Source organism: Cyanothece sp. BG0011 (assembly GCF_003013815.1).
Taxonomy (GTDB): Bacteria; Cyanobacteriota; Cyanobacteriia; order Cyanobacteriales; family Microcystaceae; genus Crocosphaera.
The window spans coordinates 1-43021 of record NZ_PRLH01000012.1; the positions used below are offsets into that span (position 1 = coordinate 1).

Sequence of the window (43021 nt, forward strand, 5' to 3'; positions counted from 1 at the left end):
TATTGTGGTTAACCGAGAAATAAACCCTCAGAAATCAATAACTTTATCTCTCTTGCTCAACCCCGATGCTGCTAAACTAAGATTAGTCGCCCAATCCTTAGCTGGACGTGCCTTAACCGATAATATACCTTATCCTTGAATGGTCATGCTGATGAGGAAAAAAACAAAGAAACCCATCAACGGAGTGAAGAACAACAAGCGATTGATACCTTATTAGCTTCATGGAAACGTACCATAGAAGATAACTTATTTACAAGAGGAGGTAATTAACTTATGAATCAAATTCATAACGTTCAATCTATCGCTCTTAATCAATCTCATCTAATTTTATCAGTGGATGATAAAACCTATCATTTCCCCTTATCAGAAATCTCTCAAAAATTAGCACAAGCCAGCGAAAAAGAACGAACCGCTTATCAAATTTCCCCATCAGGGTATGGCATTCATTGGCCATTAATAGATGAAGACTTATCAATTAATGGTTTATTAAAAACGGCTGAAACTTTAGCTATTTCTAGCAATTAATGAGTAATTTATCTTAAAGGAGATCAATCAATGACTGAAATTATTTTCTTAGTAGAACCCGATGATGATGGGGGTTATGTCGCCCAAGCATTAGGAGAATCAATTATTACCCAAGCTGAGGATTTAGAGACATTAAAAAAAGAAGTGAAAGATGCCGTACACTGTCATTTTCCTGATGAAAGTTTACGACCTAAAATTATTCGTCTTCATATTGTCCAAGACGAGGTATTTGCTTCATGAAATTGCCCAGAGATTTATCAGGTCAAGACTTAGTAAAAGCTCTCAAAAAGTTAGGCTATGAAGTCAGTCATCAAACAGGCAGTCATATTCGATTAACTACCCAACAACAAGGAGAACATCACCTTACAATTCCTGCTCACAATCCCCTAAAAGTGGATACACTAAACGCAATTTTACGGGATATTGGTAATCATTTTAAATTAAGTCGAGACGAATTACTTAATCAGTTATTTAGAAAATAAAGTTAACTAAGGAGATGATTAATTTTATGACTCAAACTAAAATAGAAAGTGAATTAGGCAAAAGACTTCGAGAAATTAGAAAAGAAGTTATCGCTTCTGGTGTTCCTTTATTAAATGCAGAAGAAATTGAACAAGAAAGAAAAGAACGTCAAGGAGGTTATCAAGAATCATGACAGACATTTCCATTCAATTACCCGATGAAGTCTTTTCCAGTTTTCGCTGTACCCCTCAAGACTTCGTACAAAAAATGAAACTCGCTGCTGCTATTCATTGGTATCAAAAAGGAGAAATTTCTCAAGAAAAAGCTGCCCAAATAGCAGGATTAAACCGCCGAGACTTTCTGATGTCTTTAGCAGAGGAAAAATTGATGTGTTTACCGTTGACTTTGACGAACTTCAACAGGAATTAAATCGTGAACCCCCATCCTGCCATTAACACATCTCCTTTAATTTTTTTGAGTAAAGCAGGATATTTAGACCTGTTAAAAACACTAAGTTCAACTATTATTGTTCCGCAAGCTGTCGCTACGGAAATACAAGCTTATGGACAAAATGATTTAACTTATCAACAATTAAATCAACAAAACTGGTTAGAAATTCGCTCTATTTCCTCTGTTCCTAGCATCATACAAAACTGGGACTTAGGAAGTGGAGAATCCGAAGTATTAGCATGGGGGTATCTTAACAAAGGAACAGAAATTATCTTAGATGATTTGGCTGCCCGAAAATGCGCTATCACCTTAAAAATTCCCATGCGTGGCACATTAGGAATCGTTCTTTTAGCCAAAAAAAAAAGGAGTGATTTCCAAAGCACGTCCTGTAATTGAAGATTTAAAACAAACAGGAATGTATCTTTCTGATTCTGTTATTAATCAAGCCTTAATGTTAGTTGGAGAATAATCTTAATGACTGCCTATCAACTCAAACCTTGGACACAAGTAGTTACTCCCCATCAAGATATCCGTGATGGAAAACTGGATAACGCCGTATTTGCTGCTAGTTTATCGGCCGTTATTAGACAAGATAAAAACTGTCCCAAGGTCTATAAAGATGCTAATTCTTTTTTTGAAGCGACTTATTTAACTAGAGATTTAAGACAATTACTTGAAGATGTTCTCAATGGATTATTAGGAAAAGCAGGGGATAGAGTCTTACAATTACGCACACCCTTTGGGGGGGGGAAAACACACTCTTTAGTTAGCTTATATCATATTACTCAACATCGAGACGAACTCGCAGAAATTCCCCAATTAAATACCTTACCCAACCCTGGGGAAGTCAATGTGGCTTCATTTATTGGCTTAGATATGGATGTAACCACAGGGGTAGAAGTTGAAGCAGGAAAACGAGTCTTTACTCCTTGGGGGTACTTAGCATGGCAATTAGAAGGAGAAAAAACTTATCAATTAGTTGAACAACAAGATAAAAAAAGAATCGCACCAGGGAATGATATTTTACGCCAATTATTTGGCTTAAAACCTACCTTAATTCTCATTGATGAATTTCTCGTTTATGTAGAGAATGCAATGGCACTTCAAGTTGAAGATTCTAACTTAGGAAGACAAGTATTAACCTTTATTCAGAAATTAACCGAAGTTGTCAGAGATTTACCCAATGCGGTAATGGTTTATTCCCTACAAGCAAGCGTTCAAGAAGCAGTCGGAAATGAGGGATTATTAGGGGTTTTAGATAAATTAGTTTCCCGTATTGATGCTAAAAAAGAACCCGTCTCCGGCGATGAAGTGATGAAAGTGGTGCAAAGACGCTTATTTGACACGGTAGGCGATATTACTACCATACGAGAAATTGCCCAACAACAAGCAGACCTTTACCGTAAATTCCGACTCGGATATGCTGAAAGTAGCCGAGAAAAACAAGAAATCGAAGAAGAAGCCCGTTTATTAGCCGAACGCATTGAATCTAGTTATCCCTTCCACCCTGATTTATTAGACCTAATGTATAACCGATGGGGTAGTTTACCCAGTTATCAACGCACCAGAGGCGCATTACAATTCTTAGCCAGAGTTATTTACACCTTATGGCAAAATAATGACCCCTCATGGTTAATTACCCCTGCTACCGTTCCCTTAAACGACTCCGAAATTAAGCAACAATTCTTTGCCCAAATAGGGGAACGGAATGCCTATGATTCCGTCTTTTCAGCCGATTTAACGGGAAGACGGGCAAAAGTGAAGCAAATTGACAATCGCATCGCTAGTGATTCACCAGCACTCACCCAGTTAAAAGTAGGAACACGGTTAGCCACTGCTATTATGTTATATTCTTTTGGGGCGAAAGGGGGAGAAGAACGGGGTGTGATGGAACAAGAGGTCGCCTGTGCTTGTTTAGATCCCCAATTAGAGCGAATGGTGTTAACTTCTGCCTTAAAAGACTTACGGGATGAATTGCTTTATTTACATTATGTGGGGCGTAAATATCGCTTTGAAACCAAGCCTAACCTCAATAAACTGGTTGCAGAAGAAGAAAATAAACTGACAGGGGATGAAGTATTAAATTATGTCCGTTCTGGCTTAGAAAAGGGGTTACAAGGGGCAAAAGGGAAAGTTTTAATCTGGCCTTCTGATTCTAGCAAAATAGGAGATCGCTTAACTCAATTTCAAGTCATTTACTTATCCCCCGACTGGGCTGAAAAAAGTCCCCAAGCTATTAATGAAGAACTAATGCAATGGGTAGAATACCGAGGTAATGATAAGAGAGAGTATAAAAATGCCCTAGCTTTTGTCGTTCCTAATGCAATACAGATGGATAAAGCCCGAACTGCTTCCCGTAGCACTCAGGCGATCGCTCAACTGTTAAAAGACAAGAAAAAATATAAGTTTTCCGAGGAAGATAGTGAAGAATTAGTTTCTAAACAAAAGACGGCTGACACAGCGCTAAACTCGGCTCTACAAAGACTCTATGAAGAAATTATTTTACCAATTCCTAATAAAAATAAACAGCAGAATCAAGAATTAGTCAGTCCCTTAAAATTAGAGAAAATTGACTTACAATCGAATCTTAATACCTCTCATAAGCTACAAGAAAGAGTGTTAGACGCTCTAAAAAACCATGTCTTTGATACAGTTACCGTTAATAAACTAATTCGCTTAACTGGATTAAAAGAAGATAAATCTTATATTCAAGCTAAAGAGTTAATCAATTACTTCTTTAAATTCCCTGACTATCCCAAACTGTTAAGTGAAACTCCCATTAAAACAGCCATTCTTCAAAGTATTGAACAAGGAAAAATTGGTTATGTTCCCACTTTAACCATTCCTCAAACGGGTTTACCCACCCTTGAAAATGCAGAATTAATCAGTTATCAAAAAACCATTCCAGTTGATGAATTAGACTTAGAAGGATATTTAATTACTCCAGAACTGGTTGAAACCTTAAAATCCCAATTAACACAACCAGAGGAAACAATAGAAACCCCTTGTCCATCTAATGATATAGAGGAAGACAGTATAGATCCCACAGCAGAAGAAACAGACAACACCTCTGACGATATGCCACCTCCTTCCAATGTTGTTATTGAAGAAACGGGGAATAGTAGTATTAGTCGCTCAATTTTAACAGCTATTAAGGAAGGTAAAAAGCCAGCAATAAATTATCGTCTAGAATCTGTCATTGATAAAGTTCACCTTTTTGATGTCATTCAGGCATTACAAACCCTATCAGATCAAGCTGAGAATATGAGCATTTCTATTAAAGTTACAGCCACTAAATCTGAGGGATTTGACCTTAATTGGTTACGCAATGCCATTGAAGAACCTTTAGATGAGCAGGATGTTAAAGCCTCAATCAAGATTGAGTAACTAAAGTTTTATTATTATCCCTTTTTTTTCTCTTAATATTAATCAATTAAAACTGGAGTTTAGACTAACCCCCAAAAAATCATACCGTACAGTCTAGTCTAGCCAGCAGGGGGGTTACGGGGGGTAAATATTGAAGAGATAATGAGGTAGAATTAGCCAATAATCAAAAACCTTGAATAAATCTGCTTTAAAACTCCAAAATTTTAGAAACGAAGTCTATCAACTGTTAGGGCCAGCCAAAGATAGCACTTTTGAATTAATGGACGCAGTTCTAATCACCAGAAATGTCTATTCTTTTGCTGAATTATCATTATCGCCAGTGTTTCGTAGAAAATGGCCAAGTTTGTATGAAGCGATCAATGATTGTCGTCCAAAAGCTAACAAATTAATGAGACGTTATATTGCTGAAATCCCTACATCACCATCTCAAAAGAGGATTATCTTAGCAGGGGACCATACACCATGGCCTCGGACAGAAGCCCCAACTTTGAAGGACAGAACTTATGAACATGGGGCGAAAGTTATTTCAGGAAAACCGATTACTTTGGGACATGGTTACAGTACATTAGCATGGATTCCGGAAGAAAAAGGGAGTTGGGCATTACCATTAAGGCACGATTTAATTACATCCCATCAAACACCGATAGTCAAAGCAATTTTACAAGTTAAACAAGTTCGTAGATATCTTAAAGAAAGACCTATTACTGTATGGGATAGTGAGTATGGTTGTGCAAAATTCGTAAAAATGATAGGAGACATAGATGCTGATTTCTTGATGCGTTTAAGTCCAAATCGTTGTATTTATGCTGAACCTCCTAAATATCAAGGGAAAGGAAGACCAAGAAAACATGGTCAGAAAATGAAACTATCTGACCCTACAACTTGGGGTATTCCTGTTGAATCAATAGAAATTGATGACCCAACTTGGGGAATAGTAGAAATCACAAGATGGAGTAAGTTTCATTTCTATCAATCTGCTGCCCAACCGATGGAAATCGTCTTGATTCAACGAAAGGGAAAAGAACTTTCCAAAAAAGCAGCAAAACCGATGTGGTTAGCATGGATTGGTGATGAAATACTATCTTTAAAATGGATTTGGGAATTATACTTGAGACGCTTTGCCATTGAACATTGGAATCAATTTGTTAAACAAAGATTGCATTGGACTAAAGCTAAACTAGGAACCACAGAAAAAGGACAGCGATGGAGTCACTTAATGCCTATTTTAACATGGCAATTATGGTTATCTCGTGAGATAATAGAAGATAATCCGCTCCCTTGGCAGAAACCTCAAGCAAGGGAGAAGTTAACCCCAGGTCGAGTGGCACAAAGCTTTTCAGGACTTTTAGCTGTGATTGGCACGCCAGCCAAACCGCCCAAACCTCGTGGAAAGTCTCCAGGTTGGAAGAAAGGTAAAAAAAGGAATAAAAGACCTCATTATCCCACGGTCAAGAAGACAGTAACTCGACAAAAAAAAGCCAAGAAAAAAGCGGCTTAAAGTTTTCAATCAATATATTAGTATTCTTTTTAGCTTTTCTGACAGGCTAAATCATCTTTTTATGCTTTCTAAATCGTTAGACTAGATTGTACAGTATGAGTGTTTAGTCTAAACTCCAGTTAAAATCTTCCTGATACTTTTGCCAAGGATTACTAGCAGGAGTATCATCAATATTAATGGGTAATTCAGTCAGTATTCCCAGTCCTTTTGCCAAAGAATCGTATTCATAGGGATTTTTCCAGCCTTATATAAGCTTAGATAGCAGTTCATCAGTATTGTCCTCTTCTTTGAGAAGTGAATCAGGAAACAATTCATCGACGGTTTCTTGTCTAAGTGACAGGTCATCGGCTGTAATTTGAGGTCGGTTTTGAGATCGCTCAATCAAACCAGGACGCACTGAAGACTCCCACACCTTTTCGCACCACTTATTTAAGTCCTTGTATTTCTTCGATGGCTTAAATTGGTGATGAATCGGGTAAAACCCTTCTTTTTTCGTGGCAAAATGCGGATTGATAACAATGGCTTCTCCTGTCTGCATTTGACCAATTTTAGCTGCCGACATTAGAGGTTTAGTCTTAACCTCTTCGGAGAAACTATTAGTGGTTTTTCCTGAAGTTACACTCTTATTTTTATGCTTGAGGACTACCTCTTTTTCAGGAAGGGCTTTGGCGATCCATTCTTGAGTTTCGATATCTTGTGGGTTCAGGTAAACCCGCGTTGCACAGGCGCCTACTATATTCCTGGCTCCTATCTTTCCATACATTTCTTCGAGTTGGGTGATGTTTTGTACGCCTAGCACCCCACAAAATCCTTTACTTCTATGTTCATTGGGCCATTTCTTAAGCATAGGAATATAAATGGTGGGAACCTCGTCAGCAAGAAGCACAAAAGGATCTCTACGATCCATCGCCATATTTTTATCGACAATCATGTTGATTAAAGCAGCAAACAAAGGTGCTAATACATCTCGTTTTGATTGGTCTAGCCCAAGGATAAGCATTCGTTTCCCAGTTAATGTAGTCGATATGGTCGTTTCACCACATAATACGCTTAATAGTTCTGGTACGATGAACCGATTGAACATCAATTGTGCGGTGCTTTGAATACTCGCTTCTGTTTTTTCAGAGGATGCTGAAGAAGCAAATTGCCCAAAGGCATCAAATATCCAAGGATTCATTTCTTTCTTCTTCTTGAGAATCCGCCGCGCTAAATTGGAGACACTGAGAATCTTAGCGCAGGTAATCAGATCGGGGTATTTCATTGTCCGAGCCAACAAAAACGTTGCTTTCGTCAATTGGTTCCCAGATGGACCAAAGAAACCATCTTCGCTCTGAGACGTTCCTTGCTTTTTGAAATTGGCGTTGAGAACTTCTGAGAGTTGAGATGCCGCTAAACCACTGGTAGCATCTTTGATAAATTCGTTGGATTTAATACGCCTGATTCTGCATAACCAGGAGCTAAGATATCGACGTGATACCCCTTGGCTCTTGCATAGGTCGCTAAAAGAGAAGTTTGTCCAGGAAACTTAAAATCGTACATTAGAATCGGGAACCCTTGGTCAATGGCACTAATTCCGATGGGATTAATAAAAGAAAACGTTTTACCCGAACTTGCAGCCCCTAACACCAAGGCACTTCTATTTAAGTCTGGCAAATACATTGGGTCAGTGCCAAATGGATTGCTATTCGGTTCTCCTATCCATGCCGTGACAGGGGATCGGGTTTTCTGTTTTAACTGAGACAAGGCAACTTTTTTAGCATTATTCAATTCTCTCTTTCCGCCGAATCTCCCATCGGCTAGCTGACCGCGAGAAGACTTAACGCCTCCCCCGCCGCCACCTTTGGCGATCGCAAGAACGGCCATCATTACCAACGCACCTAACAGCATCATCCCTTCGGGTTGTAGAAAGTAATTGGCCATCGACCCATTATGGAAAGATTCACTCAATGCGGTTTGAATAGAAGACGTAGGTTTAGAATCAGTCATAATCCAAGTATGGTAAGGGTTTGAGGAATCCGCAGCAAGGTCTATTTTTGCTATAAATAATTGAGGATGCTGCGGGTGATAATTATTTTTGATCCGCAGCAACTTCTATTGTTTATAAGAATTATAGGGGTTGCTGCGGATAGGTCTATCTCTTACAGGGAGTAGGTTTCAGCGTTGTAGTCCGGCACTCTTTGTTTGCCCTCTCTGCTTGATGACTTTTGCAGCCTCAGCAAAATTCTTGAGGTCTTTTTTGGTGAGTTTATCTTCCATGACGCCATTCTTCAAACTAAAGACTTCTCCGCGATCGCCTTTGGTATCTCGGATGCTGATTCCCCCTTCTTTGTCTCTCTTGAACTCGTAGGTAGATCCTTTCATCCTGGTAGAGCCATCGGGTTGTTGTACCCCACCCTTATCGAGTAGCGAGTTTGTAAACTGGGTTAGCGTAAATTGACGGTCTAAGTCTGTTGCAAGGGAGCGGTCATTGCCCGTAATCGAGGCAATTCCCTCAGAGATTTTTGTCCGCAACGATTGTGCCATTTCTTTGGCCTTGTCTAACAAGGAAGTGGTTCCTTTAAATTGGAGGCGCACGTCACTGTCGTTTATTCGCGATTCGTCAGTAAGGGTATTCTCCACCGCAGTAAGGACGGAGACTGGTTTTTGCTCGTCCATTGAAAAAACTGGAGTTTCTTCTTTTGCGGGTGTTTCTACATCCTTACCAGCTTTTAATTCCCTAACTTCTTTTGTTAGCTCAGCTACCATCTCATATAATTGCTCTGTGTTAGGTTGCTGTGGCTGTGGAACTGCTACGGATTCTTCTACTTTATTAGGGGTAGGGTCTGACTTCTTTTCTAAGTTAGGGAGCGGTTGGCGGTTTTCTGTCGTAGGAGAAGCAGTGTTCTCTTGCTGACTTTCTTTCTCTTTTTGAGCCTCACGCATTTCCTGGACTTGTTTGGCTAAGTCCGCAACCGTACCTGTCAGTCGTTTAATGCTCTCAAGCATCAAAGCTGCGGTGGCGACTTCCATTTCTTTAGTGGCATCCGCAGCCCTGGCTGCATTGTGGTCGTTTAACATGGCTAATCAGGGGTATATGATATTAAAGGACGGTTTAAGCGATTTAGACAAACTTGACTGCCCCGAAGAGCAAATACAGGCTCTCCATCAAAAGCAATGACTATCTCTAAGGGTTTATAGTCTGGGGAGACTTGAGCATTGATGTGTATCCCTTGAATGGTTTGCTGATAGACTAAAAAGCCATCACAAAACACCTCGAAAGTCGTCCATCTGTAATTCGGCGAAAGAGGGCTATAAAGGGCTTCTCCTAAAGCCACCGTGTGATCATAGTTCAGTAGCTGCTCGTTCATCGCCTTCCTCCTTGGTCGGTTTCCCCATCTCTATCAATGTATCCACTGCATTTTTCGACAAATGATTCCGCTCTCTGGCATCGGCTTCGCTATATCCTTGCCTTAAATCAGCGATAAATAGCTCAACCCGTGTAAATATCAACCGATTTCGAGAGGTATCGTCTAACTTTTCCTTGGCAGTGGCTAAACCTTGCTCAAACACTTCGATTCTTTCTTTGTTGATATTTTTAGGATTGGGACGTGCTACCGTTAAGTAATCCTCATTTATAGAAGGAGACGGCTTGTATTCAGTTGGGTTCAGGGTAATGGTCAAGTAGTTAGCACTCCCTTTACCGTAGGTCAGTCTAAACTTATAAATTTTCTCCCCGTCTGACCCTACCGTCACCACCGTCAAAGTCGTGATTGGAGTCGAGGGGAGATTCTCGAACTGCAATCCTTGTACTCGTTTTAGGTGCAGTACCTTGACTCCACCTCGACAGGGGACATTACACAGTTCTCCGGCATAATCTAAGACCAGCTTAGAAGGATCGTCGAGCCATACCTGTTTAACTGACTCGTTCAACTTTGTAAAATTCAGAGTCAGTCCCGATCCTGGCCACACTGAGAGGGTCGGATAGGAACCAGAAGAGATCGCACTCGCTTCGTAATTTACTTCGTATCCTGCATACACCGCACCAGTGTTAGGAATGCTCGGTAACTCAACTTGAGACTCAGTAAAAAAATAAGCAGGATTTTGATTGGTAGCTAATGTTTTTGGGCCAATGCTCGCTAGAGCTAAAGTCGTTATTAATAAAACTGAAACTGGTTTTTTCATGGTTTTATTTAGTAGTCAAAATCAAATTCAGGGACTTCTTTTTGTTGGTCTGGTGTATGGTTATCAGAGGCGATCGGTATAGGAGTCGGTTTTACAACTCGCACCATGACCTCAGTTCCATCTTCGACGATGTACATTTCTATAGGACGGCTGACTCTTCTGCGACCTCCCCCGTTAGCTGCATTCATTAACAGAGAAAGTTCGGCGGCTCCTTCAATACCACCTAATCCACCAATGGCAGTCGCCATTTGACCGATAGCTCCCCAATTCAAGCCTTCATCTTCAGAAATTTCCCGGCGTTGGGCGATAACGGGGCCTTGTTCGCCAGTAACTCTAATCGTATTTCCATTTAAAGTAATGTCTTGGTAGTCTTCTTCCCCTTCAAAAGCGATGTTGGTAACGTTAAGGGAAACCACTAAGTCATTGAACGTGGCTTCTGCGATCACTGTCGCACCTTCAGGGATTAATAATTCCCCATCGGTTCCGACTAGGGGCTCTAGCAACGTCATGGCTACTGTATTAGCTTCTCCACGAGAACGAGCAACGGTAGCGATACCGCCTTCAATCCGTGCTTTGACACTTTGAGTTGTCAGAGTAGCCGATGCTCCGACCATGCCATTACTCGATGCGACTAATACTCCGTCATCTTCTTGTGCATAGTCGATTTGTTCTATCGGTTCTGCTCTGCCAGATGCTTTAAATGAACCGACTTGTGCTAACTCTTCCCATCGCTTGTCTGAATCTATTTTCTTTTCTGGTGGTGTCGAACGTATTGTTTGTGTGTTTGTCTTCGGTTGTGATTTTGGCTGTGTGTGAGTAGTTGGACGTTCTACTCTACGCGGGACTGTTTGCCTACGAGCAACCGTTTGGGTTCGCCGTACAGGTTGAGTGGTAGAGGTAGGTGGTTGACGACGAACTACGACTTGCTCAGTCGGTGGTTTGGGTTTTGAGGGCGATTCAACTTTTTCTACTGATTCTGGTTTGGTCACATTTGGTTCAGTCGTTTTAGGCTGATTGCGATTCAATCGCTCCATTCGTTGTTTTTGTTCGGCTAAAGCTAACTGGGCTAGTAGTTCGTCCTTTTCATCTTCTCCCTCTGTTTGAGTTCCTCCGAATAATTCTTCGCTTTTTTCCTTCGATGAAAGGGAATCAAAACTAGCTGATTCTTGAGGAGTTTGAGTTAAAGAATAAATCGCAACCAATGTTCCTACGGCTACAGCCGAGCCTAATCCCACAAAGACTAATTTACTCAGTGGGTGACTGGCGAAGGTGTGTTGAGTGAAATGTCTTTGGAAATCTTCTTCTAATTCAGGATCAAGAGGGACATCACTTTCGGTTGCTCTGAGGGTTTCTCCGTTACTGTCGAACAGACTATCATCGGGGTTTTGATGAGCAGATTGATTATCTAACCCTAGGGTGTCTCTAATTTGTTGAATGTGGTCGGCCATTATTCTTCCTCCGTAGGTTGAGTCGGTTGAGGCTGAGGTTGAGCAGGAAGCTCAAGGAAATCTCCCCCTTGGGGAGTGGTTGTGTCTAATGGGGTCATTTTGGTGATTTGCAAGCCAATTTTTGTGATATCGGCTACACGCTCTTGGATATTAGTCGAAATTTCAGGCAGGGGATTGAACTGAGGGTTTACAGATTTAAGGTAGATTACCTGCTTGAAGGGTTCGGGTTCAGGGCTTCTGCGGCTTCCTCCGCTTTGGCTCTCGATAATGTACCTTGTTCCTACAACAGTGACTGTCCATTCATCCGATTTACCATCGACTGGAATGGGATTTCCCAAGAAATCAATTTTGAATAACACCTGAGTGGTTCCATTGAAGCTATTGGGCGGGGTGATGTCTGCCAATTTACTGAGAAATTGATCACGAAAACCCGGTGCAATGGCTGCGACTGAAGCAACATAGGCATTTACTGTCACTCGGTTATTGACGTTCCCTTCTTTACGAGGAATGGTAATGCCTTCATCGAACCCATCGTTTTGGGTTAGCCCCTCTTGAGTTTCTAGCACCGGTGCTACGGTGAATAACGCAGTAAGGATATCCGATGTAAATCGTTGAATCGCTCTGGGGGTTCGTTGCGAGGCGGGAATGGCGTCGGTTAGAAGTCCTGTTCCATCTCCCTTTTCTACCAATGTTGCAGGTGGTTTATTAGCAACCCGTCCGATTTGCACCAACTGTACTAGCTGTAGCGCAAATACTAATCCTAAACCGGCCACATTAATAAGCAGGAACAACCAAAGTCCGATTAAATTCTGATGCTTTGTAAGTTTCCCTTTAAGACTTTTTAAGCTTTTGTTTTCGGGGTTTTCTTCTTTGTTTTTTGGTTTTTTTCCGTTGAGTGAACCTAACATTACCTTGTTTTCCTATGTAATTTACTATGCTTTTTTGGCGATCATCGAAGCAGCACCGCTTGTTGCAGATGCCACCATTGATGTCATAGCACCCCAGATAACAAATCCACTTCCCGAAGCCATTGCAAAGCTTATAATTGGGGCGCAAATCCCAACAAACAACGCAAACCATGCCGGATCGTTTAAACCAGCATTAGTGGCGACTGAAGCGGCTAATCCAATTAACAAGTTGAAGAAAATCTTTGCTAATCCAAACGAGAAGAATCCTGACAACCATCCAATAAAAGCCGGCGTTCCAAACCCGATCAAGGAGCCACCCAATGCCAAGGGTGCTGTCAGACCAATCAATATCATTACGGCTTCAAGCATATTTTGATACGCTTTCATGAGAGCGAAAAGAATAGCGTATAAAATGGGTTCCCAGATTGGAGAAAATAGACCGATTAAGGCTCCACCTGTTCCGTTTTGCACAGCGTTTGAGGCATTTCGGAAACTATCTATAATATCTCCAATCCATTGTGCTGCTCCGAAGACGTTCCCAAATGAATTAGCGAGTTCGTTACCATAGTTTGCAGCTTCTTGAAGGCAATCGGCTCTAGCGGCTCCTGTCATCGAGAGACAGCCACGGTAAGCATCTTCTACAGATTGTTGGAGCATTACCTGTCCACCGAGATTCTTCAAGGCTTCGTCTAATCGCACCCCGGCAACGACACTGTTGGCTACTTGATCTGAGATTTGATTAATGATTCCTCGCAACCCTAACACCGTTTGGGCTAACAAAGCACCATCAGCAGCGAACATGGTCATGGCAATCAATGGCCAGATTACAATGTTGAATTGCGGTGCTTTGTGATTATTCATGTCTTTGAACGTCAACAGACCAGCAATAATGACTGCTACAACTGCAAACAATTCTCCCAATTGAACCATCGAGCCAAAGATGGTGGCTCCTGATATATTCCCCCCGGCAAATAAGTTAGTCCAGGTTTGATCCCAAGCTTGGGCAGTGTCGTTGGTTGTGTTAATGCCATTCTGGAGAATATTAGTGAATGACCCTATGAAATAGCTCACAATTACCTCCTAGTACATTCCTAGACCATTAACAGCCCTGATAAGCCCGTCTGTTACCACTCTTTTTTCAACTTGCTTTTCGGTTTGCTCTTTATCTAGTGTCTTGGAGATATTAGCCAAGTTTAGATTGGTGATTTGTTGATCGACTCGACTCATTTCTGCTGTGTTAGCTTGACCTTGTTGCAAAATAGTTTGCTGCGCTTCCATCAGAGCCATCATTCGTAGTAGTTTGCGTTCGTTTCTGGTTCTAAGTGCCTGAGTCCCTATTTCCATCGAGGTTCTCGCAATGGTCTCGTTGGTCTCAATACGCTTTTTCATATCTTCTTGGCCTTGGGTACTCAGTATCGTATTACTATTGAGTAAGGCCAGCCCGCGATCGCCAGCGTGTTTTACATCGTCGGCAATCACGCTAGGGTTACTAACATATCCCCAACTGGGTTCTTCTGAAGAATCAAGTAGGATATCTACCATTTCCCTTTGATAGTTTTCAGGAATAGGAAGCCCTAAAATACCTTCGTTGTTTTCCATCGCCTCAATGATGCTCCCACCGTCTAGGGCAATGTCATTGCAGATTTCTAACGGAACGTCTGAACCACTACAAGTATTTCTAGCGTTTCCTACTAACCCTTCTACGACGGTTATGCCGTTAGAATTGAAGACTTCTTCGACATAGCCGAACGCTTCTTCTCCGAGGTTGAACAATTCTTCAGCAGTTTCTACAACACCACCAAAGAGATACTCATCGGCTAATCGAATTAAGGGAGAATCAATGAAACCTAGAAAGGCCATAGCGGGAGTCCCGATCACGAGGGTTCCCCCAATTACGCTTGATACAATTACTACTTTCTTATTGATTTTCACGCTGCTTTACTCTCCACATCGATAGTTTGATAATGGGCTTGGTACACCTCTTTGATAGGCATTCCTTTGATATGGGCTTCCCTGAAGAGTTCAGAGAATTGGTATAACGCCATGAAAACGTTATCGGGGTAATGCTCCTTGAGGGCTTCTCTAACATCTGCTTCGTCTGTGTTGTTGACCAACGTTGCTAACTGCACAGGTGGGGCGTAGTAATTGACATAACTAAACCGAGATCCATCAAAGAATAGCCACTGTGTTCGTCCTTTGGCTTTATCAGGCTCGAATTTCGTACATCTCCTTACCATTTCCTCATCAATGCCAAGAATATTCACACAGGACTCAATCGCTGTTTCTTCGATTCGCCCTAACATTCGATAGTGCATATTCTGCAAGATATCTCCTGCTGTAGAGGGATTATTAGCAATCTGGTTAGGAGCTTGGGCGCTGAGTACCACCCGAATTCCTGACTTACTACCATTGGCGAATAATGAGGCAACAATCTTAGAGATTGCAGGGAACTTGAGTAAGATCGGCGATTCATCGATGAAGAACAGAGTTCTTTGATACTCAAGTGAACGACTATATGCTGCGGTAAAGGCAATGAGCGCAAAAATAAGTGACTCATCCTCTTTGAGAGCGGTTAACGCAAAGACCATTAACATGGCATTAGGCTTCACCGTAGAGGGACGACCAATGGCATTGCCTAATTCACTGTTGAGCCAGTAGCTTAATTGCAACTGAACAAAATACAGGGTGTTGTTCAGCGTCTTATCGTCCATGACAAACTCTTCAGGGAGTTCGGCTCGGATGATATCGGCATTACATAACGCCATGAAGTCTTTTAGGGTTGGGCTTTCTTGCCATGCTTGGCTACCGACACCCCCCGACTCGGCCTTTTTATACCGAGCAAGAATACTTTCATTTTTGAAAAACGCATTGACCGCAAAAGAAATTACCGTTTTTACTTCGGTTTCGAGTCTGGCATCGAGAGAGGCTGCCTTACCACCTAAGACCATGGCCACTAAGGTTTCTTTGAGAAACCCGGTGTACAACTGCCAGCGAATTTTGCGATCTCTTTCCTTTTTAATCTTGCTGAGATTGATACGGTCGAAGATGTTGAACGAGTGTTCTCTTACGTCAAAGTAGTCTCCAATCACATCAAGGTATTTTGTGTAATCAGTAAACGTAGAACGCCCGCTAGAACCAGGGTAGTCAATTGCCACCACTGGAATTCCTTGAGAGAGGGCGGTGGTGAGGACTGAGCCAATGGCGACGGATTTACCACTACGCGAACTAGCAAAGAAACCCACATGACGTCCTTCGTACTGAAACACATCCAAATACACGGGAATTTTGCTGTCTTGGGCAATGAGTTCTACTCCCTGTTTGGCTGAACTTAGGGTGGTAAAAAGCGGTAAAAAAGCGAGAACTTCTTCATTTCGATAGGTTAATGTTCGGTTCGATAAGGGATTGACCAAAAGTCTATTTCTAGTAATAGGCAGGGCCTGTAGCCACAGTTCCCAAGCAACTTCTTTTTCCCTAGACACTACTGCGGGGGCTTGGTATTGGTTTTGTACAATACGACAGAGCTTTTTTAAGGTATCGGGTTCAGGAGCGTGGATAATAATCGCAATGGCTGTGTTAAAAGGGATACTCCCTTTAATCATTGATTTCTGGGCTTCGATACTTTCTTCTAAGTCTTCCCCTGCAGCTACATTGATTTCGCCTTTGGCTTGGGCTTCTTTACCTCGGTTTTTACTTTGGCGAATCAGCTTTTCCATATTGATTCGTGCTAGCCTACTGTCTCCTCTCCAAATTTGCGTTACAAATTCAACGTATTTGATGTTGTTTTTGTTAAGTAAGTCGAATAAGTAACGCATTTGCTTTTCTGGATTTTCCCAAGCATAGGGTTTATCCAAAAAGGTCAGGATACCGCTATAGGTTTGAGTATTGGGGTGGTACAGCCATGCTCTATCATTGATAGGGACATGGTGAGAGGTCAGCAAAGTAGAGGGACAGGTCTCACTCCAGGTTTCAAGCCGTAATCCGTCCTTGTCATAGGTTAGTAGTTGTGGGAAACCGCTTGGTACGGGATCATCGTTAAATACTTCCCAAATATAAGCTTTCATCTCTTCTGGAGTCATCGGATAAACCGATAATCCTAGTTTGTCGCTCAGATAAGAATGCCATTGGGCTAACGTCTCATCCGCACACCGAAAAACCCGTTCTACTTCTTCTTGTCCCGTGTTATTGGCATCTCCAAAATGAGCTAAGATGTGAGATTGCACCCAAAGTAACCCTTTCTCCATCCAGTCCGTGGCTTCTTTTTCACTTTCTGCATAGTAGGTGACAAACAGGTGGTCTTCTTTGACAACTCGAAGTCCTTTATCTCCGATTTCCCGTACTCGCTTGCGATCGCCTAGAAGAAAAAAGCTAAGTTCATCACAAGGGGCTGAATCACACAATTTGTTTAGGTACTGTTGTCTATCACTATCATCAGGAGTGACTTTAGACCGTATCATCAACGCATCATTCATGGGGAAATCCTTGAGCCCATTTTTTAATTGCTCGTGGATGTAGTAGAGGTCTTCTTGATTGGTGTAAGAATGAATCCCTTTTAGTTTCCAACCGAATGTTACGGCATAAGGTCCGTCATCTTTTTCTTGTAAAAGATAAGCGCCGGCTCTAAAATCGCCTTTTTCAAAGGAACAATAACAGACAAGGTCTAAGTGATTCTGGATATCTTCGTAAATCTCTACCCGTTTTTTCTTAGTTTTTTGTCCCATCTTGGGAAGTCCTCTGCTTCAACGGATTCTTAAAGAGCCTACGTCCCCTCGACCATGGGGTAGCTCTGCGGTATTTGTTCAGGTATTGCCAATGATGCTTGCCCAGAACTAACACGATTGTGAAGAACACCCACAGGGTAGCTCCAACTCCAACAATCATGTTTCCTGTATTGGCATGGGCTAGGTATCCGAAAAGAAACCCGACAATGGCGGCGAAGAACTGTATTGGGCTAAAGGAGCCTATTAACGGAACTTTCCCCACCATTCGGTTTACAATGATTTGTTCTTCCTCTTTCATGTTGTTCTATGTCTGAGGTTTTAGCATTGAGGTATTCTTATTAGGTAACTACGAATCCTGCAACGATATCGACAACAGAGATAATGAGAAGACTTGCTAAAGGTAACTGTGCCGCTTCAAAGAATCCTTCTTGTCGTTTAATTGCTAAGAATATTTGTACTCCTGCAATCGCAAGGTAAATAACAACGGCGGCACGAAGGACATTGAAGATCAATTCTGCAAGCTCAGTTGCAGTAGGAAAGGCACCTGTCATCCATTGTTCAATGTTGTCTAACCATAGTGCATGGGCGGCTCCACCAAAGTTGACTAAGAAAAAGCCAGTCAAAGCTCCTACGACGACTAATCGCATTAAAAATCGATGATTATTTAAGTTTCCGTAAAGACTATCCCAGAAACCTAATGCACATCCGAATAGGAGAGCTAAAATAAATAAAGAAATATCTGCATGGAGGACACCGAGGATTCCGATTCCAAAGATGGTAATCAGAAGGTATCCGAATTGTGTGTCCTCTTTACTTAGCCGTTTTGTCTTTCTGGCTTCGATTTTCGAGGGCTTTGGTTCGTAATTTACATCAAAAGCTTGCATCATTTTTCCTCACAGTTTGAAATTTCAAGCAATTCAGTTTCAAGTAATTCGCTTTTAAAGCGCCTTAATGTTTCGATAAACAACTGTACGGCTTGGTCGTAATGGAACCCGTGACTGCGTATGGTGTCTTTGATAGGAGTAAGACCCTTCTCTCGATAAATTTGAGCGAATTCAGACTTACTATGCTGTCCGGTTCTGACACTTAAGTACAATTGCAATGCGTAGAGAGCTTCTAGTTGGCTCCAATCGAGTATGGTTACAGTTGAACCTATTCCGATCGCATTTAGGTGCGATCGCCATGTTCGATTACTGGATACTCGCAATACCTCCTTAGCTTGTTTATGGGTAAGTTGGAGTTTCACCATGATTGGTAAGGATAAACCCCAGAAGAAAACTATGGTGTAGGGGTTCGTGTATATTGTGGGAGTATTTTCTTGATTTGTGAAGGGGTTTACGGTAGATTGGGCAAGGCTTCTAGGCTTTTCAATGAACTACGGTTTTATCTTTTTCTGTACGTTTTCTCAGAGCTTTCTTTATTTCTCACGACATACTTGCATTGTCTCAACAATGACGTTTATCGAGCTATTTTCATCGAGCCGATTTACTTTATGTGTGCAGGGGTCATTGAGTGAGTGGCTTTGCGCTTTTTCGATCAGCTTACCTTTATCCTCTAATACTCCTTTTATGGCACTTTCTTTATATTTTCTGTATTCTTCGGGTACTGTAACTGGATTATCGAGTTGATTTTGATAAAGTGCTGCCTTGGCAAGATAGCTATTTACTTGAACCGCAGGATTATCATGTTGTGAAATGAGATAGCGCTCAATAGTTTGGAAGTGCCCTCGATGCTTTTCTATCGGGCTATCGACCATCTCAATTAAATCGCTATGATAATCTGGCTCAGGAAGTGGCAAATAGTCAATAGCTTTACCTACTTGTCGGAAACCGAATTTAATTCCTGTGTCTAACCATACCAACAGCACCAATGGGCCTAATCCTGTCATATATATAGGACTGAGTAGAAGAACGAGTAATCCTAGTAATGGATTTTTCACTGTAATACCTCCTTGGCGTGGCTTCTTGCTACGGCTGACTGTGCTTTACGATATATGGTATCAATATATCGTAAAGCTTTATTTCTCTGGTAATTTTCTGATTGCTTATAACGTCCGATTACAGGACTTTGAGTAAGTACCCTTTTAACTGATTTGTTAGAATATCCGTTTTTCAGTAATCTGCAAGCAATTAGAATGTCTCTTGTCTGGGGGTCTACCTTTTCTGAGAATTTAGAAGCTAAAGTTTGATAAACCTTTTCTAACTGACTTCTCTCTTGAGTTACTAGGGAGGCTTGGTTTTCCCTTAGTTGCTGTTGAATGCGAGTCCAACTATACCGCTTTCCTAATTTCCCCCCTCCAAAAGCGATCCCGTTATAGCTGAAGGATATCCCACTAATCGTTTTGTCTTTGCGTTTTCTAAATCTTGTTTCAATCCCCTCGGTTTTAAGCTTATTTTTTAGGTCTTCGGGTGAGGTAATGGTAGGCAGAATCTTGTCTAAAGCGTCTTGAATAACGACTCGTGGCAGAGGTGTTTGCGTTCTTGCTTGCATCCGTTGTTCTCCAGTCGTAGGAGATTTTCGTTCCTTTCCCCGACTTGGTTCTACCACTTGAAGATTGTAAGCAGATTCTAGCTTACGTATCGCTGCCTCAGTACGATATTTTGACCACGCATCGTCAACAGCGCTTCCATCAACAATACTGATTCGATTCGCCACGATGTGAATATGGTTATGGTCTGCATCAGTGTGTCGATAAACAACATATTGATGTTTATCAAAGCCCATTTCTCGCAGGTAATCTTGGGCGATTTTTTTCCACGTTTCATTATCAAGGTTCTCGTCTTTAGCCGTTGACAATGACGTATGCCAAACATAGCGATTAATCGTTCTGTGTAATGCTTGTCCTCTTCTAAATTCCCTTGCAATATTCACCGGGTCGTTAAAGGCGACATTACCACCGACTTGATACGCGCCTTCTTTGTCGGCGACATACCTTAACAAGCTGTAGGCATCTCTTCCGTGAGTTACTTTACCAATCACTCTACTTTCTCCATTCCGATACAAGCAGCTCTCAATGTTTTGATTTTCTCTAGAACTTTAGTCAAGTCAATCTTAGCTCCACCTGTCACCATACTCTCAACCTCTGCTTGAAGCGACGCTAGGTCCAGGTATAATTCCCTTGCTTCTCTGGGACTGTTTTTCTTTGGGAATTGTTTTTTGCTGATCAGTATTCTAAAAAAATCGCTCACAGATAGTCCTCTTGATTTAGCTTCTTTCTTGACTGTTTGATATTCATCTTTGGGTACTCGGAGTCTTATTTCTTGCTGTTCCATAACCTTGGATTATCCTTTTTCTTCGATTATATTTCATTAGTCTCACTCAACACTGCTTGCTTCGTCGACTACCCGCCGAATCGACCTTGACATGAAGCACTGAAAGCGCACAATGATGCACGTTACAAGCACGTTTTAGGAGATGCGAAAGTGTGTAAGAGTTCGCAAAACGTGCAAAGCCGTGCACATCCGCCAGTCCAAAATCGTTAATTTCAGCAATTGGTGTGTATAGTGAAAAAAAGAGAACTGAAGGAGAAGGTAAAAATGTCAGAATTGACCATGGCCTTAGACTTCGGATCGAGTTTGGGACGAGCTATTTACACCACTAGCAATAGTTATATTAAACCCGAACTTCTACTCTTAGACCCTCATGTCGTAGAAGTCCCTAATATTGCTATTGCCAATTACGAGAAATACAAAGTGGGTAATCCCAGTCCTCAAGACTCATCTTGGGTCAATCTCAATGATACTTATTTTGCGGTAGGCTTCCTGGCTAAGCGCCAATTCAGTACAATTCATTGCTTGAATTCTTTAAAAATTGATTCGGCTATTCCATTGACCTTGGCTATGGTTGGCGCAGTCGCAGAAATCAAGGGATTAGGTACAACTTTCAGTTTAGACTTAGGTGTGTTACTCCCTTGGTCTGAATTTAAAGACAAAGATAAACTCAAATCGGTTTTAGAATCCGCATTACAGAGTTTTGAATACCGAGGTCAGCAATACCATGTGACCTTAGAAAGATTCGATGCGTTACCAGAAGGCGGGGGACTCTTTGCTAGAGGACGAGTTGCTTCTAAAGGTAAGCCGATGAAGCGGGTTACTGAAACTAACTTAGTTGTTCTGATGATCGGCTATCGCAATGCTTCAATCCTAGTAGTAGAACGAGGAGAATTGACCATAGGGCTAACCAGTGAGTTTGGATTTTCCCAAATGATTACTAAGATAAAAACGTTTATATCAGGGCAATCTGAAGAAGTTTTAATCCCCGCGATTTGTACAGGGAAATCAATTAGCGATCGCACCTTAGAACGATTAGCCCGTAGTCAAAGAGCCGAACTCAGAGAAGCAGAAAAAAAAGAGATTAAAGATGCTATCGAAGACTCTCAGCAAGAATATGTGGCGACGTTGACTAATTGGATTAGTCAGCAAATCCCCCCTCATTTAGAAATCGATGAGATTTTACTGGGTGGTGGTACAGCAAAATATTTTAAACGTAATCTCACTACCTTACTAAAGTCTTATGGGGCTCAAATTAATTGGTCACAATCCCTTGAAAAGCGAGTGGTGCAAACATTCGGTAATGAAGTGTCGAAGAATTACTTAGCCTCTCGATTAGCGGATGTATATGGCTTGTTTTATAGACTACTGAAAAAGCCCCTACCACGGCTTAAGGAGGTGGCAACTCGTGAATCGGCTTAATTTCCAATTTCGACACCAACCCACAGAAGATAGTCGCTACGCCCCTTTGATTTACTACTACAACAAAGCAAAGCAAGACTTAGTGGTTCCTAAAAAGGATTTTGTTATGAATGCTCTCGAAGCGTTTTGGCTACCATTTGCAGTGAAATGGTCAGGAGGTTCTTCAGAAGAAGTCGCTAATGCCGTGACGCGCTCTGTTTATCTCCTCGAACATCACATCGAACTACTCCGATATCGATTCGGAGCTAAGACGATGCAACCGACTGTATCTTCTCCTCCAACTCCTCTCTACCCTAACCGACATAGCTTTACTGAGTCGGTAGCAGAAGACGAGGTAGAAGATGACCTTAACTTCGATGAAGATTGTCGTGATTACGACGAAGAAGATTCCTTACTCGATTCAATGTTTTAATTACTCTGAGGTTTATTATGAGCTATACCAAAGATCAATTACAAAAAGAGTTCTCATTAGATGATGCCGACTTCAAAGAGACCATCAAAGCTATCGGTCTTCGTTCAAGTAAAAAGAACTTTACCCAAAAAGAGCGAAATCGTATCGAGGAAGCTATAAAGCTCTTTGATTCAGGTGCCGCAAGTTCCTACGAAGACATGGCTAACTACTTCAAGCAAAAGTACCCTGCCAGTGTAGATAGTAGCATTACGGCTCAGTTAGACCAACAAGCCGTACAAACAGGGCTACAGCTAGGAGAGCGACAAGCTCAGATTATGAGTCAAGTGATTCCGCAAGTGACTGTCAAGCGATTGGCCCAAATGATTGAGTCCGGACAACTTAAAGAGAATTTCCAACAATATTGGAGCCAAGCGACACAGGAGGGGGAGGACATCAACGTCTCGGAGTTGGTGGACGACTACCTGGAAACGTATCAAATAACAGGGGATTCAGCCCCGACGAACTTACTCAACTCATCGACGGAATCATCGGAGAACGACTCCGACTTGCCTTAGAGCAAAATCAACAGTACGTCGAAGTTGAGGCGAAGCGTATTCAAGTCGAACGGGAACGCAGTAAAGTATTTTGGAAAAAAGTTCGCACTTGGGCCAGCTTTATCAATAATTGGTCTTGGGCAGCCGTTATTGTGGTTGGTAGTTTTTCCACTGGAATTTACATCGGACTCAACCTTCTTCCTAGCGGTGTCGTATGTCCTTCTGAGTCTAGCCCCTGTTATTGGCTAAGGATTGACGGGAGAAAGACAGCCCCAAAATAGCCTAAAGTTTGCTCTGGGACTACTTTTCACCTTTTCGCAGCAATGTCTATTTTTCTTATACATTATAGAGTTTGCTGCGGATTCGAGAGAAGTCTACGAGCCGTAGACTTTAAATTAAGTCCTCTAAGTCGATATATCCTTCACTGAGTTGTTCGCTGATATCAAGTCCAGACCTAGCAATACCTCGGTCTCTGATTTTACTTCTAGCTTCATTTACTTCTTCTAAAGCTTCCCTGGCTCTATCTTCGGCTTGGCTAATCTCTTCTTCTGTCCAACCTTTCTTTAATAATTTACGCCGTTGATTTGGGTACATATTTCCCTGCTTGTCGTAATTAGCTGAGATTTCGATTGGCGGGATCAACATAGTCATTTTCCTTGATTACTCCAAAGGCTAACATTAGTTCTTATATATTACATTATGGGCATAGAATTAACTCATTTTGACACGAAAACCCGTCAACCTCTTAATATTGATGAGAAAATCGACAACTGTATTGCCGAGTATCTCTTTCCAGAGGCTAAGTTCCAAATTGGTCACATGGACCCAGAAACGGTAAAAGAGAATGATTTAGCCCCTCGCCCTGATCGATCTCTTCAATTCTCTTCAGGTAAACGCCTTTATTACTCTAATGAGTTAGTCGGGGAACAATTGTTTCCTAAGCCAAGCGATCGCGCGGCCTATGGGTCTTTGCCTTTTACACCAGTTAATAAACGATTAGATATCAAACAAGCACGCGTTTTAGTGATTGATGATGAGACTGGGAACAGTGGTGGGGTTCTCCATGACAAAGAATTTGCTAAAAATCTCGTTGGAGATTGCTATGGCAAAATGAGCTTTGAATTAGCCCAAGAATTGACAGGCAAAGATAATACTCCGATTCAGTTTCGCCTAGGGATTAGACCCCAAGAAGGAAATGACGCGTTTCGTATTGCCAAAGGGACATTAGCCCCTGATATTCGCCTCGATGACCTTGGGTCAACCCAAAACGACAGAGGCATCAAAGTCGAAGCCGATGCCAATGTTGTTAAAGACCTGAATCTCGGTGAATATGACTTTATCTTAGCATCGAGTATGTTCAAGGGTAGAAAAGGAGAGCAGGCGATCGCACCAGGAAGCTATAAGTTAAACCTTGGACTCGGACTTAAGACAGAAGCCGAATATGGTAAACAAAAGTTGGGGGTCCAAGTCTTGGTCAATTACCCCAAAGGTGTCGAGCAGGACATTTTGCCGATTGTCAAAAAGAAAGCACGGGAATTACGAGATTCTCTCGATAGTCCTGCAGCGTTAGCAAACGCCTTCATTAAGTATTACGAGGATAAGCAAGAGCTTCAAGCCACGGCCACTGAGGAAGAAAAAGAATTCTTGCCATTATTCGATGCCTTTGAAGAAGAACCTGCGCGTCTTTCTAGCGAAGAAGCTCTGTATAAGCTACTAAAAACAGATCTCGATAACCACGGTCAACTCTTAGAACATCCCTATGTCGTTGACCAACTTAAAGGTTTTGTCCAATCTCGATGGAAAGAGTTGGGGTTTTCTGGTGGGGTTCGTATTAAATCAGCCCTTGCACAACCAACAAATAAATTAGGCGAAGATGAAATCTGTGCCCCTAACCTCCCTGACGGTAAAGAGGTTATTGTTACGCGATCGCCATTGGTAAATTCTAATGGCGTTATCATTCTTAAAAATAAGCATATCCCAGAATTGATGCGGTTGAACGGGTCAATTCATATCAATCCAACTACCGCAGCCAAACACCTCCAAGCTGACTTTGACGGCGATCGCCTTGCTTATGAACGGGCTGATAAGTACCCTACCCTGGCAGCCGAAATCAAAGATAAACTATTACCTCAAAACCGTTACCCTGATATCGTTAAGCGCGATAAAGTCCCTTACACGGGTTCTTTTGAGAAAATCGCTATTCAATGTGCCGACAATCAAATTGGCCTGATTGCTAATCAGATAATGAAGTCCGTTGCTATTTACAACGATACCTATGCCCGTCCTGATGAAGAAAAACCAGAAATGGTAAAGAAAGCTGCTTACTATTATCGAGGGGTTCTCGCTAAGGCTGAGAAAAAAGGAATCGATATTCCTAAGACCTACTCTAGCCAAATGAAACGCGTAGCGCAGTTAGCTGATGTCAAACAACTTCACTCTGGTCATATTGATGGAGCATTAGCAACGATTCGTTCAATTCAGCTAAACGCCGTGGCTGACTTAGGTAACGAACTTCAAGTTGCTGTGGACGGTCCTAAATCCGCGTCTCGACCGAACATGGATAAGTTTGCTGTTATTAAAGCAGCTAGTAACTGTGTCAAAGTCGGGTTTATGCCTGATAGGAAGGATCAAGATGTGTTTTTGGATCGACCTGCTATGGTTACGACTTATTCTCCTATCGATACCATGCTTCGGGCTGTCAATACTGAATTCATGGAAAGCACGCTGAGTATAACACCTCGCCTCACTCATACCTTCCGTGATCTCTTTCCTAAGCCCGATGACCAATACCTCGACATTGCCAAAGAAATTCAAGGCGAGTTCAATGACCGTTTGAAACACGCCATGGAAATGAGTAATATCTATAATAACAATCCTGAACTGGCTCAGACTCATTTACGTTTACCTTGGAAAGATCAGCAGATTCCTATTACACGCTCTGATTTGAGAGATCCTTCTATTGCCATTGACCAGGAACTTACGGTTAGTATCAGCCCTCGACCCGGCGATTTAGATATTCCTAACCGTGAGGTTGCTTACGCTCATATTGATGGTGAAAAGAAGCTGTTAGGGGCGGTCGCTATCAACGACCTTACTACGGCTGGCGAAACGATTAAGCCTTTTAAGACAGAACCTTTAATTGTTCCGGGTATCACTGAAAGTCAAGTTGAAGTGGCATGGCGATCGCTTGATAGTTACACCAGAGCGATTCAAGACAAATACGATTCTGGTGAAAAAGCTCAGATTGCCCAAGGAATGTGGCACGTCTCTCACTCTCGGAGTGAATTTGCTACAAAGAAGGCTCTGGCTGCGTTCCGAGTATTTCCTGAAGAGTCCTTAGCCCAACTCAAAGAACTTCAACTCGACCAACTCCAAGTAGTGGGGTTACAGTACGACACCAATAAATTCAAAGGTCAAGACTTAGAAAGTCAGACGCTTCAATGCGAGATGGTTATGCAAGAAATTCCCAGTAAGAATGGACCGAAGCTAATGCGCGGGGTAGCCGTCGAGGGTCAATTTCTTGGACCCCTTCAACAAGAATCCCCCGGATATCCCATCGATACGATTTTCAAAGCTGAATTCGTCCCCGATCCCCCCGCCAAGGCGATCGCCACTCTTAAAAATGGAACCGAGTTGGCCATTGGTAAAGTCAGGGATAATCAGTACAAAGACACCGTGTTTACGGGCAAAGAAGCTGACCTCAAGATTACCCCCTTCAAAGACGGACGACATCGACAACAGTTTCGAGTTACAGCAGTTTGCGACTTTATGAGGTACAGTAGCAACAATGAGCAAACCAATTTCTAATATCACATTCTGTGATCAAATCTAATCCAAAAGAGATTGCTTTTTCGAGAGTTTCACGGGAACGCGCAGCTACTTTTCGTAAATAAGCTTTAAGTTTAGACCAGCAATTTTCTATGGGATTAAAATCAGGAGAATAAGGAGATAAGTAAATTAAAGAAGCACCTACTGATTGTATTTTTTCTTGAACTCCCTTAACTTTGTGAGCCGGTAAATTATCCATTACTACACAAGCACCTGGCCAAAGTTGGGGTAGTAAAACTTTATCTAAAAAAACTTGAAAAGCTATACCATTTATTCCTCCTTCTAGAGTCATTCCTCCTATAAAACCTTTAAGAGCAATCGCTCCAATTAAACTTACAGCGGTTGCTAGACTGGCCTTTCTCGATAACAATAGTCGGAATGATGTTTCCGCGATTTTATCCCAGTCTCCCACAGTGACGGCTAAGCGCCCTGATTACGACTCTCCCGATTTCCCTGCATTCCGAGAGAAGGCGACTAACTATATTCGTGGGATTACAAATACCGTACAGCAGCAGTTTGAAAAAAAGAAAGAAATTCAAAGATAAACCCCGTAGCTAAAACAGAGAGCTACGAGGTTTATTACCATCTCTCGAAAAAGATATTATTATTGGGAACTTTCTCGATTTTTGTTTGTGGTTTGGCTTCGCACAATGTCCGTTCTCTTATTCCATAGCTCAAAGCGAGAGGCAGATTAACATCGAGTTTCCGCTCTTCTAACCACGCTTTCGCTGCTTCTTCTGCTTTTTCTCTGTGTGCGAAAGCGTTTATTGTTTCTTCTTCTTGTCCCTCATTTGTGACTAGGTAAACTGTAAAGACTTTCATGGTCGATCCTCTTTTTTTATATCTTTATTTTATGCGCTAGCAATATAAAAAATTAGTGTTTGCCATTTAAAGTTTGAGGCATAGGACTTGGCCTGGAATCGTCCACATCTTTGACCTCTCTGCAAATGTAAGCGTCTTTTAACTCTGGCGTATTCCCACGGATTATTTTCCAATCATGCCAACCGAATAAACATAATAGGTGTTGCATTGTGTTAATTGAGTATTTTTGCTTAGTGAGTCAATGCGTTTAATAGTCACGTTTCAGCACTATAAGCGCACGTTTTTGTGCTTTCACGCTAGTGAAAAAGCGTTTTTATCGTGCTTTTCTGTGCATTACCCGTGCATACATCGTGCATTGTAGTGAGCTTTTCCACTCCAAACACTGCTTGCTTCATCAAGAAGGCAGGGTCGGCGCCGAAATCGGCAAGGTAAAAGGCGTCGAATACGCTGAGTGAGTGCTACCTGTAGGGTGGGCCATGCCCACCCTACGATGCTTTGCAATTTACGACAGGTTAAAAAGAAAAAGAGAAACCTAAACGGTCTCTCTTTTCGGCGATGATACCTTATCGGATTCGGTAGTAAATGTGCTGTGCGATGTCCACACATTTTTCAACCACTAAATCACTTCTTTGCAGGACTTGATGTTCAAGTACCCGATGAGTATGCCAATTCGGTATACTGCGGAAATTAGCTACTAATCGTCTATCAATTAAACTCTCGGATAAACGTAACATTGGCTGATGGGGGAGTAGTTTATAGCCATCGTGTTCAACTCGGTACACTCGACCATCTTCAAATTGAATCAAGTCTCCAATATCGGCTGACCGAGATGGTGGCTCGTATAGTAAGGTAATGTTACCCTCTTCGTCGTAAGCCTCCGCAGGGAGCCCTTTTTGACAATATCGATAAATGATTCCTAGTCCCACTTGAAGCCCAAGCCACTCATCTTCATTCATCGACACTTTTCCGATCACAGCGATATCAACATCGTCAAACGAATATTTGGGTAGGGTTTTAGTCACAGTGTCGTGATTAGTAATCGAGCGAATTCTGGCTTGTGCCCAGTTCTTTTGTGTCAAGAGAGCGAATAACATGAAGTCTCCTTTCGAGATTATGTTCATGGCTACCGTGCGCTAGCACAAAAATTAAAGCTCTAATCAGGCAGTTGAATACCAGATCAGAGCGCTTATGCTTAAATCGTAGAATAACGAGAAGTAATAACTTGGTGAACTATAGCATCGAATTGTTCCCCATCAGTGATAGGCTCTAATTCTCTTAATCGGTTCACCAAATCTAACTTAACAGCTAGGAGATCCAAGTCAGACACATCGCCTTCTGCTATTCCACTGTCAGTGAAGTGATTCATTGCTAGGTCATCGCTGGAGTAAGGAATTCTCTTAGATAAACCAATAACACTGGTAGCAAGGCTGAAGATGGAGCTAATGAAGTTCATGGTAATTTTGTAGATTGTAGTTCACCGTAAAAACGCGCTAGCGCACACGGAGTCTTTTCACCGAGACATCTACTTGGTTATAGCTACATAGCACATTGTAAATAGCTAGAACCAAGCCCTCTGCTCAGATACCTAGAAAAAAAGAGGCAAAAAGCCTCAGTCGTTATTTATGGATAAATCAGTCAGTTATTTTAAAAGAGTCCTGGTAAACCACTTGTCTAAAATCCAGACATCTGTTTCTGAGGTATTTTCTTCCATGTATCCGTCCTCGTCTTCTTTTTTTTACTTGGGCGTAATACTTGCGAGGCTTACCCTCTTTTACTTCTACATCTAGCCGCAACTCGAATTCTTCCCAGTCTCTGAGGTATGTAATTTGCTCAACACCTCTATGGGTAAAGTCTGCGGTTTCCTCAAAGCCACAGAGAAATACGAACCGCTCTATTTCGGTTCTTGCCTTTATTTCTTCGTCGGGTCTATGCTTAAGCAACGATTGCAAGTCATACATTATCTGAGTCCTCTAATTTTGAAAGGGCTAGTTGTGTGAGGTTCAGTACCTCTATGGGTTCTTCGGCGACTTCTTCTCCTTCTAGATATACTCGTAGTAAAAGTCGCTTATTAAAGCTCTCTATGATTACGGTGTACTCCTTCTCCTCATGGGAAAGTCGGATGATGAGCTTACTGTTCAGCTCTTCTTCTACTGTTCCATGAGCGTCGTCATCGAGGTGAAACTTTCCAAGATAAAATTTTTCTGAAGTCATGAGGTTTCTCCTTGATTCTGTTTTGCGGATTCAACACTTTGAATTAAGGCGTGTTGAAAGCCTTCATTGACAAACTCTTTGAGTTCTTCTGCGATTGCCTCAAACTCTTCGTCTGAGACTGTTGCAGGGTCAACTCCGATAAGCTCTAGGTCTTCATCAGATAGCCAGAGTATGGCCTTTTCTCTCGTTTGCTTAGACATAATATTGTCCTAATTTCCTCATAAACGTTGGCTTTCTAAGACTTTATTTTCGATTTCTTTTTGTAAAGAACTTAGGTTTTCGTGTAGATTGTGAATGGCGGCATTGACTTGTTCTTTTGTAATCGTAGGAACGTCCTCAGCTTTGTTTGAACCAGAGTCGCAAATGACACTTCGGCACTGAACTTCTACTCCAAGCAACCTACTTAACAGCCCTTCGGGCGAGGCAGAAGGCAGGGGGCAGGAGGCAGGAGGGAAGATTTTAGTTACAGTAAAGCCTTGTTGCCTCGCCCAACTGGGTTTAAGTCCCCCACCAAAATCTTCGATTTGGTGGTCTTCGATTAGAGGTGGGTCTGAATCCCCCTCTAATCGGCCTCCTGCCTCCTGCCTTTCAACTCCTGCCTCCTTCAACGTCTGGGCTTCGTTAATGGGAACGATTCGACTAGGTGAGCTTGGTAGGTTCGTTGTTTTGGTTCGGTTTGAGTATTCATGATTCTATCAGTAAGGTGAGCAGAGAAAGGGGACTCAGCCCCCTCCTTGATTATCCGACAAACGGTAGGACATCGGGAATTTGACTACGATTCTCTCCGAGATAAGTTTCGATGTTTTGTCTAAGAACCGTTACTTTGATACGGCTTCTGTCAGGGTTCTTGTATGGTAATCCTAGAGCCTTAGCTGCTTTCCAGGCTTTCTTGGCGGTAATCTGAGAAACATCGACGCTGACGTTGTCATCGCTAAATATCTCGGTTCTACTTGGGACATCAGGCTCATCAACATCGAAAGGAATCAGACCCTCTTCGGGCAGTTTGAGTTCAGGACTCAGTGTACCCTCAGTGGTGTCATCAAGAGTATTCGTAGAAGGCTCTGGCTCAACCTGCGTGAGACTATCGATTAATTCATCGACATCCCAAGGGGGCCAATCGTCCTCTTCTTCTTGAGTTTGACCTGACCCAAAGGCGATCGGTGTCATCAATTCAAGGCTACTGATATCACCCGCAAACGCAAACGTTTGTTGGTTTTTCCGTCCGTAAGTGGCGTACAGAATAAAGATAATGGCAATAAAATCGAGTAAAATTTCTAATGATTGCATGGTTGGTTCCTTGTTGTTATTTTCTAACCACATAGGCGCTAGCCGATCTCATTACCACCCTAGTTCTAGCTATTTATTGAAAAAATTTTAGCTAGAACTAGGGTAGGTTTAGTGTCGGGTTTTTTTGAAAAAAAAATAGGAGCCTCAAAGAGAGGCTCCTATCCGGTGGTCAGGGAGGGGATAGTGGAGCATTAAACACGAGTGTTATTTTTAGTCTCCACTAACACTCACACGATTACGCGCTAGCGTTTCCAACCACCGAGAAGACAGAGTAACTAATTGTCTAGAACTGGCTTATAGCAAGCCTTTGATGTATCCGCAGCAACTACTATTTTCGTTATAAATTATTGAGGTTGCTGCGGATCATCTTTGATCTCAAAATAGTCCTCGATAGTTTTGAGTAATTTATGGTTCAATTCTGTTTTCTTGGTTCCTTGATAGGAAGCAGTCATTCCCACAATATAGTTAGCGAGTCTTTTGTCTTTGTCTTCACTGCTCTGAATAGCATCGTATATGGTTTTAAGTCTCGATATATGAGACTTAATCTTTTCGTTGGTTTCTTGTTGATATACTTTATCTGCGGGCATTTTTCTTACGCATTGTTGAGGGATGGTGTCGTATTTTCCCATGGCCGTTTCAATAGACACACTGAAGTTGTTTACGCCTGTAATAATTCCGTAATTCCCTTTCTGGCCACGTAGGTTATCATTCCCTTCTACTTTAGTTATCTCGACCACCGCCCCTATATCTTCAGTTGAAAAGCTACTGGCTTGAACTTCTTTTTGTTGGGACGCGCGAACCACCTCTCTAACAATACTCTCTGTTAGTTCTTTTCCTTCTTGATTAGCTACATCTATTGAGTCTTTATAATGCTTAACAATTAACTGCTCTATCCTTTCTTTTTCTTCTACATTGTTTTTCGCTGTTGCCTTTCTCCATCCTTTGACAAGGGAGTATAAAGGACGAAGTTGAGTATCGGATTTGGGTAATGAATAGTCCCCTTCTAATTTATCTTCAAGAACTTCATAAAGAACCGTACCTGAAATAAGTTGATAGGCTCTAGATTTTACAATACCGAATGTTTCGTCGACATAAACATCCCATCTCTTGTTTGGATCTTCAATTTGATGAAGTTTCTTTTCTTGGATTTCTCGCAAAGCTTTTCCAATGATAGTAAAACTCTGAGAGTGTTCTATGACTATATTCTCTAATTCTGCCCGTTTTGCTATTTGTTCTTCTCGCTCTTCTATAGAATCTACTTGATCTGGTTTAAGTGTCTCAACGCTTGATGCTGTATCCGTTGATTCTGTCGTTTCTTTATCATTTTCTTGCTCGGAATCAGGCGATGTCGCTACATCACTTTGAGCGGTTACATCGATCGCTTCTTGGGTCGTAGTTTGCTCTTTTTCTAATTGCTCCTCTGATTTCTTTGTCCTGCTTCGACGTTGTGTTTTTCTTCCTATTACTGCCATTACTCTGATCTCCTGCGACATCTTTCCAATTTTAGCATTGGAAGAACAAAACACAGAACGTTGTACAAAAAGTAAACTACCCGACGCTGACTTTGTACAGCGAGGGGCTTCTCGGCGTTTAGCTAATTTTGAGATAATATAAAATTAAGTTGGGCGGAGAAACAGCTATGATTTCAGCATCGAATGAGCAATCCTTAATTATTCGTACTGAGCGTGGACTAACCATTACAGGTACACGCATCACTCCGATTACCTTTGAGTTTGCTCCCAAAGATGTGACCATCAGCTTAAGGCTCTCAAAAGACTTACTCGAGTAGAAAGAGAATAAAGTCGTTATCAAAGAGATAGTATTTTCCGTGATAAGTCAGTTGAACTTGCATCACTGGGAATCCTCCGATAATGATCTCTATTAAACCTCCGCTAGCATAGGCCCAGACTAGGTTCAACTCACCCGCAGCAACGTCGATAATTCTTATAGAAAACAGCTACTGCTGCGGATCTAGTAAAAAAAAAGCAATCCCAAAAATAAGATTGCTATGGAAGAAGACTTAAGATTCATATCCACTCTGCGCTAGCAGTTCTACCGCCGAGAAAGCATTACGTCATACCAAAAACCCCATCTAGGAACTAATATTGCCAATCATCTTGTAAGTCTTTACTGATGGAGCTTTGAGGCATCCGCAGCAACCTCTATATTTCTAATAGAAAACAGCTACTGCTGCGGATCAAAAAAAAAATAAACTGCCGAAGGTGGCAGTTATGAAAAGTAGCTAAAAAGGTAACTCATTGGGATTTGAATACCTTGAATGCGGCGGAAACCCATCGATAGGACAGCTTTCTCCTTCGACTACTACAACATCGTAGAGTGGTTCAGAGATTTCTGGCTCACCACCAAAGGATATCCAGGGGCGACTATACTGCGTCACTACTCCTAAGATAATCCCATCGGATGAAGGAATCCCCTGAGAATCGAAGCTGATCTCTACGCTGTTGCCTTCGCTGAAGGTGTTGTATTTCCCGTGGTAGGTCAAAGCAGATTTCATCGCTATAATCCTCTGTCTAAAATGTCCGAATATTCGGCGCTAGCCCAGAACCTGACTGTCTTTTAGCTACCCGAAGCAACCCCTATATTTCTTATAGAAAATAGAAGTTGCTGCGGATCTAAAAAAAAGGATAAGCATTTATGCTTTGTTCTTTTTGTGTGAGACTTCCCTTTAAGTTGCGCTAGCATTATTTCGGAGGGTAGCTCCGCCAGAGTGACTCGCTTTGAAACCGCGCTAGCAAAGTGGGTTGACCAAATGCCTGAAACCCTGGCTCTAATTTAATTAGAGATAACCGTAGCAACTACTATTTTTGTTATTACATTTGTTTTCGCAAAGGTTCATGAATTTTAGAAGCAGTGGAACATTTATTAGGGATTTTTTACGATATGGCAATGGGGTTGTCATCATCTTGGCTGTACTCTACACTCTGCTCTTCTACTCTTTGGCAGAATGTGAGCCAGATAGTGTGGTACTCGTCCTGAGTGGTCTATTAGGGTTTTTGACCTACAGTTATGACCGTATGCACGATTTAGGCTCCGAATCAGACATCATCAATGCGCCAGAACGAACCAATTGGTTGCGAGAGCATTATACCTTCATGGTTTACTTGTGTGCGATGGCAGTAGTCATCAGCCTCATCGCAATGCTGTTACGACCAGCTGCAATCCTTCCTATTATCAGTACCATAGGACTCGCATTTGCTTATAGTCTCCCCATTCTTCCGGATGGTAAGAGCCTTAAAAAAATACCAGGGGTTAAAACCGCTCTCATAGTCGTCCTCTGGGTCATTCTTACCTTTCTTATCCCGATGACAGTAAGTGGTGTCCACTGGAGCTTTCCAATCATCGGAGGAATCCTCTATGAGAGTCTCATGATAGCATCAATTGCGAATCTGAATGACATCAGAGATACACCAGGCGATCGTCTTGCAGGTGTTCCCACAATAAGTGTGATTTTTGGTGTGAGGATAGCCTTCTTTTTCTCCCTGGTTACTATTATTGCGGCGACAATGGTCGGAGTGGCTTTAGGAAATTGGGTGCTGGTCATGTTAGGTGTTATAGGCACAATTGGGCTCTTGTTCAACAGTAGTAAGATTTTAGAAATGCTGCGCTAGCTTGTCGGCATTTGGCCAACACCAACAAATTTGGTCACATTCAGCCTGCCAACCCCCTTACCTTTCGTGATGCGTAAAGCCCCTGCAATTTATTCAGGGGATATAAGCGAATGGCTAAATTAATTTAGCCGTGATGAGGATCATTAATGTATTCTAATACAATTTGAGTGCTAACCTTTCCTGTTGTATCAAACATATAGGAGTGTGTCCAAAGAGAAGGGAGTTTTAATAATTCTGGAAATTCTTGTCTAAGATATCGAGAGGAACGACCTTTAAAGGCTTTAACAACTTGAGAAATAGAATGCTGAGGATCATATTCAACTAGCATATGTATATGGTCTGGAGCTACTTCCAACCCTTTAATAATCCATTTTTTATCATTAGCAACAGAGTGGAAAATTTCAATACATCTAAGTTTTAAAGTCTCGTTTTTAGCAAAAACTCTTCTTCTTCTACACGGTATCCATACTAAGTGGACTGTTGCTAGTCCGACGGCATGATTGTAATGCTTGTAATTCTTTTTCATGTTGATGACTTGACTTTATCAACAAATATGATACTATAATAACCATGAAAACTTATCAATTCAAACTCTATCAACATAAACGAAACAAGCACTTGCATAGTGCTATAAACGCTTCTAGCAATATTTATAATCACTGTATTGCTCTACATAAGCGTTATTATCGTTTATTTGATAAACATTTGAATAAAAATCGCTTAATGAAACACATAGCTAAACTCAGAAAGAAAAATGAATATTGGCTATTAGTGGGTTCTCAAGCTGTACAAGACATTATTCAAAGAATTGATAAGGCTTATCAGTTATTTTTTAAACATAATAAAAAAGGAGTTCGACCACCTAATTTCAAAAAAAGAATTAAATATAAATCATTCACACTCAAACAAGCTGGCTATAAATTCCTTGAAGGTAATCGATTAAAACTAGGAAAAAGAATTTATAAGTTTTGGAAAAGTAGAGAAATTAAAGGAACTATCAAAACTGTCACAATTAAGCGTAATCCTTTAGGAGAAATATTTATATTTGTAGTGACGGATTTTGTAGATCACCAAGTCTCAATCATGACGGGTAAGAGCGCAGGTTTTGACTTTGGACTAAAAGTTTTTCTAACTTGCTCTAATAATACAGAGATATCTTCACCCCTATTTTTAAAGCAATCATTAAAAGAATTAAGATTAGCTAGTCGTAATCATTCGAGTAAAAAGCGACATTCAAATAATAGGGAAAAAGCTCGGAAAAACTTAGTTAGAGTGTATAAAAACGTAGTCAATCGTCGTCGTGACTGGTTTTGGAAATTAGCACATCAATTAACAGATGAATTCGACTATTTGTTTTTTGAGACACTTAACCTTAAAGGAATGCAACGCTTATGGGGACGCAAAATTAGTGATTTAGCATTAGCTGAGTTCATAAAAATACTAGAATTTGTAGCTTTTAAAAAGGTAAAACTATTAGTTATATTGACCAATGGTATCCAAGTACAAAAACTTGCTCGGAATGTAATTTTGTTATTGATAAATTAGGATTAAATGAACGCTATTGGGTTTGTCCTTCATGTCATACTAAACATGGAAGGGACTCTAATAGCTCGATTAATATTTTAAGAGTTGGGGCTTCAACTCTGAGGGTAGGAGATGTCAGTCTGTCTCAGACAGCTATTTCTGCTTGAGCCTCGAATCCCCCGTATTTTCAATCGGGGGGGTAGGTCAATTCTGGCATTTATACCCCCGTATGATTTCTGATTCGTCTCTTAATCAGCGCATTCAATCCTTCTCGATCCCTCAAGCTTAATGAAGTTTCTGGTCTATCCATCAAATCCGCTAATTCTCCGTTAACGGCGGTGGACAATTCATTGATAATCTCGTTGGAAGTTTGCTCGCTTAGTCCACGCTCAGCGCAGTATTTTTCGATATATTCTTTGATCAGCATCGGTGTAGTTCTCAAAGCATTGTTCTCTGATAGAGCCGCTAGGCAAACCTCGATACGTCTACGGTTCGTAGACCTCAGAAAAAAAACAGCAACTTTTTCTGGTTGCTGCTGTTTATCTATGCTTTAATATCGGTTCCCCCTAAACAATCAGGACGGTATTTTTCGACAAATTTGATGACTAAGTTTCGATGGCAGAAGTCCCCTGCTTTTTCCCAACAACACAAAGTCATGTCTTTATTTGGATCTAAGCCATCAAGCCAAACTTTGATATTGGGCCATACTTTGCGTAGTTGCTCTCGATATCTATCAATATAACCATCTTGGTCTATCTTTCCTGATTTAATGTCACTTAGAATTGCTCGGTCAGGGGCAAACATCCATAGCTTACTGTCGAATTGTATTTTCTTAGGTTCACTACGAGAAATGCTTATAATTTGTCCGTGATGGTTTTCAGGTTGGAAATAGCTCGCGGTATAAATCATTGGTTTTTCATTGTAAATTTCTAAAATGTTCCGCGCTAGCGATCTTATCGGGTTTTCACCAAAATAAAAATCTGGATGCCCCTTCGTTCAGGGAGGGGAGGAAAGATTTAAAAAGAGAAATAGGAGCCTAAAAGCTCCTCAAACCTTTTAGAAACTGTAAGTATAACCATCCTTCTGATAGATGAGATGGCAATACTTGTGGCTAATCCCCTGAACCTTGCCAGTACCAGTAGTGATATTAAAGCTGCCAGTTAAGCGAACAGCCACTCTCCCGACATAAGTCCCGATCTTCTTGCCTTTAGTGACGACTGCCTTAACAATATCGCCAGTCTGAAATCCTTTGACGAACTTCTGCCTTGAACGGTGTCGAATAGGGAATCCATACTTGTCGGTTCCACACATCTGTCGAGTACCATGTCCCGTCGCTCTTATCTTAAGGGGCTTTTGTACTAACACTCGTAACTTAGAAGGCGTAGATTTTCCAACACAAGCAGCATCAAGCCAGTGCGTCTTCGGAAGTTCTTGTCGAGTTCGGTTGAACTTGGTGAGTCCGCCCGAACCAGCCTCAACTTCAAGCCCAGTAGCTTTGAGTCGATTGAAAATCGCCAAACGGGTTGCGTTGACCGCAGCAGCATCCTTAAGGGGCTTTTTAGCGTTGGCTTTGACTCGTTTAAGCACTTCTGGTTTCTTCTTGAGAAACTCCTCAACTGAGCGGTTTCCTTTCTTCTGGTTGCAGCTATGGCAGCTTAGGGTCAGGTTCGAGACGCGATCGCTCCCCCCTTTCGATTTGGGCACTATATGTTCCACCTCAAAAAGAGTATCCTTTGCCCCACAGTATTGACAAGTCCGATTGTACTTTTCTAGAAGATACTCGCGTACCTCGTACCCTAAAAGCTCTCCTTGCTGATACTCAGTTCCTGATATTTCAGGGTTCTCAAGTTGTTGCGTATCAAAGCGAACCAGTTCAACACTAATCGAATCAACCGGACAAAGTTTACTTAACCGTTCAACCCAAGTGCTGATATTCTCAACCCTGCTTTGAAGGGAAGGAGGAAGCCACCCTTCTGGACGTTTGCGATTTAAGAAGCGGGGCTTACGGTAACGAGTCTTTCGACCTCTACGCCCCCGTCTTAACTGTCTTCTTGATTCGAGTGTATCCTTAATTTGAAACCCGCGATGCTCGATTTCAGCACCAAATACAACCCTATCCCCTTAAAGTACAGCCATACCTGTCGTTTTCGCACCAGGGTCGATTTTGATTCGACAAGGTTCAGACTCGCTAGGTTCTACCTCCTCTTTGAGGATTATGGTAAAGGGATATTTCCGGTACACGGCTGCTCTCCCTTTATTAAGCAGTTTTCTCGCTCTCGCCTGATGGCAAGGGCTTAAGGGTTTTTCGTCTTTCGACAATACAAGTACAAACATGAGTTTTAATCTCCTATTGCTAGGGTAATGTTTGCTTCGGCAATGTTTAGAGGCGGCTAATCCGATAAGCACTGGCTTCGTACCCCGTATGCCTGTTTAACCTATCGGTTCTAGAGCTTGGGACTAGCACGCATCCCAAGGTAGGAACTTAAGCGCTCTCTCTAAACGTAGTCCTAAAAGAACCTTGCCTGGTCATCTTCAGGAGACAAGCTCCTTCCTTTAGGGAGGGGTAGATGACTCAAAGATAGCCAATTCATAAGAGGTCTCTATCCTTCATGGGATAAGGCTTTGAGATATCCGCAGCAATAGCTGTTTTCATTATAAATATAAGCCTATGCTGCGGATCTTTATTTTTCCGGTAACAATTGTAAGACACTTGATTTATGCCCCTTGTCATCAAAATTCTCGCTAACGTTTACGTCTTTGGAGTTGTTTGGTTCGCTGCTTATCAGAACGCTCAAACGCTCCGTAACTCTCTGGCAGCGATTCATACGTCAAGATCACCCCCTGCGCTTCCCAGTCCTGGATATACTGATTAAACCAGATATTTGATGGAATGAGGTCGTGGGAATCCCTACGACCATTATTATGCGACAGATGAATGGCGATTGCCTGGGGCATTAATCTCTTCGTCCATTCCTGGACTAAGGTACTACATCCTTTAGACCAGATGTTCACATGGGAAATGTCGAGTAGAATAGGAATATCTCTGATATCTTGGTGTTTTTTGCTGAAATCTTCCTCAGATAACCAATAAGCGTCATTCGGCATAACCTCTAAGCAGACAGGAATGCCTAACAATGCCTCTAATTTATCTCGGTTTTGTTTAAGCTCATCAAAAGAAATTTCCTTTCTCATCGGTGGATGAATTGATATCATCTTAACATTGCGATCGCGTAAACGATGTCGATACTCTTCCCAGGTCTCAGGGTGGGCCAAGGAAAATGGTAACTTGTACAGCCCATCGAACAAACACCGGTGATGTATAACCAGTGGACTATCTTTGGGAATCTTTGATAAGTCACAGCGACTGCCTACGGCTAGTTCTAAGAAGTCTAAACCGAGTGGGTCTTTGAGGGTTTCAAAGATATTAAGGCACTCTTCTAAAGGACGCGCACCAATGGCAGTTACACTAAGTCCTTTCATGATGCGCCTCCTGCGGATGCAATAACTTGGCTAATTTCGGCGATGAGATTGTCGAGTTCTTTTTGAGGATTTTCAGGACGGGTAAACGTTTCAAGCATTGATTCAGGATCAACAATCGGCTGAATACCCTGGAAAATCATCTCTTTCCAGTCTTCGAGTTCCTCGTCGAAGATATTATCGGGGTCTAACCTTTCGTGTAAATCTTCCTTGGCTTCCTCATTGATAAATTCGATCTGGTTGAGGAAGATATATCGAAAATAACTACCGTTGTCGTCGTATTCGTAGTTATCCTCGAAGGTGAGACTCTTAATTTCAGGATATTGAATCCAAATGTGCAAAAGGAACCGCTTGGTTTCGGTTCTTTTCAGTATTTCTTCGACTTTTTCAATGACTGCGAGTTTATCTGATGTTGTTTCTGCGGTAAGCATAGTTTCCAGACGTGGATGGTCACTTTTTCCTGCGCTAGCAGAAAAAGTAAGCAGAGTATCTCGAAAGCTTTCTCTGCTTACTCTAAACTCTTTTCTAGGCTAAGCTATAAGGATGGATAAATGTCTACAGAATCAAGCACACTCCGTATCTTATAGAGTGTCTGACTCAGCACCTCCTCTGGGTCTTCTGGCCGTTCCAATGTAAACCCTAAGTGTTTTTCCTCGATGTCAGGGAATTCGCCATTGAAAAGCTTTTTATCTTCTGTGTATCCTTTTTCATCTATAAACAGGCTTACCCCCCACCAGTAAAGGTCATCGCTATCTTTCTCTTCAGAAAGCTCTAGTCTCTTTCTGAGTGTTTCTTCCGCTTTGTCATCTATGAATTCAATGTTTGTCAATACTTTGTGGGCTGTCCATCCCCCTTCATCATCCATTTCCATTGATTCGTAGATTGTTATGGACTTTATTTCTGGATAGAGAACCCAGAAGGCTAAGAGTTTTTGCTCTGTGGTGTATTCTCGTAGAATATTTTTTATTTTAACTAAGGCTTTAGCAGGATTTTTCTCGCTGTCGGTTTTGCTCCTAAGTAAGTCTCCTTTCAGGGTGTAAGTATCTTCGTTATAATTGCATTGAATCACCTCTTCTTCTTGGCTGTGAGTTATCGTATCAGTAGTTAAATCGAAGATAACCGTCCCACTGAGGCCGGTTCCATTTTCCCATCCGGGGCCGAGTATATGTTCGACAAATGCAATGAGAGTGTCTCCTGGCCCAGAGTCCAAGGCCGCTTCGATAGCTTCTGAATCATATCCTGCGGTGCAGGTTTTTAGACTCGGTGGCTCGATCGCTCCGTCGTCTCCTTCTCCGAAGTAGGTAATTTCGATAGTGGATGCGCCTTGTGTTTTCAGAGTGTCTAGTACGGACTCAAGATTTTGGAATGCCATATTTATTTTGGATAAATGGTTATCAGATGCCATAAATGCGCTAGCATAATCTGCACTCTTAGCCCCTCTCATGCACCACAAAACGCACTCATTTTCCATCAAAAAAAAAGGCATAGAAAGCCTTTCTCTCTCTTCTCTTAGTCTAGTATTCCTATTAGTTTCGGTTTCGGCGCATGGAACAACTGCTGATAAATCAGGTTATCCTCTTTTCCCTTCCAATCTAAAACTTTGAAATCATGGAATTGCACTAGGTGCTTCGCCACTTTTCGGGGAATTGACATCCAGAATCCATATCGCTTAATGCGAAACAGGTTGTAGTCTTGGTCGTAAATATGCTTATTATCGAAGCAAAAACACTTATTACCACATACCGTATATATCTTTCTTTTCTTATTCTTGATTCCCTTAAGGTCATCAGTCAAAGCTTGTTTGTTGAAAGCGATGTAGACATCGGAAGTAGCCGTATCCACTTTTATTTCAAAGTAGGGCATGACCTTCACACTTCTTCCATCCAATACCGTCAGGCAGTCCGCAACATAAGACTCACGAGTGGAGGCTCCTGTTCTCCGGATGTGTAGATGTTCACTGACCTCGACTTTACCTTCGGTTACAACGATGGTTAACCACAAGTCTGCCTCTTTATAAGGGTCTTGTTCCATCTTTGTTGAGGGAAACAAATAGTAACAGTTGTATTCTGTCCAGAACCCGTTTCCGAAAGTGTTTTTCTCAAGTTTTCGCTCTCTAGACATAGGTGACTCCTTAAAAAATACGTTGCTTTTACCTGCGCTAGCAGAGGTACTTACAATGTTTTTTGCTAGAATGAAGCCAGTAGTTATCCGCTGTAATTCACTATGAAAAGCGATGAAGCTGGTGTTAGATTATATTTTGATGGGGGAACCTTTCCCTTAAACCCTGGTCACGGGGGTTGTGGTGCGGTAATTATCCAAGAGAATGATGAACAGTCTTTTTCAAAATATTTAGGCGAAAATATAACTAACAACCAAGCTGAATACGGAGGTCTTATTCTAGGTTTAGAAAAAGCCTTAGAAATGAATATTTCTAGCCTTGAGGTAAAGGGAGATTCTGAATTAGTCATTTGCCAAGTCATCGGCAGTTACCGATGTCGAAACAGTGGGTTGAGGCCCTTACACCGCCAAGCTATTTCTCTGGCAAAGCAATTTGAACATATTCATTTTGATTGGATTCCTAGGGAAATTAACAAAAAGGCTGACGCAGCAGCTACCGAGGCAATACAATCGGTTCTCCCTCAATCTAAGGCCATAATTCCTGACAATCTCCCACTCTGTAAAGCAAGAGAAGGATTAAAAAAGCGGATAAACCATCTTAATCAGCAGGGGGATGGTGCGAAATTCAAAGAATGGATACAGCTAAAATCGGGTCGTGATCAGTTCTCTTCATTGCGTGGCACTCGTCTTCATGAAGCTGTACCAGATAGCGTCCTCGACGCAATTTCTCAGGCTTTGATAGAAGATGAACAAGATTTACTCGACAAATCTTTACGCTGGTACTTGCGGGGGTTAAAACCTGCCTTAGCTGTGAAAAAGGCAAGGGTCGATGCAGAAATTTCTGCTAATATTACTAGAAAAAAAAGTGCTTTGTAAAAAAACCCGCACTGCTGAGTACAGTGCGAATATTCTAAGAACAAGCTTTTATATTT

At 41.8% G+C, this 43021-nt stretch carries 50 protein-coding genes and 3 pseudogenes; 19 read left to right on the forward strand and 34 right to left on the reverse strand.

Annotation, left to right across the window (positions count from 1 at the left end):
* Window positions 1-135: 135 nt before the first annotated feature.
* The 10 genes from C4E06_RS29160 to C4E06_RS03250 all read left to right on the forward strand — a co-directional run bounded on the left by C4E06_RS29160 (window position 136) and on the right by C4E06_RS03250 (window position 6322).
* Entirely contained in the window at window positions 136-270 is a 135-nt protein-coding gene (locus C4E06_RS29160) for a hypothetical protein (RefSeq protein ID WP_255412119.1), read from the forward strand.
* Between the two features lie 3 nt (window positions 271-273).
* The gene (locus C4E06_RS03220; RefSeq protein WP_107666785.1) at window positions 274-525 is read left to right on the forward strand and encodes a DUF2442 domain-containing protein; all 252 of its coding nucleotides are present in this window, start codon (window positions 274-276) and stop codon (window positions 523-525) included.
* Between the two features lie 30 nt (window positions 526-555).
* On the forward strand, window positions 556-765 hold the full coding sequence (locus tag C4E06_RS03225) for a 2-oxoisovalerate dehydrogenase E1 subunit beta (RefSeq protein WP_107666786.1): 210 nt from the start codon (window positions 556-558) through the stop codon (window positions 763-765).
* On the forward strand, window positions 762-1007 hold the full coding sequence (locus tag C4E06_RS03230) for a type II toxin-antitoxin system HicA family toxin (RefSeq protein ID WP_107666787.1): 246 nt from the start codon (window positions 762-764) through the stop codon (window positions 1005-1007). Before C4E06_RS03225 ends, C4E06_RS03230 begins: the two co-directional genes overlap by 4 nt.
* Before the next feature lie 26 nt (window positions 1008-1033).
* Window positions 1034-1180 (forward strand): hypothetical protein, encoded by a 147-nt coding sequence (locus C4E06_RS27260; RefSeq protein WP_157951104.1) that lies wholly within the window; start codon window positions 1034-1036, stop codon window positions 1178-1180.
* On the forward strand, window positions 1177-1416 hold the full coding sequence (locus tag C4E06_RS03235) for a UPF0175 family protein (protein ID WP_232826135.1): 240 nt from the start codon (window positions 1177-1179) through the stop codon (window positions 1414-1416). The genes C4E06_RS27260 and C4E06_RS03235 overlap by 4 nt, the downstream gene beginning before the upstream one ends.
* A gap of 3 nt (window positions 1417-1419) precedes the next feature.
* Window positions 1420-1833 (forward strand): DUF3368 domain-containing protein, encoded by a 414-nt coding sequence (locus tag C4E06_RS03240; RefSeq protein WP_232826136.1) that lies wholly within the window; start codon window positions 1420-1422, stop codon window positions 1831-1833.
* Entirely contained in the window at window positions 1805-1906 is a 102-nt protein-coding gene (locus tag C4E06_RS28585) for a DUF3368 domain-containing protein (RefSeq protein ID WP_232826137.1), read from the forward strand. The genes C4E06_RS03240 and C4E06_RS28585 overlap by 29 nt, the downstream gene beginning before the upstream one ends.
* A gap of 5 nt (window positions 1907-1911) precedes the next feature.
* Window positions 1912-4824, forward strand: coding sequence for an ATP-binding protein (locus C4E06_RS03245; RefSeq protein WP_107666788.1), 2913 nt, complete (start codon window positions 1912-1914; stop codon window positions 4822-4824).
* Between the two features lie 172 nt (window positions 4825-4996).
* Window positions 4997-6322 (forward strand): NF041680 family putative transposase, encoded by a 1326-nt coding sequence (locus C4E06_RS03250; RefSeq protein ID WP_107666789.1) that lies wholly within the window; start codon window positions 4997-4999, stop codon window positions 6320-6322.
* Between the two features lie 244 nt (window positions 6323-6566).
* Here the strand turns inward: C4E06_RS03250 and C4E06_RS27555 are convergent, their stop codons facing one another.
* From C4E06_RS27555 to C4E06_RS03305, 11 genes are all read right to left on the reverse strand, one after another.
* Window positions 6567-7583: a type IV secretory system conjugative DNA transfer family protein gene (locus tag C4E06_RS27555; protein WP_198648265.1), complete on the reverse strand. Its 1017-nt coding sequence runs from the start codon at window positions 7581-7583 to the stop codon at window positions 6567-6569.
* A gap of 128 nt (window positions 7584-7711) precedes the next feature.
* Window positions 7712-8308 (reverse strand): type IV secretory system conjugative DNA transfer family protein, encoded by a 597-nt coding sequence (locus C4E06_RS27560; RefSeq protein ID WP_198648266.1) that lies wholly within the window; start codon window positions 8306-8308, stop codon window positions 7712-7714.
* Between the two features lie 168 nt (window positions 8309-8476).
* Complete coding sequence (locus C4E06_RS03260) at window positions 8477-9331, reverse strand: hypothetical protein (RefSeq protein WP_198648267.1); 855 nt, start codon at window positions 9329-9331, stop codon at window positions 8477-8479.
* Window positions 9332-9381: 50 nt separating this feature from the next.
* Window positions 9382-9669: a hypothetical protein gene (locus C4E06_RS03265; RefSeq protein ID WP_009546248.1), complete on the reverse strand. Its 288-nt coding sequence runs from the start codon at window positions 9667-9669 to the stop codon at window positions 9382-9384.
* Complete coding sequence (locus C4E06_RS03270; RefSeq protein WP_107666791.1) at window positions 9644-10483, reverse strand: hypothetical protein; 840 nt, start codon at window positions 10481-10483, stop codon at window positions 9644-9646. The genes C4E06_RS03265 and C4E06_RS03270 overlap by 26 nt, the downstream gene beginning before the upstream one ends.
* Before the next feature lie 8 nt (window positions 10484-10491).
* Window positions 10492-11931, reverse strand: a complete 1440-nt coding sequence (locus C4E06_RS03275) for a hypothetical protein (RefSeq protein WP_107666792.1) — start codon at window positions 11929-11931, stop codon at window positions 10492-10494.
* Window positions 11931-12839 (reverse strand): hypothetical protein, encoded by a 909-nt coding sequence (locus C4E06_RS03280; protein WP_107666793.1) that lies wholly within the window; start codon window positions 12837-12839, stop codon window positions 11931-11933. Before C4E06_RS03280 ends, C4E06_RS03275 begins: the two co-directional genes overlap by 1 nt.
* 24 nt (window positions 12840-12863) lie before the next feature.
* Window positions 12864-13910 (reverse strand): hypothetical protein, encoded by a 1047-nt coding sequence (locus tag C4E06_RS03285; protein WP_107666794.1) that lies wholly within the window; start codon window positions 13908-13910, stop codon window positions 12864-12866.
* Window positions 13911-13919: 9 nt separating this feature from the next.
* The gene (locus C4E06_RS03290) at window positions 13920-14771 is read right to left on the reverse strand and encodes a hypothetical protein (protein ID WP_107666795.1); all 852 of its coding nucleotides are present in this window, start codon (window positions 14769-14771) and stop codon (window positions 13920-13922) included.
* Complete coding sequence (locus C4E06_RS03295) at window positions 14768-17557, reverse strand: type IV secretory system conjugative DNA transfer family protein (RefSeq protein ID WP_107666796.1); 2790 nt, start codon at window positions 17555-17557, stop codon at window positions 14768-14770. The genes C4E06_RS03290 and C4E06_RS03295 overlap by 4 nt, the downstream gene beginning before the upstream one ends.
* 338 nt (window positions 17558-17895) lie before the next feature.
* Window positions 17896-18444, reverse strand: coding sequence for a hypothetical protein (locus C4E06_RS03305; protein WP_198648268.1), 549 nt, complete (start codon window positions 18442-18444; stop codon window positions 17896-17898).
* A gap of 249 nt (window positions 18445-18693) precedes the next feature.
* Here C4E06_RS03305 and C4E06_RS27565 point away from each other — a divergent pair, with 249 nt between their 5' ends.
* Window positions 18694-18846: a hypothetical protein gene (locus C4E06_RS27565; RefSeq protein WP_198648269.1), complete on the forward strand. Its 153-nt coding sequence runs from the start codon at window positions 18694-18696 to the stop codon at window positions 18844-18846.
* A gap of 128 nt (window positions 18847-18974) precedes the next feature.
* Here the strand turns inward: C4E06_RS27565 and C4E06_RS03315 are convergent, their stop codons facing one another.
* Genes C4E06_RS03315 through C4E06_RS03325 form a run of 3 tightly spaced genes read right to left on the reverse strand, consistent with a single transcriptional unit; the run spans window position 18975 to window position 20829 of the window.
* Window positions 18975-19496: a hypothetical protein gene (locus C4E06_RS03315; RefSeq protein ID WP_107666800.1), complete on the reverse strand. Its 522-nt coding sequence runs from the start codon at window positions 19494-19496 to the stop codon at window positions 18975-18977.
* A complete protein-coding gene (locus C4E06_RS03320; RefSeq protein WP_198648270.1) occupies window positions 19493-20560 on the reverse strand; it encodes a relaxase/mobilization nuclease domain-containing protein in 1068 nt (355 codons plus the stop codon). Before C4E06_RS03320 ends, C4E06_RS03315 begins: the two co-directional genes overlap by 4 nt.
* Window positions 20533-20829: a CopG family transcriptional regulator gene (locus C4E06_RS03325; RefSeq protein ID WP_107666802.1), complete on the reverse strand. Its 297-nt coding sequence runs from the start codon at window positions 20827-20829 to the stop codon at window positions 20533-20535. Before C4E06_RS03325 ends, C4E06_RS03320 begins: the two co-directional genes overlap by 28 nt.
* Window positions 20830-21093: 264 nt before the next feature.
* On the opposite strand from C4E06_RS03325, the gene C4E06_RS03330 reads away from it, so the two are divergent.
* The 3 genes from C4E06_RS03330 (at window position 21094) to C4E06_RS27570 (ending at window position 23474) form a co-directional block, all read left to right on the forward strand.
* Entirely contained in the window at window positions 21094-22248 is a 1155-nt protein-coding gene (locus tag C4E06_RS03330; RefSeq protein ID WP_107666803.1) for a ParM/StbA family protein, read from the forward strand.
* Window positions 22235-22660, forward strand: a complete 426-nt coding sequence (locus tag C4E06_RS03335) for a hypothetical protein (protein ID WP_107666804.1) — start codon at window positions 22235-22237, stop codon at window positions 22658-22660. Before C4E06_RS03330 ends, C4E06_RS03335 begins: the two co-directional genes overlap by 14 nt.
* A gap of 400 nt (window positions 22661-23060) precedes the next feature.
* Complete coding sequence (locus C4E06_RS27570; RefSeq protein WP_198648271.1) at window positions 23061-23474, forward strand: hypothetical protein; 414 nt, start codon at window positions 23061-23063, stop codon at window positions 23472-23474.
* 109 nt (window positions 23475-23583) lie between these two features.
* Here the strand turns inward: C4E06_RS27570 and C4E06_RS03345 are convergent, their stop codons facing one another.
* Window positions 23584-23838 carry a hypothetical protein gene (locus C4E06_RS03345; RefSeq protein ID WP_198648272.1) on the reverse strand — a complete coding sequence of 85 codons (255 nt, stop codon included), beginning with the start codon at window positions 23836-23838 and terminating at the stop codon, window positions 23584-23586.
* A gap of 54 nt (window positions 23839-23892) precedes the next feature.
* Between C4E06_RS03345 and C4E06_RS03350 the strand changes: the two genes are divergently transcribed.
* On the forward strand, window positions 23893-27000 hold the full coding sequence (locus tag C4E06_RS03350; RefSeq protein ID WP_198648273.1) for a hypothetical protein: 3108 nt from the start codon (window positions 23893-23895) through the stop codon (window positions 26998-27000).
* On the opposite strand, the gene C4E06_RS03355 is transcribed toward C4E06_RS03350, so the two are convergent.
* From C4E06_RS03355 to C4E06_RS03395, 10 genes are all read right to left on the reverse strand, one after another.
* Window positions 26960-27433 carry a transposase gene (locus C4E06_RS03355; protein ID WP_107666807.1) on the reverse strand — a complete coding sequence of 158 codons (474 nt, stop codon included), beginning with the start codon at window positions 27431-27433 and terminating at the stop codon, window positions 26960-26962. The genes C4E06_RS03350 and C4E06_RS03355 overlap by 41 nt on opposite strands.
* A 167-nt stretch (window positions 27434-27600) precedes the next feature.
* Window positions 27601-27843: a hypothetical protein gene (locus C4E06_RS03360; protein ID WP_107666808.1), complete on the reverse strand. Its 243-nt coding sequence runs from the start codon at window positions 27841-27843 to the stop codon at window positions 27601-27603.
* A 563-nt stretch (window positions 27844-28406) separates the two neighbouring features.
* Window positions 28407-28937, reverse strand: a complete 531-nt coding sequence (locus C4E06_RS03365) for a hypothetical protein (protein WP_198648274.1) — start codon at window positions 28935-28937, stop codon at window positions 28407-28409.
* A 98-nt stretch (window positions 28938-29035) separates the two neighbouring features.
* A complete protein-coding gene (locus C4E06_RS27265; protein ID WP_157951105.1) occupies window positions 29036-29296 on the reverse strand; it encodes a hypothetical protein in 261 nt (86 codons plus the stop codon).
* A 178-nt stretch (window positions 29297-29474) separates the two neighbouring features.
* Window positions 29475-29801, reverse strand: coding sequence for a hypothetical protein (locus tag C4E06_RS03370; RefSeq protein WP_107666810.1), 327 nt, complete (start codon window positions 29799-29801; stop codon window positions 29475-29477).
* Window positions 29794-30054, reverse strand: a complete 261-nt coding sequence (locus C4E06_RS03375) for a hypothetical protein (protein ID WP_107666811.1) — start codon at window positions 30052-30054, stop codon at window positions 29794-29796. Before C4E06_RS03375 ends, C4E06_RS03370 begins: the two co-directional genes overlap by 8 nt.
* Window positions 30051-30254: a hypothetical protein gene (locus C4E06_RS03380; protein ID WP_107666812.1), complete on the reverse strand. Its 204-nt coding sequence runs from the start codon at window positions 30252-30254 to the stop codon at window positions 30051-30053. Before C4E06_RS03380 ends, C4E06_RS03375 begins: the two co-directional genes overlap by 4 nt.
* Window positions 30255-30272: 18 nt before the next feature.
* On the reverse strand, window positions 30273-30452 hold the full coding sequence (locus C4E06_RS27575) for a hypothetical protein (RefSeq protein ID WP_198648275.1): 180 nt from the start codon (window positions 30450-30452) through the stop codon (window positions 30273-30275).
* A gap of 340 nt (window positions 30453-30792) precedes the next feature.
* On the reverse strand, window positions 30793-31221 hold the full coding sequence (locus C4E06_RS03390; protein ID WP_198648276.1) for a hypothetical protein: 429 nt from the start codon (window positions 31219-31221) through the stop codon (window positions 30793-30795).
* A 464-nt stretch (window positions 31222-31685) separates the two neighbouring features.
* Window positions 31686-32813, reverse strand: coding sequence for a hypothetical protein (locus C4E06_RS03395; RefSeq protein WP_107666814.1), 1128 nt, complete (start codon window positions 32811-32813; stop codon window positions 31686-31688).
* Window positions 32814-32980: 167 nt separating this feature from the next.
* Here C4E06_RS03395 and C4E06_RS29440 point away from each other — a divergent pair.
* Window positions 32981-33058: pseudogene (locus C4E06_RS29440) on the forward strand (DUF433 domain-containing protein); the annotation flags it as partial.
* Between the two features lie 525 nt (window positions 33059-33583).
* Here C4E06_RS29440 and C4E06_RS03405 read toward each other — a convergent pair.
* Window positions 33584-33856, reverse strand: coding sequence for a hypothetical protein (locus tag C4E06_RS03405; RefSeq protein ID WP_107666815.1), 273 nt, complete (start codon window positions 33854-33856; stop codon window positions 33584-33586).
* A gap of 340 nt (window positions 33857-34196) precedes the next feature.
* On the opposite strand from C4E06_RS03405, the gene C4E06_RS03410 reads away from it, so the two are divergent.
* Complete coding sequence (locus C4E06_RS03410) at window positions 34197-34970, forward strand: UbiA family prenyltransferase (RefSeq protein WP_107666816.1); 774 nt, start codon at window positions 34197-34199, stop codon at window positions 34968-34970.
* Between the two features lie 124 nt (window positions 34971-35094).
* Here C4E06_RS03410 and tnpA read toward each other — a convergent pair whose 3' ends face one another.
* Complete coding sequence (tnpA, locus tag C4E06_RS03415; RefSeq protein ID WP_107666817.1) at window positions 35095-35496, reverse strand: IS200/IS605 family transposase; 402 nt, start codon at window positions 35494-35496, stop codon at window positions 35095-35097.
* Window positions 35497-35540: 44 nt separating this feature from the next.
* Here tnpA and C4E06_RS03420 point away from each other — a divergent pair.
* Window positions 35541-36661: pseudogene (locus C4E06_RS03420) on the forward strand (RNA-guided endonuclease InsQ/TnpB family protein).
* A 50-nt stretch (window positions 36662-36711) separates the two neighbouring features.
* Here the strand turns inward: C4E06_RS03420 and C4E06_RS03425 are convergent.
* The 7 genes and pseudogenes from C4E06_RS03425 to C4E06_RS03455 all read right to left on the reverse strand — a co-directional run bounded on the left by C4E06_RS03425 (window position 36712) and on the right by C4E06_RS03455 (window position 42002).
* Window positions 36712-36936: a hypothetical protein gene (locus tag C4E06_RS03425; RefSeq protein WP_198648277.1), complete on the reverse strand. Its 225-nt coding sequence runs from the start codon at window positions 36934-36936 to the stop codon at window positions 36712-36714.
* Window positions 36937-37037: 101 nt separating this feature from the next.
* Window positions 37038-37403, reverse strand: a complete 366-nt coding sequence (locus tag C4E06_RS03430; protein ID WP_107666819.1) for a hypothetical protein — start codon at window positions 37401-37403, stop codon at window positions 37038-37040.
* A 147-nt stretch (window positions 37404-37550) separates the two neighbouring features.
* A pseudogene (iscB, locus tag C4E06_RS03435) lies at window positions 37551-38828 on the reverse strand (RNA-guided endonuclease IscB).
* A gap of 408 nt (window positions 38829-39236) precedes the next feature.
* Window positions 39237-39974 carry a hypothetical protein gene (locus C4E06_RS03440; protein WP_107666820.1) on the reverse strand — a complete coding sequence of 246 codons (738 nt, stop codon included), beginning with the start codon at window positions 39972-39974 and terminating at the stop codon, window positions 39237-39239.
* On the reverse strand, window positions 39971-40402 hold the full coding sequence (locus tag C4E06_RS03445; protein ID WP_107666821.1) for a hypothetical protein: 432 nt from the start codon (window positions 40400-40402) through the stop codon (window positions 39971-39973). The genes C4E06_RS03440 and C4E06_RS03445 overlap by 4 nt, the downstream gene beginning before the upstream one ends.
* Before the next feature lie 104 nt (window positions 40403-40506).
* Entirely contained in the window at window positions 40507-41376 is an 870-nt protein-coding gene (locus C4E06_RS03450; RefSeq protein WP_232826140.1) for a hypothetical protein, read from the reverse strand.
* 104 nt (window positions 41377-41480) lie between these two features.
* Complete coding sequence (locus tag C4E06_RS03455) at window positions 41481-42002, reverse strand: hypothetical protein (RefSeq protein ID WP_198648278.1); 522 nt, start codon at window positions 42000-42002, stop codon at window positions 41481-41483.
* Between the two features lie 192 nt (window positions 42003-42194).
* Between C4E06_RS03455 and C4E06_RS03460 the strand changes: the two genes are divergently transcribed.
* On the forward strand, window positions 42195-42965 hold the full coding sequence (locus C4E06_RS03460) for a ribonuclease HI family protein (protein ID WP_107666823.1): 771 nt from the start codon (window positions 42195-42197) through the stop codon (window positions 42963-42965).
* Window positions 42966-43021: the final 56 nt, after the last annotated feature.

What these genes read in the sequence shown, in the direction of transcription:
- C4E06_RS03265 (WP_009546248.1), bottom strand. Translation starts at nt 9,669, where the DNA reads ATGAACGAGCAGCTACTGAACTATGATCACACGGTGGCTTTAGGAGAA.
- C4E06_RS03235 (WP_232826135.1), top strand. Translation starts at nt 1,177, where the DNA reads ATGACAGACATTTCCATTCAATTACCCGATGAAGTCTTTTCCAGTTTT.
- C4E06_RS03460 (WP_107666823.1), top strand. Translation starts at nt 42,195, where the DNA reads ATGAAAAGCGATGAAGCTGGTGTTAGATTATATTTTGATGGGGGAACC.
- C4E06_RS03455 (WP_198648278.1), bottom strand. Translation starts at nt 42,002, where the DNA reads ATGGAACAAGACCCTTATAAAGAGGCAGACTTGTGGTTAACCATCGTT.
- C4E06_RS03370 (WP_107666810.1), bottom strand. Translation starts at nt 29,801, where the DNA reads ATGTATGACTTGCAATCGTTGCTTAAGCATAGACCCGACGAAGAAATA.
- C4E06_RS27565 (WP_198648269.1), top strand. Translation starts at nt 18,694, where the DNA reads ATGGTTACAGTTGAACCTATTCCGATCGCATTTAGGTGCGATCGCCAT.
- C4E06_RS03220 (WP_107666785.1), top strand. Translation starts at nt 274, where the DNA reads ATGAATCAAATTCATAACGTTCAATCTATCGCTCTTAATCAATCTCAT.
- C4E06_RS03230 (WP_107666787.1), top strand. Translation starts at nt 762, where the DNA reads ATGAAATTGCCCAGAGATTTATCAGGTCAAGACTTAGTAAAAGCTCTC.
- C4E06_RS03260 (WP_198648267.1), bottom strand. Translation starts at nt 9,331, where the DNA reads ATGGAAGTCGCCACCGCAGCTTTGATGCTTGAGAGCATTAAACGACTG.
- C4E06_RS03360 (WP_107666808.1), bottom strand. Translation starts at nt 27,843, where the DNA reads ATGAAAGTCTTTACAGTTTACCTAGTCACAAATGAGGGACAAGAAGAA.
- C4E06_RS03405 (WP_107666815.1), bottom strand. Translation starts at nt 33,856, where the DNA reads ATGAAATCTGCTTTGACCTACCACGGGAAATACAACACCTTCAGCGAA.
- C4E06_RS03245 (WP_107666788.1), top strand. Translation starts at nt 1,912, where the DNA reads ATGACTGCCTATCAACTCAAACCTTGGACACAAGTAGTTACTCCCCAT.
- C4E06_RS03395 (WP_107666814.1), bottom strand. Translation starts at nt 32,813, where the DNA reads ATGGCAGTAATAGGAAGAAAAACACAACGTCGAAGCAGGACAAAGAAA.
- C4E06_RS03295 (WP_107666796.1), bottom strand. Translation starts at nt 17,557, where the DNA reads ATGGGACAAAAAACTAAGAAAAAACGGGTAGAGATTTACGAAGATATC.
- C4E06_RS03450 (WP_232826140.1), bottom strand. Translation starts at nt 41,376, where the DNA reads ATGGCATCTGATAACCATTTATCCAAAATAAATATGGCATTCCAAAAT.
- C4E06_RS03330 (WP_107666803.1), top strand. Translation starts at nt 21,094, where the DNA reads ATGTCAGAATTGACCATGGCCTTAGACTTCGGATCGAGTTTGGGACGA.
- C4E06_RS03305 (WP_198648268.1), bottom strand. Translation starts at nt 18,444, where the DNA reads ATGATGCAAGCTTTTGATGTAAATTACGAACCAAAGCCCTCGAAAATC.
- C4E06_RS03390 (WP_198648276.1), bottom strand. Translation starts at nt 31,221, where the DNA reads ATGACACCGATCGCCTTTGGGTCAGGTCAAACTCAAGAAGAAGAGGAC.
- tnpA (WP_107666817.1), bottom strand. Translation starts at nt 35,496, where the DNA reads ATGAAAAAGAATTACAAGCATTACAATCATGCCGTCGGACTAGCAACA.
- C4E06_RS03375 (WP_107666811.1), bottom strand. Translation starts at nt 30,054, where the DNA reads ATGACTTCAGAAAAATTTTATCTTGGAAAGTTTCACCTCGATGACGAC.
- C4E06_RS03410 (WP_107666816.1), top strand. Translation starts at nt 34,197, where the DNA reads ATGAATTTTAGAAGCAGTGGAACATTTATTAGGGATTTTTTACGATAT.
- C4E06_RS27260 (WP_157951104.1), top strand. Translation starts at nt 1,034, where the DNA reads ATGACTCAAACTAAAATAGAAAGTGAATTAGGCAAAAGACTTCGAGAA.
- C4E06_RS03440 (WP_107666820.1), bottom strand. Translation starts at nt 39,974, where the DNA reads ATGAAAGGACTTAGTGTAACTGCCATTGGTGCGCGTCCTTTAGAAGAG.
- C4E06_RS03430 (WP_107666819.1), bottom strand. Translation starts at nt 37,403, where the DNA reads ATGATTTATACCGCGAGCTATTTCCAACCTGAAAACCATCACGGACAA.
- C4E06_RS03345 (WP_198648272.1), bottom strand. Translation starts at nt 23,838, where the DNA reads ATGTTGATCCCGCCAATCGAAATCTCAGCTAATTACGACAAGCAGGGA.
- C4E06_RS03275 (WP_107666792.1), bottom strand. Translation starts at nt 11,931, where the DNA reads ATGGCCGACCACATTCAACAAATTAGAGACACCCTAGGGTTAGATAAT.
- C4E06_RS27555 (WP_198648265.1), bottom strand. Translation starts at nt 7,583, where the DNA reads ATGAAATACCCCGATCTGATTACCTGCGCTAAGATTCTCAGTGTCTCC.
- C4E06_RS03350 (WP_198648273.1), top strand. Translation starts at nt 23,893, where the DNA reads ATGGGCATAGAATTAACTCATTTTGACACGAAAACCCGTCAACCTCTT.
- C4E06_RS03325 (WP_107666802.1), bottom strand. Translation starts at nt 20,829, where the DNA reads ATGGAACAGCAAGAAATAAGACTCCGAGTACCCAAAGATGAATATCAA.
- C4E06_RS27265 (WP_157951105.1), bottom strand. Translation starts at nt 29,296, where the DNA reads ATGAACTTCATTAGCTCCATCTTCAGCCTTGCTACCAGTGTTATTGGT.
- C4E06_RS27560 (WP_198648266.1), bottom strand. Translation starts at nt 8,308, where the DNA reads ATGACTGATTCTAAACCTACGTCTTCTATTCAAACCGCATTGAGTGAA.
- C4E06_RS03270 (WP_107666791.1), bottom strand. Translation starts at nt 10,483, where the DNA reads ATGAAAAAACCAGTTTCAGTTTTATTAATAACGACTTTAGCTCTAGCG.
- C4E06_RS03445 (WP_107666821.1), bottom strand. Translation starts at nt 40,402, where the DNA reads ATGCTTACCGCAGAAACAACATCAGATAAACTCGCAGTCATTGAAAAA.
- C4E06_RS03280 (WP_107666793.1), bottom strand. Translation starts at nt 12,839, where the DNA reads ATGTTAGGTTCACTCAACGGAAAAAAACCAAAAAACAAAGAAGAAAAC.
- C4E06_RS03380 (WP_107666812.1), bottom strand. Translation starts at nt 30,254, where the DNA reads ATGTCTAAGCAAACGAGAGAAAAGGCCATACTCTGGCTATCTGATGAA.
- C4E06_RS03225 (WP_107666786.1), top strand. Translation starts at nt 556, where the DNA reads ATGACTGAAATTATTTTCTTAGTAGAACCCGATGATGATGGGGGTTAT.
- C4E06_RS03365 (WP_198648274.1), bottom strand. Translation starts at nt 28,937, where the DNA reads ATGTTATTCGCTCTCTTGACACAAAAGAACTGGGCACAAGCCAGAATT.